Source organism: Staphylococcus sp. HMSC062H10, from assembly GCF_001836945.1.
Lineage (GTDB): Bacteria > Bacillota > Bacilli > Staphylococcales > Staphylococcaceae > Staphylococcus > Staphylococcus aureus.
In genome coordinates this window covers 33,979-91,649 of sequence record NZ_KV830952.1, presented here as the reverse complement: position 1 = coordinate 91,649, position 57,671 = coordinate 33,979, and the positions used below count along the sequence as shown (strand labels likewise).

The following is a 57,671-nucleotide window of genomic DNA, read 5'->3' as shown; positions in this document are numbered from 1 at the left end:
TATAGATAAAAATAATGCGTTAAAAGCAATAGTTAATGGTTATAAAACACTACAAGCAGAAGTAGATGACATGGATGCTACTTGGGATTTATTACAAGAAGAATTTGATGAAGAAATGAAAGAAGACTTAGAGCAAGAGGTCATTAATTTTAAGGCTAAAGTGGATGAATACGAATTGCAATTATTATTAGATGGACCTCACGATGCCAATAACGCAATTCTAGAGTTACATCCTGGTGCAGGTGGCACGGAATCTCAAGATTGGGCTAATATGCTATTTAGAATGTATCAACGTTATTGTGAAAAAAAAGGTTTTAAAGTTGAAACTGTTGATTATTTACCTGGAGATGAAGCGGGGATTAAAAGTGTAACATTGCTCATCAAAGGGCATAATGCTTATGGTTATTTAAAAGCTGAAAAAGGTGTACACCGACTAGTACGAATTTCTCCATTTGATTCATCAGGACGTCGCCATACATCATTTGCATCATGCGACGTGATTCCAGATTTTAATAATGATGAAATAGAGATTGAAATCAATCCGGATGATATTACAGTTGATACATTCAGAGCTTCTGGTGCAGGTGGTCAGCATATTAACAAAACTGAATCGGCAATACGAATTACCCACCACCCCTCAGGTATAGTTGTTAATAACCAAAATGAACGTTCTCAAATTAAAAACCGTGAAGCAGCTATGAAAATGTTAAAGTCTAAATTATATCAATTAAAATTGGAAGAGCAGGCACGTGAAATGGCTGAAATTCGTGGCGAACAAAAAGAAATCGGATGGGGAAGCCAAATTAGATCATATGTTTTCCATCCATACTCAATGGTGAAAGATCATCGTACGAACGAAGAAACAGGTAAGGTTGATGCAGTGATGGATGGAGACATTGGACCATTTATCGAATCATATTTAAGACAGACAATGTCGCACGATTAATATATATTTTAAAACCGAGGTTCTAAAAGGGCATCGGTTTTGGTTTTTTTAAAGGTAGCTAAATAAATTGTAAATTAGATTTTGGAATATGATTTGTTTATGAATATTTAAGTACAATTCGGTAGTTTTTGACGAAATATTATCCTTTATAAAAGTTTCGTTTGTTAAACAAATCTATGTACTGTGCATTAAGTAATATTACCTTCAACGAATTTCAATGTATTGAATTAAATGTTGAAAACGTTGTCAATCATTTGCAGTGAATACATTTTACACCGAGTAGCTAGTTTTCAGTATTTTTATATTGTTAACCATTTGATTACATCGTTATAACAATAGCTTTTGATAAAATGTATTGTGCTATAGTATTTGCATACTTAAAATACTAACAGCAAAGGAATGACAGCAAGATGAAAAAATCTCTTACAGTGACGGTTTCGTCAGTGTTAGCTTTTTTAGCTTTAAATAATGCAGCACATGCACAACAACAAGGCACACAAGTAAAAACACCTGTTCAACATAATTATGTATCAAATGTTCAAGCACAAAAACAATCACCGACAACTTATACAGTAGTTGCTGGCGATTCATTATATAAGATTGCTTTAGAGCATCACTTAACGTTGAATCAATTATATTCATACAATCCTGGTGTAACACCTTTAATTTTTCCTGGTGACGTGATTTCACTTGTGCCTCAAAATAAAGTGAAACAAACTAAAACAGTTAAATCACCAGTAAGAAAAGCAAGCCAAGCTAAAAGGGTAGTACAACAACCTGTACAACAAGCGTCTAAAAAAGTAGTAGTTAAGCAAGCACCTAAGCAAGCAGTAGCTAAGACAGTTAATGTAGCATATAAACCTGCTCAAGTACAAAAATCAGTACCAACTGTACCTGTTGCACATAACTACAATAAATCAGTAGCTAACAGAGGAAACTTATATGCTTATGGAAACTGCACATATTACGCTTTCGATCGTCGTGCACAATTAGGTAGAAGTATAGGAAGTTTATGGGGCAATGCAAATAACTGGAATTACGCAGCAAAAGTTGCAGGATTTAAAGTAGATAAAACACCAGAAGTTGGCGCTATTTTCCAAACAGCTGCTGGTCCATATGGACATGTTGGTGTTGTTGAATCTGTAAACCCTAATGGAACAATTACTGTTTCGGAAATGAACTATGCTGGATTTAATGTTAAATCTTCAAGAACAATTTTAAATCCAGGAAAATATAATTACATCCACTAAGTAATATATCAAGACTAGACTATCCTCTTAGCCTGTTTAAGTAACAGGTTGAGAGGATTTTTTGGTATCATTTAATCAGAGTTATATAAAGAAGATATTTAAATGATATTTAATTGAATGATATGTAAAAAGAAAGTATAATTTATGATTAATTAATGGAGGAGGTAATTGAAATGGGTGTACATCAATATTTTAAAAGATTATCAGATATGGAAAGACTTATAAGATTACCTGGAAAATTTAAATATTTTGAACACAATGTTGCAGCACACTCCTTTAAAGTAACTAAAATTGCTCAATATTTAGCAACAGTTGAAGAATATCATGGACGAAAGATTAATTGGAAAAGCTTATATGAAAAAGCATTAAATCATGATTTCGCTGAAGTGTTTACTGGTGATATAAAAACACCTGTTAAATATGCGAGTAGTGAATTAAAAAAATTATTTTCGCAAGTTGAAGAAGAAATGGTAGAGACCTTTATTGAAGAAGAAATTCCATTACAATATAGAGATGTTTATAAGCAACGACTGCAAGAAGGTAAAGATGATTCATTAGAAGGTCAAATACTTTCAGTTGCTGATAAAATTGATTTGCTTTATGAAACATTTGGAGAAATACAAAAACGTAATCCCGAAGAATTATTTTTCGAAATTTATGAAATGAGTCTAGAAACAATTATTCAATTTGACCATTTAGCATCTGTACAAGATTTTATTAATAATATCATTCCAGAAATGTTGACTGAAAACTTTATACCTAGAACAGAATTAAGAGAAACAACCATGAACATTTTAAATAAAAGAAAAGAGGAAAATGGATGATATGGTATTTTAGCGCAGCATTCTTTCCATGTGTCTTGGTAGTATTGTTTAGTGTAATAACAAGAAGTAAATGGGTCGGTACTATTCTGACATTAATTTTAATTGGTGCCTCAATCTATAAAGAGTATTTCCATAACGAGTGGATAATTTTTATTGATGTAGTGTCATTATTAGCTGGTTATTTAATTATAGATCAACTCGAATTTCATAAACATCAAGATGAAGATCGCTAAGTTTAACTTTAAAATAATGTTTCAAACAAATTTGTTGAAACAAAATGATGATTAATATAATGTGTATTTACATACTAAAAATAACAAGATAAACGATTTGATTTAAGGCAAGCATAGTTAGCACAACTATGTTTGTTTTTCTTTGTTCGACATTTTTACGAACAAACGTTTGCTTTTTGTGTGACTACTTTGCTAAAATATGTAATGAGAAATCGAAGAGTTGAGCGGAAATATAAATAATACGTTGAAAGAGGAGGCATATGTGACTATGGTTGAACATTATCCTTTTAAAATACATTCTGATTTTGAGCCTCAAGGTGACCAACCGCAAGCAATTAAGGAAATCGTGGAAGGTATTAAAGCGGGGAAAAGACATCAAACTTTATTAGGTGCAACTGGCACAGGGAAAACATTTACGATGAGTAATGTTATTAAAGAAGTTGGGAAACCAACGTTAATTATCGCGCATAACAAAACATTAGCAGGACAATTATATAGTGAGTTTAAAGAATTTTTTCCTGAAAACAGGGTGGAATACTTTGTAAGTTACTATGATTATTATCAACCTGAGGCATACGTACCGTCTACTGACACTTTTATTGAAAAAGATGCCTCAATCAATGATGAAATTGATCAACTACGACATTCTGCTACAAGTGCATTATTTGAACGCGATGATGTAATTATTATTGCTAGTGTAAGTTGTATATATGGTTTAGGTAATCCAGAAGAATATAAAGATTTAGTAGTAAGTGTTCGAGTTGGTATGGAAATGGATAGAAGTGAATTACTTAGAAAACTTGTAGATGTGCAATATACACGAAATGACATCGATTTCCAACGAGGAACGTTTCGAGTGCGTGGAGACGTCGTTGAAATATTCCCAGCCTCTAAGGAAGAACTATGTATACGAGTTGAGTTTTTTGGTGACGAAATCGATCGTATCCGAGAAGTTAATTATTTAACAGGTGAAGTGTTGAAAGAAAGGGAACATTTTGCAATCTTCCCTGCATCTCACTTCGTCACACGTGAAGAAAAGATGAAAGTTGCGATTGAACGTATTGAAAAAGAATTGGAAGAACGATTGAAAGAATTACGAGATGAGAATAAATTACTAGAAGCGCAAAGGTTAGAACAGCGTACCAATTATGATTTAGAAATGATGCGAGAGATGGGATTCTGTTCAGGAATTGAAAACTATTCCGTACATTTAACTTTGCGACCACTGGGTTCGACACCATATACTTTATTGGATTACTTTGGCGATGATTGGTTAGTAATGATTGATGAATCACATGTGACATTACCGCAAGTTCGAGGCATGTATAATGGAGACAGAGCGCGTAAACAAGTTTTGGTGGATCATGGATTTAGATTACCGAGTGCGTTAGATAACCGCCCACTTAAATTTGAAGAATTTGAAGAAAAGACAAAACAACTTGTTTATGTATCTGCAACGCCTGGTCCATACGAAATTGAACATACGGATAAGATGGTTGAACAAATTATTCGTCCTACTGGTTTACTGGATCCTAAGATTGAGGTTAGACCTACTGAAAATCAAATTGATGATTTATTAAGTGAAATTCAAACAAGGGTTGAGCGTAATGAACGCGTACTTGTTACAACGCTCACTAAAAAGATGAGTGAAGATTTAACCACATACATGAAAGAAGCAGGCATTAAAGTTAATTATCTGCATTCAGAAATCAAGACATTAGAACGAATTGAAATTATAAGAGATTTACGTATGGGTACGTATGATGTCATTGTAGGGATTAATTTATTAAGAGAGGGTATTGATATTCCAGAAGTGTCTTTAGTTGTGATATTAGATGCAGATAAAGAAGGATTTTTACGTTCAAATCGTTCATTAATACAAACAATAGGTAGAGCCGCACGTAATGATCGAGGCGAAGTGATTATGTATGCTGATAAAATGACTGATTCAATGAAGTATGCTATTGACGAAACGCAACGTCGTCGAGAAATTCAAATGAAACACAATGAAAAACACGGTATTACACCTAAAACAATTAATAAAAAAATACATGATTTAATTAGTGCTACTGTTGAAAATGACGAAAATAATGACAAAGCACAAACTGTGATACCTAAGAAGATGACGAAAAAAGAACGTCAAAAGACAATCGACAATATAGAAAAAGAAATGAAACAAGCAGCGAAAGATTTAGATTTCGAGAAAGCTACAGAATTAAGAGATATGTTATTTGAATTAAAAGCAGAAGGGTGACAAGTAAATGAAAGAACCATCCATAGTAGTTAAAGGTGTACGTGCGCATAACTTGAAAAATATTGATATTGAATTACCGAAAAATAAACTAATTGTAATGACTGGATTATCAGGTTCTGGTAAATCTTCTTTAGCATTTGATACGATTTATGCTGAAGGACAACGTCGTTATGTTGAATCATTAAGTGCTTATGCACGTCAATTTTTAGGACAAATGGACAAACCAGATGTTGATACAATTGAAGGTTTATCTCCGGCAATATCTATCGATCAAAAAACAACTAGTAAAAATCCAAGATCGACAGTTGCAACGGTAACAGAAATATATGATTATATTCGTTTGCTTTATGCACGTGTCGGTAAACCATATTGTCCAAATCATCATATCGAAATTGAATCGCAAACAGTACAACAAATGGTTGACCGTATTATGGAGTTAGAGACACGGACAAAGATTCAATTATTAGCACCTGTCATCTCTCATCGAAAAGGTAGTCATGAAAAATTAATCGAAGATATTGGTAAAAAGGGTTATGTGCGTTTACGTATTGATGGAGAAATTGTTGATGTAAATGAAGTGCCTGAATTAGATAAAAATAAAAATCATACAATCGAAGTAGTAGTTGATCGTTTAGTGGTGAAAGAAGGTATTGAGACACGTCTTGCAGACTCTATCGAAACCGCGTTAGAGCTTTCAGAAGGACAATTAACAGTCGATGTCATTGACGGGGAAGACCTTAAGTTTTCAGAAAGCCATGCTTGTCCTATATGTGGATTTTCAATCGGAGAGTTAGAACCAAGAATGTTTAGCTTTAACAGTCCTTTTGGTGCTTGCCCAACATGTGATGGCTTAGGTCAAAAGTTAACAGTCGATGTAGACTTGGTTGTTCCCGACAAAGATAAGACGCTAAACGAAGGTGCAATAGAACCTTGGATACCGACGAGTTCTGATTTTTATCCAACATTGTTAAAACGTGTTTGTGAAGTTTATAAAATCAATATGGATAAACCTTTTAAAAAGTTAACAGAACGTCAACGTGATATTTTATTGTATGGTTCGGGCGACAAAGAAATTGAATTTACATTTACACAACGTCAAGGTGGTACTAGAAAACGAACAATGGTTTTCGAGGGTGTAGTTCCTAATATAAGTAGACGATTCCATGAATCTCCTTCAGAATATACACGTGAAATGATGAGTAAATATATGACCGAACTACCTTGTGAAACTTGTCATGGACAACGATTGAGTCGTGAAGCGTTATCTGTTTATGTAGGTGGTTTAAATATTGGTGAAGTAGTCGAATACTCAATTAGTCAAGCGCTGAACTATTATAAAAACATTAATTTGTCAGAACAAGATCAAGCAATTGCAAATCAAATATTGAAAGAAATTATTTCCCGACTCACTTTTTTAAATAATGTGGGACTTGAATATTTAACGCTAAACAGAGCTTCAGGTACACTTTCAGGTGGTGAAGCACAACGTATTCGATTGGCAACGCAAATTGGGTCACGTTTGACTGGTGTCTTATATGTATTAGATGAGCCATCAATTGGACTGCATCAAAGAGATAATGATCGATTAATTAATACACTTAAAGAAATGAGAGATTTAGGAAATACTTTAATTGTAGTTGAACACGATGATGATACAATGCGTGCGGCTGATTACTTAGTGGACATAGGGCCTGGTGCTGGTGAGCATGGAGGACAGATTGTGTCTAGTGGTACACCTCAAAAGGTAATGAAAGATAAAAAATCTTTAACAGGACAATACTTGAGTGGTAAGAAACGTATTGAAGTACCTGAATATCGCAGACCGGCTTCAGATCGTAAAATTTCTATACGTGGAGCTAGAAGTAACAACCTTAAAGGCGTTGATGTGGACATACCACTTTCAATCATGACGGTCGTTACAGGTGTATCAGGTTCTGGTAAAAGTTCATTAGTAAATGAAGTATTATACAAATCATTAGCTCAAAAAATCAATAAATCTAAAGTAAAGCCAGGATTGTACGATAAGATTGAAGGTATTGATCAACTTGATAAAATTATTGATATTGATCAATCACCGATAGGTAGAACGCCACGCTCTAATCCAGCAACGTATACTGGTGTGTTTGATGATATACGTGATGTGTTTGCGCAAACAAATGAAGCTAAAATTCGAGGATATCAAAAAGGTCGTTTTAGTTTTAATGTAAAAGGTGGACGCTGTGAAGCTTGTAAAGGTGACGGTATTATTAAAATTGAAATGCATTTTTTACCTGATGTTTATGTACCTTGTGAAGTATGTGATGGTAAACGATACAATCGTGAGACGTTAGAAGTTACTTATAAAGGTAAAAACATTGCAGACATTTTGGAAATGACTGTTGAAGAAGCAACACAGTTTTTTGAAAATATTCCTAAGATTAAGCGCAAGCTACAAACACTAGTTGATGTTGGCCTTGGATACGTCACATTAGGTCAACAAGCTACAACGTTATCAGGTGGTGAGGCTCAACGTGTGAAACTTGCATCTGAACTTCATAAACGTTCAACTGGTAAATCTATTTATATCCTAGACGAACCGACAACAGGGTTACATGTTGACGATATTAGTAGATTATTAAAAGTATTAAACCGATTAGTTGAAAATGGTGATACTGTTGTAATTATTGAACATAACCTAGATGTTATCAAAACAGCAGACTATATTATCGACTTAGGTCCTGAAGGTGGTAGTGGCGGTGGTACTATTGTTGCGACTGGCACACCCGAAGATATTGCTCAGACAAAGTCATCATATACAGGAAAGTATTTAAAAGAAGTACTTGAACGAGATAAATAATATACCGAAAATTAATATCTGTCTAAGAAGTGAAGGGTGTGATTATGTCATCTTTCACTTCTTTTTGTATGATCTTAAGCAAATGCATAAAAATAAGATGAATAAAACAAACTGTGTTAATATTAGTTTTAAATAAACAAGCTGAAACGAATGATTACGTGTAAATGTTTAGATGAAATCAATAACTGTATTTCTAGCAATTTTAAAACTACAATGAAATAAAAGCTTCAAATATAGGGTTGACAGTGACTTATAACACAATAACAATAATGAACAATTAATATTTATTTTAGCTTTTCAATGTAGATTGGTGTTATATTTTTGATATGATAAGAAGAGATGTAAGAGTAGGGATAAATACAATTGAGGTGAACCCATGTTAACGACAGAAAAACTAGTTGAAACATTAAAGTTAGATTTAATCGCTGGTGAAGAAGGACTATCGAAGCCAATTAAAAATGCTGATATATCAAGACCGGGCTTAGAGATGGCAGGTTATTTTTCACATTATGCGTCAGATAGAATACAACTATTAGGAACAACGGAACTATCGTTTTACAATTTATTACCAGATAAGGATCGCGCAGGTCGTATGCGTAAACTATGCAGACCAGAAACGCCTGCAATTATTGTAACTCGTGGATTACAGCCACCAGAAGAATTAGTTGAAGCTGCAAAAGAATTAAATACGCCACTTATAGTTGCTAAAGATGCGACTACAAGTTTAATGAGTCGCTTAACAACGTTTTTAGAGCATGCACTTGCAAAGACGACATCTTTACATGGTGTTTTAGTAGATGTTTACGGTGTTGGTGTACTAATTACCGGTGATTCAGGAATAGGTAAAAGTGAGACTGCGTTGGAGTTAGTTAAACGTGGGCATAGATTAGTAGCAGATGATAATGTAGAAATACGTCAAATTAATAAAGATGAACTAATAGGAAAACCACCAAAGTTAATAGAACATCTATTAGAAATACGTGGACTAGGTATTATCAATGTTATGACTTTATTTGGCGCGGGTTCAATATTAACTGAAAAACGAATTAGATTAAATATTAATTTGGAAAACTGGAACAAGCAAAAGTTATATGACCGCGTAGGTCTTAATGAAGAGACGTTAAGTATTTTAGATACTGAAATCACTAAAAAAACAATACCTGTAAGACCTGGTAGAAATGTTGCGGTAATTATTGAGGTCGCTGCAATGAACTATCGATTAAATATCATGGGCATTAACACTGCCGAAGAATTTAGTGAAAGATTAAATGAAGAAATTATCAAGAACAGTCATAAGAGTGAGGAGTAGGTTGAATGGGTATTGTATTTAACTATATAGATCCTGTGGCATTTAACTTAGGACCACTGAGTGTACGATGGTATGGAATTATCATTGCTGTCGGAATACTACTTGGTTACTTTGTTGCACAACGTGCACTAGTTAAAGCAGGATTACATAAAGATACTTTAGTAGATATTATTTTTTATAGTGCACTATTTGGATTTATCGCGGCACGAATCTATTTTGTGATTTTCCAATGGCCATATTACGCGGAAAATCCAGGTGAAATTATTAAAATATGGCATGGTGGAATAGCAATACATGGTGGTTTAATAGGTGGCTTTATTGCTGGTGTTATTGTATGTAAAGTGAAAAATTTAAACCCATTTCAAATTGGTGATATCGTTGCGCCAAGTATAATTTTAGCGCAAGGAATTGGACGCTGGGGTAACTTTATGAATCACGAGGCACATGGTGGACCTGTGTCACGCGCTTTTTTAGAACAATTACATTTGCCTAATTTTATAATAGAAAATATGTATATTAACGGCCAATATTATCATCCAACATTTTTATATGAATCCATTTGGGATGTCGCTGGATTTATTATCTTAGTTAATATTCGTAAACATTTAAAATTAGGAGAAACATTCTTTTTATATTTAACTTGGTATTCATTTGGTCGATTCTTTATAGAAGGATTACGTACTGATAGCTTAATGCTCACAAGTAATATTAGAGTTGCACAATTAGTATCAATTCTTTTAATTTTAATAAGTATAAGTTTAATTATATATAGAAGGATTAAGTATAATCCACCGTTGTATAGCAAAGTTGGGGCGCTTCCATGGCCAACAAAAAAAGTGAAGTAGTGATATTTTGAGAAAATTTTTATCAAAAACACATCATCATACAAACCCTTTATGGCATGTATACCGTCTTGTTAAATTTTCGAAAGTTTTTAAGAATGTAATTATCATTGAATTTTCGAAATTTATTCCAAGTATGGTACTGAAAAGACATATATATAAACAACTTTTAAATATTAGTATCGGTAATCAATCGTCGATAGCTTATAAAGTAATGTTAGATATTTTTTATCCAGAACTGATTACGATTGGTAGTAACAGTGTTATTGGTTACAATGTAACAATTTTGACGCATGAAGCATTAGTTGATGAATTTCGTTATGGACCAGTGACGATAGGATCTAACACTTTGATTGGTGCAAATGCTACCATTTTACCCGGTATAACGATTGGTGACAATGTAAAAGTTGCAGCTGGTACGGTTGTTTCAAAAGATATACCGGATAATGGATTTGCATATGGCAACCCTATGTATATAAAAATGATTAGGAGGTGACAATTTTATGGCGCAAAAGAATAATAATGTAATTCCAATGACTTTTGATGATGCATTTTATCGTAAAATGGCTAATCAGAAGTTTAAACAAAGAGAATATAAACGAGCTGCTGAATACTTTGAAAAAGTGTTAGAATTGTCACCTGATGATCTGGAAATTCAAATTGATTATGCACAATGTCTAGTGCAACTTGGTATTGCTAAAAAAGCAGAACATTTATTTTATGACAATATTATTTATAATAGGCATCTAGAAGATAGCTTTTATGAATTGAGTCAGCTCAACATTGAAGTTAACGAACCAAACAAGGCATTCTTGTTTGGTATTAATTATGTTATTGTTAGCGACGACCAAGATTATAGAGATGAATTAGATCAAATGTTTGATGTGAAATATCAAAGTGAAGAACAAATTGAACTTGAAGCTCAATTGTTTGTAGTTCAAATACTATTCCAATATCTTTTTTCTCAAGGTCGATTAAAAGATGCAAAGAATTATGTCTTACATCAACCACAAGAAGTTCAAGATCATCGTGTCGTACGTAATTTACTGGCAATGTGTTATTTATATCTCGGCGAATATGATACGGCTAAAGCATTGTACGAAGCACTATTACAAGAGGATAGTACAGATATATATGCATTATGCCATTATACTTTGCTACTTTATAACACTAAGGAAAATGAACAATACCAAAAGTATTTAAAAATATTAAATAAAGTTGTACCTATGAATGACGATGAAAGTTTTAAATTAGGTATTGTTTTAAGTTATTTAAAGCAGTATCGTGCATCACAACAATTGTTGTACCCTTTATATAAAAAAGGGAAATTTTTATCAATTCAAATGTACAATGCTTTAGCATATAATTATTATTATTTAGGTGAAGAAGACGAAAGTCATTACTACTGGGATAAATTGAAGCAAATTTCTAAAGTGGAAATTGGACATGCTCCTTGGGTAATTGAAAATAGTAAAGAAGTTTTTGACCAACATATTTTGCCATTACTTCAAAGTGATGACAGTCATTATCGTTTATATGGTATTTTTTTATTGGATCAATTAAATGGCAAAGAAATTGTGATGACGGAAAGTATTTGGCAGGTTCTGGAAAATCTAAATAATTATGAGAAATTGTATTTAACGTATTTAGTTCAAGGTTTAACACTCAATAAATTAGACTTCATTCATCGCGGCTTGTTAACGCTTTACCATAATGAATTATTTGTAAGTGAAAATGATTTAATGGTTGCATGGATTAATCAAGGTGAACTCATAATTGCTGAAAAAGTAGATTTAACTGATGTTGAGCCATATATCGGTGCGTTTATTTATTTGTATTTTAAAAATCAACCTCGAAACGTTACAAAGAAGCAAATTACAACATGGTTAGGCATAACACAATATAAACTGAACAAAATGATTGAATTTCTCTTGAGCATATAGATTTATGAAAAGTTAGATTTATTATATAATGCGCATAATGATTAATAATGAGGAGGCGTTAATAAAATGACTGAAATAGATTTTGATATAGCAATTATCGGTGCAGGTCCAGCTGGTATGACTGCTGCAGTATACGCATCACGTGCTAATTTAAAAACAGTTATGATTGAAAGAGGTATTCCAGGCGGTCAAATGGCTAATACAGAAGAAGTAGAGAACTTCCCTGGTTTCGAAATGATTACAGGTCCAGATTTATCTACAAAAATGTTTGAACACGCTAAAAAGTTTGGTGCAGTTTATCAATATGGAGATATTAAATCTGTAGAAGATAAAGGCGAATATAAAGTGATTAACTTTGGTAACAAAGAATTAACAGCTAAAGCGGTCATTATTGCTACAGGTGCAGAATACAAGAAAATTGGTGTTCCGGGTGAACAAGAACTTGGTGGACGCGGTGTAAGTTATTGTGCAGTATGTGATGGTGCATTCTTTAAAAATAAACGCCTATTCGTTATCGGTGGTGGTGACTCAGCAGTAGAAGAGGGAACATTCTTAACTAAATTTGCTGACAAAGTAACAATCGTTCACCGTCGTGATGAGTTACGTGCACAACGTATTTTACAAGATAGAGCATTCAAAAATGATAAAATAGACTTTATTTGGAGCCATACTTTGAAATCAATTAATGAAAAAGACGGCAAAGTGGGTTCTGTGACATTAACGTCTACAAAAGATGGTTCAGAAGAAACACACGAGGCTGATGGTGTATTCATCTATATTGGTATGAAACCATTAACAGCACCATTTAAAGACTTAGGTATTACAAATGATGTTGGTTATATTGTGACAAAAGATGATATGACAACATCAGTACCAGGTATTTTTGCAGCAGGAGATGTTCGCGACAAAGGTTTACGTCAAATTGTCACTGCTACTGGCGATGGTAGTATTGCAGCGCAAAGTGCAGCGGAATATATTGAACATTTAAACGATCAAGCTTAATTCGAAGTCGAATTAAGATGTTGAGCTGTAAATTATTTGGATATTTATTTTAATAGTGTCATCACATTGTTAAAATAATGTCTTACTTTTAAATTAAAGCAAATTATATAGAAAACTAGAACTTAGTACGTATCATTTGTGCGTTTCAATGAGTTCTAGTTTTTTTATATGTTATATTAAACTTATAACTTTATGGGAGTGGGACAGAAATGATAAAGAGCCACTAATGATTTATTATGTAGTGGTTCTTACACATTAGCCACAGCTAATGTGTACTAAAAAAATAGGAATACATGAGTAAAACTCATGCATAAGAAATACTAATTTCTATAGAAAAAGTATTTCTTTATCGTTGTCCCACCCCAACTTGCACATTATCGTAAGCTGACTTTACGTCAGCTTCTGTGCTGGGGCCCCTGACTATAATTGAAAAAAGCTTGTTGCAAGCGCATTTTCATTCAGTCAAATACTAGCAATATAATATTATAGACTCTAGGACATTGATTTATGTCCCAATCTCCTTTTAAATGATGTAGATTTTTATAAATTTAATCTAGACATAGTTGAAAATAAATATAAAACATCGTTGCTTAATTTTGTCATAGAACATTTAAATTAACATCATGAAATTCGTTTTGGCGGTGAAAAAATAATGGATAATAATGAAAAAGAAAAAAGTAAAAGTGAACTATTAGTTGTCACAGGTTTATCTGGTGCAGGTAAATCTTTGGTTATTCAATGTTTAGAAGACATGGGATATTTTTGTGTAGATAATCTACCACCAGTGTTATTGCCTAAATTTGTAGAGTTGATGGAACAAGGAAATCCATCCTTAAGAAAAGTGGCAATTGCAATTGATTTAAGAGGTAAGGAACTATTTAATTCATTAGTTGCAGTAGTGGATAAAGTCAAAAGTGAAAGTGACGTCATCATTGATGTTATGTTTTTAGAAGCAAGTACTGAAAAATTAATTTCAAGATATAAGGAAACGCGTCGTGCACATCCTTTGATGGAACAAGGTAAAAGATCGTTAATCAATGCAATTAATGATGAGCGAGAGCATTTGTCCCAAATTAGAAGTATAGCTAATTTTGTTATAGATACTACAAAGTTATCACCTAAAGAATTAAAAGAACGCATTCGTCGATACTATGAAGATGAAGAGTTTGAAACTTTTACAATTAATGTCACAAGTTTCGGTTTTAAACATGGGATTCAGATGGATGCAGATTTAGTATTTGATGTGCGATTTTTACCAAATCCATATTATGTAGTAGATTTAAGACCTTTAACAGGATTAGATAAAGACGTTTATAATTATGTTATGAAATGGAAAGAGACAGAGATTTTCTTTGAAAAATTAACTGATTTGTTAGATTTTATGATACCCGGGTATAAAAAAGAAGGGAAATCTCAATTAGTAATTGCCATCGGTTGTACGGGTGGACAGCATAGATCTGTAGCATTAGCAGAACGACTAGGTAATTATCTAAATGAAGTATTTGAATATAATGTTTATGTGCATCATAGGGACGCACATATTGAAAGTGGCGAGAAAAAATGAGACAAATAAAAGTTGTACTTATCGGTGGTGGCACTGGCTTATCAGTCATGGCTAGGGGATTAAGAGAATTTCCAATTGATATTACAGCGATTGTAACAGTTGCTGATAATGGTGGGAGTACAGGGAAAATCAGAGATGAAATGGATATACCAGCACCAGGAGACATCAGAAATGTGATTGCAGCTTTAAGTGATTCTGAGTCAGTTTTAAGCCAACTTTTTCAGTATCGTTTTGAAGAAAATCAAATTAGCGGTCACTCGTTAGGTAATTTATTAATCGCAGGTATGACTAATATTACGAATGATTTCGGACATGCCATTAAAGCATTAAGTAAAATTTTAAATATTAAAGGTAGAGTCATTCCATCTACAAATACAAGTGTGCAATTAAATGCTGTTATGGAAGATGGAGAAATTGTTTTTGGAGAAACAAATATTCCTAAAAAACATAAAAAAATTGATCGTGTGTTTTTAGAACCTAACGATGTGCAACCAATGGAAGAAGCTATCGATGCTTTAAGGGAAGCAGATTTAATCGTTCTTGGACCAGGGTCATTATATACGAGCGTTATTTCTAACTTATGTGTCAATGGTATTTCAGATGCGTTAATTCATTCTGATGCGCCTAAGCTATATGTATCTAATGTGATGACGCAACCTGGGGAAACAGATGGTTATAGCGTGAAAGATCATATCGACGCGATTCATAGACAAGCTGGACAACCGTTTATTGATTATGTCATTTGTAGTACACAAACTTTCAATGCTCAAGTTTTGAAAAAATACGAAGAAAAACATTCTAAGCCAGTTGAAGTTAATAAGGCTGAACTTGAAAAAGAAAGCATAAATGTAAAAACATCTTCTAATTTAGTTGAAATTTCTGAAAATCATTTAGTAAGACATAATACTAAAGTGTTATCGACAATGATTTATGACATAGCTTTAGAATTAATTAGTACTATTCCTTTCGTACCAAGTGATAAACGTAAATAATATAGAACGTAATCATATTATGATATGATAATAGAGCTGTGTAAAAAAATGAAAATAGACAGTGGTTCTAAGGTGAATCATGTTTTAAACAAGAAAGGAATGACTGTACGATGAGCTTTGCATCAGAAATGAAAAATGAATTAACTAGAATAGACGTCGATGAAATGAATGCAAAAGCAGAGCTCAGTGCACTGATTCGAATGAATGGTGCACTTAGTCTTTCAAATCAACAATTTGTTATAAATGTTCAAACGGAAAATGCAACAACGGCAAGACGTATTTATTCGTTGATTAAACGTGTCTTTAATGTGGAAGTTGAAATATTAGTCCGTAAAAAAATGAAACTTAAAAAAAATAATATTTATATTTGTCGTACAAAGATGAAAGCGAAAGAAATTCTTGATGAATTAGGAATTTTAAAAGACGGCATTTTTACGCATGAAATTGATCATTCAATGATTCAAGATGACGAAATGAGACGCAGTTACTTGAGAGGAGCTTTTCTGGCAGGTGGTTCAGTGAATAACCCTGAAACATCTTCGTATCATTTGGAAATTTTTTCTCAAAATGAGAGTCATGCAGAAGGCTTAACGAAACTAATGAATAGTTATGAGTTGAATGCCAAACATTTAGAGCGAAAAAAAGGAAGTATTACGTATTTAAAAGAAGCGGAAAAGATTTCGGATTTTCTTAGTTTGATAGGTGGTTATCAAGCGTTATTAAAATTTGAAGACGTACGTATTGTAAGAGATATGCGTAATTCTGTTAACCGACTCGTTAATTGTGAAACGGCAAATCTAAATAAAACAGTTAGTGCTGCGATGAAACAAGTTGAGAGTATTAAATTGATTGATAAAGAAATTGGTATTGAAAATTTACCAGACAGGTTGAGAGAGATTGCTAGAATTCGAGTAGAACATCAAGAAATTTCGTTGAAAGAGCTTGGAGAAATGGTATCAACTGGTCCAATTTCAAAATCAGGTGTAAATCATCGATTAAGAAAACTTAATGATTTAGCCGATAAGATTAGAAATGGTGAACAAATAGAATTATAAGTAAGAAGGTGTTTTTGGTAGTGAATTATCAAAAATACCTTTTTTATGATTAAAAAGTGTTAAATGAATAATAGTCGACTAACTATTAAATTGAGCTGGAAAGTTTAATGAAGGAAATTCAATAACCAAGCGTTACCTAATTTTCTCATTAAATAGCATCATATATATATCAATTTGGTCATAAGAAAATATGAATGTGATAATTAATAGAGTCCTTGATCACAGACAAAAAAATCAGCATAAAAAAGAATCCCGACATTGCGGGATTCTCTGTATTGAAAAGTATTGTATTTTATTTAAATGCCTCCTTGAAGGGAATTGAACCCCTATCTTAAGAACCGGAATCTTACGTGTTATCCATTACACCACAAGGAGTAAATATGTTAATCAAATCACTGTACTATCAGAAGTAAAATAAGTACAATCTAAAATAGATATTATCAGTTTACAAAGGAAAGAGACAAGCGTCAAACAATGTAACTATTTAAAGTCAAAGTGTTTGACCAAATTTGACTTAATATGTAAAATAATGAGTAACAGTTATTACAAGGAGGAAATATAGATGAATTTAATTCCTACAGTTATTGAAACAACAAATCGCGGTGAACGTGCATACGATATATACTCACGTTTATTAAAAGACCGTATTATTATGTTAGGTTCACAAATTGATGACAACGTAGCAAATTCAATCGTATCACAGTTATTATTCTTACAAGCACAAGACTCAGAGAAAGATATTTATTTATACATTAATTCACCAGGTGGAAGTGTAACAGCTGGTTTTGCGATTTATGATACAATTCAACACATTAAACCTGATGTTCAAACAATTTGTATCGGTATGGCTGCATCAATGGGATCATTCTTATTAGCAGCTGGTGCAAAAGGTAAACGTTTCGCGTTACCAAATGCAGAAGTAATGATTCACCAACCATTAGGTGGTGCTCAAGGACAAGCAACTGAAATCGAAATTGCTGCAAATCACATTTTAAAAACACGTGAAAAATTAAACCGCATTTTATCAGAGCGTACTGGTCAAAGTATTGAAAAAATACAAAAAGATACAGATCGTGATAACTTCTTAACTGCAGAAGAAGCTAAAGAATATGGCTTAATTGATGAAGTGATGGTACCTGAAACAAAATAATTCAAAGTAAAGAGTAGACTAAGCAGTCTGCTCTTTTTGTATGAGTAAACCAAGGTATCAATAAATTGTTCAAAATATTTCGAGTAAAAGCAAAAAATAACGGGTAAAAATGTTTGTGAGAATTTAATTAGACACGTTGTTTCTGCGGTTCTACAATCTAACAAATATAAAGGATGATTTTATGAAAGGCATTGAATTACTTAACAATCCATTTTTAAACAAAGGTACAGCTTTTACTAACGAAGAAAGAAAACAGTTAGGGCTTGAAGGTTTATTACCTGCGAATGTTCGAACTTTAGAACAACAAGCAGAACAATGTTATGAACAATTCAAGGCGAAACAAACCGATTTTGAGAAACGTTTATTTTTAATGGCAATTTTTAATCGTAATCGTACATTGTTTTACAAATTGACTTCAGAGCATTTAGTTGAATTTATGCCAATTATTTATGACCCTGTTATTGCACAATCGATTGAACAATATAATGAGAATTTCAGCAGACCCCAAGATGCAGTATTTTTATCTGTTGATAGACAAGACCAAATTGAACAAGAATTGCGCAACGTTGCAAATGACAGAGATATTCGATTAATCGTAGTGACAGATGCGGAAGGTATATTAGGTATCGGCGATTGGGGCGTTGATGGTGTAGATATTGCAATAGGAAAATTAATAGTATATACAGGGGCAGCTGGAATAAATCCTTCTCAAGTATTACCTGTATCTTTAGATGTTGGTACTAATAATGAACAATTATTGAATGATGACCTTTATTTAGGAAATCGTCATAAACGTGTCGATGATGAGACATATTACGCATTTGTAGATAAATTTGTGAGTGCAGTGCGTAAAGAATATCCTAATGCACTATTACATTGGGAAGATTTTGGTAGAGGGCATGCCAAAAATATTTTAGATAAATATGAAGATACGTTACCAACTTTTAATGATGATATTCAAGGTACAGGTATAGTTACATTAGCTGGCGTACTAGGTGCATTAAATATTTCTAAAGTAGATTATACGAATCAGACGTTTTTAGTTTATGGTGGTGGTACAGCTGGTATGGGTATTACCAATATTTTAAAAGATGAACTAATTAAACAGGGTGTTTCAGAAGAAAAAGCAAATCAGCATTTCTATATTATGGATAAACAAGGATTGCTGTTTGATGATATGGATGATTTAACTGAAGCGCAACAAGTATTTGCTAAAAATAGGAATGAATTTTCAAATACAGTAAACTGGAAAAATTTAAATGAAGTAATTGAAAATATCAAGCCTACTGTTTTAATCGGTACATCAACTCAAACAGGTGCATTTACAGAAGATGCAGTAAAAGAGATGTTTAAACATACAGAACGTCCGGTGATTTTCCCATTGTCTAATCCTACAAAATTATCAGAAGCAACTGCACAAGATTTATTAAAATGGACTAACGGAAAAGCATTAATTGGAACTGGTATACCATATAATGACATTGAATACAATGGTGTGAATTACAGTATTGGTCAAGCAAATAATGCATTGATGTATCCTGGTTTAGGTTTGGGTCTTATTGCGTCAAATGCGAAGAAAGTAAATCAACAGATTCTATCAGCTGCGAGTCATGCACTTGGTGGCATGGTCAATCCAGATGAACCAGGTGCTGCAGTCTTACCACCTGTTGAGAAAATACATCAATGTTCTCGTGCCATAGCCAAAGCGGTTGCACAAAGTGTCATTGATCAAGGATTAAACGCTGAAACTATTGATGATATTGACAAAGCAATTGAAGCTGAAATTTGGTATCCTAAATACAAATCATACATTTAATTTTATAAAGTAGTAAAAGGTCATTTGAACATTTTGTTTCAAGTGGCCTTTTCGTATTTACTTTAAAATTAATCAACCAATATTCATAAGTGACTTTAAAGTTATATCTATATGTAATATCAGCAAATAGAAGGGAGTGGGACAAAAATGATATTTTTACAAATTTTTTTCGTTGTCCCACCCCAACTTGCACATTGTTGTAAGCTGACTTTCCGTCAGCTTCTATGTTGGGGCCCCGCCAACTTGCACATTGTTGTAAGCTGACTTTCCGCCAGCTTCTATGTTGGGGCCCCGCCGGCAAGGTTGACTAGAGTTGAAAAAAGCTTGTTGCAAGCGCATTTTCATTCAGTCAACTACTGCCAATATAATATTATAGACCCTAGGACATCGATTTATCTCCTAGACTTTTTGCTTGAAGTGGAGTAGGAGAGAAATCAATGTCCCACTCACTTACTAATTAAATCTTCAAGTGCCATTTTTAAATTACTATATTTAAATTGGAATCCCAATGCTTGAATTTTATTAGGTAATACTTTTTGAGTATCCAATACTACTGTTGACATTTGACCAAGTATGAGACGCATTGCAAGACTTGGTGCCCAAGTTTCATGAGGCTTATGCATAGCTCTTGCTAAAGTGTAGCCAAATAAATTTTGACGCTCAGGTATAGGTGCAGTTAAATTAAACGGACCACTAGCTGACTCTTTATTTATTAAAAATAAAATAGCTTGAATTAAATCATTGATATGAATCCATGAATACCATTGTTGACCAGAACCTAATTTACCACCAATGTAATATTCGTATGGTAGTTTCATTGTTTGTAACGCACCGCCTTCATTCGATAAAATTATACCGAAACGACCGATGACAACTCGCGTACCTAATTGTTCAAATTGTTGTGCGAAACGTTCCCATTGATACACAATATCTGATAAGAAATCAAATGGTAAAGTTTTATAAACTTCTGTGTAACTCATAAATAAATCAGGAGGATAGTAACCAGTGGCACTAGCATTAAATAAAACTTTAGGTGCTTTATTACGTGATTTAAACAATTCATATAAAGCTTGCGTAGATTGAATTCTACTTAGCATTAGCGTTTGTTTATATTCCGGTGTCCATCGTTTATTCAATGTAGCACCTGCTAAGTTGATGACCACATCGATATTTTGAGGAACTTTGTGTTCCCACCCAGATTTAGCCCAGTTGACATATGAAATTTTCTTATCATTTGAAATTTGGTCGTGTCGCGTTAATATCGTGATATGTGAATCTGATTTTTTGATTTCATTAACTAATTGAGATCCAACCATACCAGTCCCACCAGTAATTAAGTATTGTTTCATTATCATTCACCCCATGTAATTTTGTATTTAGTTACTATTTAATAATCATTATTGTTGTTCAAAGGTTATACATTATTTAGACAATAATATGTCAATAACTTTTTTTGAATTGTATTTTAATAAAAATGATATAAGTTATAATAAAGGTGTACCTTCGATAACGAATAAACATCTCTTAAAAGTATGTGTAAAACGCTGCATGATACAAACGAAGGTAAAAATTTGACTCCCTTTAGTAGTGGACCCGTACGTTTATCGTGCGGGTCGTTTTTATTTATATCTTATTCCCGTTATACATCAATTCAAAGCATTAATTTTTTAAACAAATTTAAGAATAGATAGTAATATAACAATCTAAACATAAAAACTTTTAACACAACACTTAAACTAATGCTTTAATTTTCAATACGTAGCTATAATTTGTTGTAAAATCAAAAAGGTTGAAATGTTAATTTTCAAAAAAAGGCTCAAAATATGTTTGATTTAGTTATTAAATGTTAAGATATATAAGACTACTATTTCTTTGTGAAAATGAATCCGATTTACGAGTGAGTAATAGTGAATACAGTTTTAAGTTGAAGAAGGCAAAAAGAGTAAATGTTTATTAATGTTTGTAGAAATTAGGTAAGCAAATTAGTTGTGAAAATATTAATGGTTACGTGATAATTTCTATATTTAAATTAGTTTGAAGTGAGGGAGAGTATGTCGAATCAAAATTACGACTACAAAACAAATGAAGATGGAAGTAAGAAGAAAATGAGTACAACAGCGAAAGTAGTTAGCATTGCGACGGTATTGCTATTACTCGGAGGATTAGTATTTGCAATTTTTGCATATGTAGATCATTCAAATAAAGCTAAAGAACGTATGTTGAACGAACAAAAGCAGGAACAAAAAGAAAAGCGTCAAAAAGAAAATGCAGAAAAAGAGAGAAAGAAAAAGCAACAAGAGGAAAAAGAGCAGAATGAGCTAGATTCACAAACAAACCAATATCAGCAATTGCCACAGCAGAATCAATATCAATATGTGCCACCTCAGCAACAAGCACCTACAAAGCAACGTCCTGCTAAAGAAGAGAATGATGATAAAGCATCAAAGGATGAGTCGAAAGATAAGGATGACAAAGCATCTCAAGATAAATCAGATGATAATCAGAAGAAAACTGATGATAATAAACAACCAGCTCAGCCTAAACCACAGCCGCAACAACCAACACCAAAGCCAAATAATAATCAACAAAACAATCAATCAAATCAACAAGCAAAACCACAAGCATCACAACAAAATAGCCAATCAACAACAAATAAACAAAATAATGCTAATGATAAGTAGTATTTAGTCAAACAAAAATGAACCAGTATGACAGACAACACAATTAATCAGGTTGTCTTGAATATTGGTTCTTATTTTTATAATTGTTAATTAGGGGAGAGATGATACTTAAATAGTTAGTTGTTTATTTTGCGGATAGTGAAATTTATTTTTTTCAGTCAATTACTGCCAATGTAACTTTTCAGATTCTAGAGTGTAAATGTCAATATAAAATTGTACATGTTTAAACAATCAAAAGTGTACATTATTAAATTATCATTTCCATCTAGAGCATTGATTTAAATCCGAGTCTCAAATAATAAGCAAATGATTAGCGAGTCAGTATAAGGGTATACATTTGACTACAGTGAATAAAATAAAACGTTTTGTTGTATAACAAATCGAAAATATATTGCAAGCGCTTTATCAAATTATTTAGAAAATTTAAGTTTTATGCTTGCAATTTTTGAAATAGAATAGTACTATTGCAAGTGTAAAGAGGTTAATTTTTGTCCCGCGTGGGACTTAAAAAGGCAACCACTGGTTGTGACATATCCTTATTTACATTTATAAATATAAGGAGGAGGTAGTAGTGAAAGACTTATTGCAAGCACAGCAAAAGCTTATACCGGATCTCATAGATAAAATGTATAAACGTTTTTCTATTCTTACTACTATCTCAAAAAATCAGCCTGTCGGACGTCGAAGTTTAAGCGAACATATGGATATGACTGAACGTGTACTGCGTTCTGAAACAGATATGCTTAAGAAACAAGATTTGATAAAAGTTAAGCCTACCGGAATGGAAATTACAGCTGAAGGTGAGCAACTGATTTCGCAATTGAAAGGTTACTTTGATATCTATGCAGATGACAATCGTCTGTCAGAAGGTATTAAGAATAAATTTCAAATTAAGGAAGTTCATGTTGTTCCTGGTGATGCTGATAATAGTCAATCTGTTAAAACAGAACTAGGTAGACAAGCAGGTCAATTACTTGAAGGCATATTACAAGAAGATGCGATAGTTGCTGTAACTGGCGGATCCACGATGGCATGTGTTAGTGAAGCAATTCATTTATTACCATATAATGTATTCTTCGTACCAGCCAGAGGTGGACTAGGCGAAAATGTTGTCTTTCAGGCAAACACAATTGCAGCCAGTATGGCACAACAAGCTGGCGGTTATTATACGACGATGTATGTACCTGATAATGTCAGCGAAACAACATATAACACATTGTTGTTAGAGCCATCAGTCATAAACACTTTAGACAAAATTAAACAAGCAAACGTTATATTACACGGCATTGGTGATGCGCTGAAGATGGCGCATCGACGTCAATCACCTGAAAAGGTCATTGAACAACTTCAACATCATCAAGCTGTCGGAGAGGCATTTGGTTATTATTTTGATACACAAGGTCAAATTGTCCATAAGGTTAAAACAATTGGACTTCAATTAGAAGACCTTGAATCAAAAGACTTTATTTTTGCAGTTGCAGGAGGCAAATCGAAAGGTGAAGCAATTAAAGCATACTTGACGATTGCACCCAAGAATACAGTGTTAATCACTGATGAAGCCGCAGCAAAGATAATACTTGAATAAGAGATAAAAAGTTTAATACTTTTTAAATATCATTTTAAAGGAGGCCATTATAATGGCAGTAAAAGTAGCAATTAATGGTTTTGGTAGAATTGGTCGTTTAGCATTCAGAAGAATTCAAGAAGTAGAAGGTCTTGAAGTTGTAGCAGTAAACGACTTAACAGATGACGACATGTTAGCGCATTTATTAAAATATGACACTATGCAAGGTCGTTTCACAGGTGAAGTAGAGGTAGTTGATGGTGGTTTCCGCGTAAATGGTAAAGAAGTTAAATCATTCAGTGAACCAGATGCAAGCAAATTACCTTGGAAAGACTTAAATATCGATGTAGTATTAGAATGTACTGGTTTCTACACTGATAAAGATAAAGCACAAGCTCATATTGAAGCAGGCGCTAAAAAAGTATTAATCTCAGCACCAGCTACTGGTGACTTAAAAACAATCGTATTCAACACTAACCACCAAGAGTTAGACGGTTCTGAAACAGTTGTTTCAGGTGCTTCATGTACTACAAACTCATTAGCACCAGTTGCTAAAGTTTTAAACGATGACTTTGGTTTAGTTGAAGGTTTAATGACTACAATTCACGCTTACACAGGTGATCAAAATACACAAGACGCACCTCACAGAAAAGGTGACAAACGTCGTGCTCGTGCAGCAGCAGAAAACATCATCCCTAACTCAACAGGTGCTGCTAAAGCTATCGGTAAAGTTATTCCTGAAATCGATGGTAAATTAGATGGTGGTGCACAACGTGTTCCTGTAGCTACAGGTTCATTAACTGAATTAACAGTAGTATTAGAAAAACAAGACGTAACAGTTGAACAAGTTAACGAAGCTATGAAAAATGCTTCAAACGAATCATTCGGTTACACTGAAGACGAAATCGTTTCTTCAGACGTTGTAGGTATGACTTACGGTTCATTATTCGACGCTACACAAACTCGTGTAATGTCAGTTGGCGACCGTCAATTAGTTAAAGTTGCAGCTTGGTATGATAACGAAATGTCATATACTGCACAATTAGTTCGTACATTAGCATACTTAGCTGAACTTTCTAAATAATTTTAGTATAGTTTTTATTCAAATACGCTAGTGCTCAGAACTATTTAGCATTAATTAAAGCTTATGAGTAAGCGGGGAGCACAAACGCTTCTCCGCTTATTTTTATATAAAATTTCCTAATTACAAGGAGGAAACACCATGGCTAAAAAAATTGTTTCTGATTTAGATCTTAAAGGTAAAACAGTCCTAGTACGTGCTGATTTTAACGTACCTTTAAAAGACGGTGAAATTACTAATGACAACCGTATCGTTCAAGCTTTACCTACAATTCAATACATCATCGAACAAGGTGGTAAAATCGTACTATTTTCACATTTAGGTAAAGTAAAAGAAGAAAGTGATAAAGCAAAATTAACTATACGTCCAGTTGCTGAAGACTTATCTAAGAAATTAGATAAAGAAGTTGTTTTCGTACCAGAAACACGCGGCGAAAAACTTGAAGCAGCTATTAAAGACCTTAAAGAAGGCGACGTATTATTAGTTGAAAATACACGTTATGAAGATTTAGACGGTAAAAAAGAATCTAAAAATGATCCAGAATTAGGTAAATACTGGGCATCTTTAGGTGATGTGTTTGTAAATGATGCTTTTGGTACTGCGCATCGTGAGCATGCATCTAATGTTGGTATTTCTACACACTTAGAAACTGCAGCTGGATTCTTAATGGATAAAGAAATTAAGTTTATCGGTGGCGTAGTTAACGATCCACATAAACCAGTTGTTGCTATTTTAGGTGGAGCAAAAGTATCTGACAAAATTAATGTCATCAAAAACTTAGTTAACATCGCTGATAAAATTATCATCGGCGGAGGTATGGCTTATACTTTCTTAAAAGCGCAAGGTAAAGAAATTGGTATTTCATTATTAGAAGAAGATAAAATCGACTTCGCAAAAGATTTATTAGAAAAACATGGTGATAAAATTGTATTACCAGTAGACACTAAAGTTGCTAAAGAATTTTCTAATGATGCCAAAATTACTGTAGTACCATCTGATTCAATTCCAGCAGACCAAGAAGGTATGGATATTGGACCAAACACTGTAAAATTATTTGCAGATGAATTAGAAGGTGCGCACACTGTTGTATGGAATGGACCTATGGGTGTATTCGAGTTCAGTAACTTTGCACAAGGTACAATTGGTGTATGTAAAGCAATTGCAAACCTTAAAGATGCAATTACGATTATCGGTGGCGGTGATTCAGCTGCAGCAGCAATCTCTTTAGGTTTTGAAAATGACTTCACTCATATTTCAACTGGTGGCGGAGCGTCATTAGAGTACCTAGAAGGTAAAGAATTGCCTGGTATCAAAGCAATCAATAATAAATAATAAAGTGATAGTTTAAAGTGATGTGGCATGTTTGTTTAACATTGTTACGGGAAAACAGTCATAAGATGACATCGTGTTTCATCACTTTTCAAAAATATTTACAAAACAAGGAGTGTCTTTAATGAGAACACCAATTATAGCTGGTAACTGGAAAATGAACAAAACAGTACAAGAAGCAAAAGACTTCGTCAATGCATTGCCAACATTACCAGATTCAAAAGAAGTAGAATCAGTAATTTGTGCACCAGCAATTCAATTAGATGCATTAACTACTGCAGTTAAAGAAGGAAAAGCACAAGGTTTAGAAATCGGTGCTCAAAATACGTATTTCGAAGATAACGGTGCGTTCACAGGTGAAACGTCTCCAGTTGCATTAGCAGATTTAGGCGTTAAATACGTTGTTATCGGTCATTCTGAACGTCGTGAATTATTCCACGAAACAGATGAAGAAATTAACAAAAAAGCGCACGCTATTTTCAAACATGGAATGACTCCAATTATTTGTGTTGGTGAAACAGACGAAGAGCGTGAAAGTGGTAAAGCTAACGATGTTGTAGGTGAGCAAGTTAAGAAAGCTGTTGCAGGTTTATCTGAAGATCAACTTAAATCAGTTGTAATTGCTTATGAACCAATCTGGGCAATCGGAACTGGTAAATCATCAACATCTGAAGATGCGAATGAAATGTGTGCATTTGTACGTCAAACTATTGCTGACTTATCAAGCAAAGAAGTATCAGAAGCAACTCGTATTCAATATGGTGGTAGTGTTAAACCTAACAACATTAAAGAATACATGGCACAAACTGATATTGATGGGGCATTAGTAGGTGGCGCATCACTTAAAGTTGAAGATTTCGTACAATTGTTAGAAGGTGCAAAATAATCATGGCTAAGAAACCAACTGCGTTAATTATTTTAGATGGTTTTGCGAACCGCGAAAGCGAACATGGTAATGCGGTAAAATTAGCAAACAAGCCTAATTTTGATCGTTATTACAACAAATATCCAACGACTCAAATCGAAGCGAGTGGCTTAGATGTTGGACTACCTGAAGGACAAATGGGTAACTCAGAAGTTGGTCATATGAATATCGGTGCAGGACGTATCGTTTATCAAAGTTTAACTCGAATCAATAAATCAATTGAAGACGGTGATTTCTTTGAAAATGATGTTTTAAATAATGCAATTGCACACGTGAATTCACATGATTCAGCGTTACACATCTTTGGTTTATTGTCTGACGGTGGTGTACACAGTCATTACAAACATTTATTTGCTTTGTTAGAACTTGCTAAAAAACAAGGTGTTGAAAAAGTTTACGTACACGCATTTTTAGATGGTCGTGACGTAGATCAAAAATCCGCTTTGAAATACATCGAAGAGACTGAAGCTAAATTCAATGAATTAGGTATTGGTCAATTTGCATCTGTGTCTGGCCGTTATTATGCAATGGACCGTGACAAACGTTGGGAACGTGAAGAAAAAGCTTACAATGCTATTCGTAACTTTGATGCCCCAACTTATGCAACTGCCAAAGAAGGTGTGGAAGCAAGTTATAATGAAGGCTTAACTGACGAATTCGTAGTACCATTCATCGTTGAGGATCAAAATGACGGTGTTAATGATGGAGATGCAGTGATCTTCTATAATTTCCGACCTGATAGAGCGGCACAATTATCGGAAATTTTTGCGAACAGAGCATTCGAAGGATTTAAAGTTGAACAAGTTAAAGACTTATTCTATGCAACATTCACTAAGTATAATGACAATATCGATGCGGCTATCGTCTTCGAAAAAGTCGATTTAAATAATACAATCGGTGAAATTGCACAAAATAACAATTTAACTCAATTACGTATTGCAGAAACTGAAAAATATCCTCACGTTACTTACTTTATGAGTGGTGGACGTAATGAGGAATTTAAAGGTGAACGTCGTCGTTTGATTGATTCACCTAAAGTTGCAACGTATGACTTGAAACCAGAAATGAGTGCTTATGAAGTTAAAGATGCATTATTAGAAGAGTTAAATAAAGGTGACTTGGACTTAATTATTTTAAACTTTGCTAACCCTGATATGGTTGGACATAGTGGTATGCTTGAGCCGACAATCAAAGCAATCGAAGCGGTTGATGAATGTTTAGGCGAAGTGGTTGATAAGATTTTAGACATGGACGGTTATGCAATTATTACTGCTGACCATGGTAACTCTGATCAAGTATTGACGGATGATGATCAACCAATGACGACGCATACAACGAACCCAGTACCAGTGATTGTAACAAAAGAAGGCGTTACACTTAGAGAAACTGGTCGTTTAGGTGACTTAGCACCTACATTATTAGATTTATTAAATGTAGAACAACCTGAAGATATGACAGGTGAATCTTTAATTAAACACTAATATTGTAAAAGATGTTAAGTAAACGCTTAATGACACTTATTTTTTGAAAATAATAGTAATATCATTTTGTTAAATGAAAGAATAAAGCTATAATAATTATAGAATAACTATTTAAAGGAGATTATAAACATGCCAATTATTACAGATGTTTACGCTCGCGAAGTCTTAGACTCTCGTGGTAACCCAACTGTTGAAGTAGAAGTATTAACTGAAAGTGGCGCATTTGGTCGTGCATTAGTACCATCAGGTGCTTCAACTGGTGAACACGAAGCTGTTGAATTACGTGATGGAGATAAATCACGTTATTTAGGTAAAGGTGTTACTAAAGCAGTTGAAAACGTTAATGAAATCATCGCACCAGAAATTATTGAAGGTGAATTTTCAGTATTAGATCAAGTATCTATTGATAAAATGATGATCGCATTAGACGGTACTCCAAACAAAGGTAAATTAGGTGCAAATGCTATTTTAGGTGTATCTATTGCAGTAGCACGTGCAGCAGCTGACTTATTAGGTCAACCACTTTACAAATATTTAGGTGGATTTAATGGTAAGCAGTTACCAGTACCAATGATGAACATCGTTAATGGTGGTTCTCACTCAGATGCTCCAATTGCATTCCAAGAATTCATGATTTTACCTGTAGGTGCTACAACGTTCAAAGAATCATTACGTTGGGGTACTGAAATTTTCCACAACTTAAAATCAATTTTAAGCAAACGTGGTTTAGAAACTGCAGTAGGTGACGAAGGTGGTTTCGCTCCTAAATTTGAAGGTACTGAAGATGCTGTTGAAACAATTATCCAAGCAATCGAAGCAGCTGGTTACAAACCAGGTGAAGAAGTATTCTTAGGATTTGACTGTGCATCATCAGAATTCTATGAAAATGGTGTATATGACTACAGTAAGTTCGAAGGCGAACACGGTGCAAAACGTACAGCTGCAGAACAAGTTGACTACTTAGAACAATTAGTAGACAAATATCCTATCATTACAATTGAAGACGGTATGGACGAAAACGACTGGGATGGTTGGAAACAACTTACAGAACGTATCGGTGACCGTGTACAATTAGTAGGTGACGATTTATTCGTAACAAACACTGAAATTTTAGCAAAAGGTATTGAAAACGGAATTGGTAACTCAATCTTAATTAAAGTTAACCAAATCGGTACATTAACTGAAACATTTGATGCAATCGAAATGGCTCAAAAAGCTGGTTACACAGCAGTAGTTTCTCACCGTTCAGGTGAAACAGAAGATACAACAATTGCTGATATCGCTGTTGCTACAAACGCTGGTCAAATTAAAACTGGTTCATTATCACGTACTGACCGTATTGCTAAATACAATCAATTATTACGTATCGAAGATGAATTATTTGAAACTGCTAAATATGATGGTATCAAATCATTCTACAACTTAGATAAATAATTTTCTTTATAATCAAATGCTGACATAATTTTAGTTGAGGATTATTATGTCGGTATAAATTGAATAAAGTTTTTGAGTTCACGCTTAAAAAGTTCACGCTTTTATTTATAACCTGCCACAGAGTTGAGACTGTGGTAGGTTTTTTATTTTGAAGTATTATTCATAACAGACTAATAATCATGAGGTAACTAATAACACATATTTAACTTGTATTATTAAACTGGTATAATAAATTTATGTTGAAATGAATATTGTATGACAGGGTATTCACTTTTATTAAAAGGTAAAATTAAATAAAGGTTTTATAGAACGTATTTAAATATATGAGGAGTAAACAAATGGCTGATAGAACGAATAAAGAAATTAAAACAGGACGCTTTATTGCAACTGCATCAATCGTATTCTCAATATTGTTGATTATTCATTACTTTGTTTCGTTGGATAATGCGACTGCCAAAGCATTACTCAATTTAACGAATCAAAACACTTCAGATAAAGCGATAGATTACATTTTAAACAGCTTTAGATTCACTGGTATTATGTATATTTTGGCTTATCTAGCAGGCTTCATCACTTTTTGGAATCGACATACTTATGTGTGGTGGTTTATGTTTGCAGTTTATGTATCAAATAGTTTGTTTACGTTGATTAATTTATCAATCACAATTCAAGCAATAAAAGCTGCACACGGTGCGTACTTAACATTGCCAATTTTAATTGTTATTATAGGTTCGGTTGCATTAGCGATTTATATGCTTGTTGTTTCTATCAAACGTAAAAGTACATTTAATCGCTAGAAAATTGATTTTAACAATGAAAATATGATATACTACTTGTCGTATATAAGGAACGGAGGACAATTTATGCATACATTTTTAATCGTATTATTAATCATTGATTGTATTGCATTAATAACTGTTGTACTACTCCAAGAAGGTAAAAGCAGTGGACTTTCAGGTGCCATCAGTGGTGGTGCTGAGCAGTTATTCGGTAAACAAAAACAACGTGGCGTCGATTTATTCTTAAATAGATTAACAATTATTTTATCAATATTATTTTTTGTACTTATGATTTGCATAAGTTATCTTGGTATGTAAGGTCCGGCGATGTAAATGTCGGGCTTTTTTATTTATAATTAGAATAATAAAGGACTCATGTTCAATTATTAGAAACATATTGTTTAATTAAGTACGTTTGTTAATTGTGAAAAAGGAGCGTTAGATTTATGCAAATAAAGTTACCAAAGCCTTTCTTTTTTGAGGAAGGTAAACGTGCCGTGTTATTACTACATGGTTTTACAGGCAATTCGTCTGATGTTCGTCAATTAGGTCGATTTTTACAAAAGAAAGGTTATACATCGTATGCACCACAATATGAAGGTCATGCAGCACCACCAGAAGAGATACTTCAATCAAGTCCTTTTGTTTGGTTTAAAGATGCCTTAGATGGCTATGACTACCTTGTTGAACAAGGTTATGATGAAATCGTTGTTGCTGGCTTGTCATTAGGTGGCGATTTTGCATTAAAATTAAGCTTAAATCGAGATGTAAAGGGTATTGTAACGATGTGTGCTCCTATGGGTGGCAAAACTGAAGGTGCCATTTATGAAGGCTTTTTAGAATATGCACGCAATTTTAAAAAGTATGAGGGTAAAGATCAAGAAACGATTGACAAAGAAATGCATCATTTCAAACCAACTGAAACTTTAAAAGAATTAAGTGAAGCATTAGATACGATTAAAGATCAAGTTGATGAGGTGTTTGACCCAATTTTAGTGATTCAAGCAGAAAACGACAATATGATTGATCCACAATCCGCAAATTATATATATGAACATGTAGACTCTGACGAAAAAGATATCAAATGGTATAGTCAGTCAGGACATGTTATTACAATTGATAAAGAAAAAGAACAAGTTTTCGATGATATTTATCAATTTTTAGAGTCATTAGACTGGTCAGAATAAAAAGAGATTTTAACATTAGAAAGGAGGGGCATAATGAATTTAAAGCAATCAATAGAAGAGATTATTAATCAACCTGAATATGAACCTATGTCAGTTTCAGATTTTCAAGATGCATTAGGTTTAAGCAGTGCCGACTCGTTTAGAGATTTAATTAAGGTGCTTGTGGAGTTAGAACAATCAGGATTAATCGAACGTTCGAAAACAGATAGATACCAAAAAAAGCATAGTTCCAAAGGTCAATCGAAATTAATTAAAGGAACATTAAGTCAAAACAAAAAAGGTTTTGCTTTCCTAAGACCTGAAGACAAAGATATGGAAGATATATTTATTCCCCCAACAAAAATTAATCGTGCCTTAGACGGAGATACTGTAATTGTAGAAATACATCAATCTAAAGGTGAACATAAAGGTAAAATTGAAGGGGAAGTTAAGTCGATTGAGAAGCATTCTGTAACTCAAGTTGTTGGTACGTATAGTGAAGCTAGACATTTCGGCTTTGTTATTCCGGATGATAAACGTATTATGCAAGATATTTTCATTCCTAAAGGTCAAAGTTTAGGTGCAGTAGATGGGCATAAGGTACTAGTTCAAATTACTAAGTATGCTGATGGTTCAGATAATCCTGAAGGGCATATTTCAGCAATATTAGGACATAAAAATGATCCAGGTGTAGATATTTTATCTATTATTTATCAACATGGTATTGAAATTGAGTTTCCTGATGAAGTATTAGAAGAAGCTGAAGCAGTACCTGATCATATTGAAAATACTGAAATTAAAGGCCGTCATGATTTACGTGATGAATTGACAATCACAATTGATGGTGCGGATGCTAAAGACTTAGATGACGCAATCAGTGTTAAAAAGTTAGCGAACGGTCATACGCAATTAACTGTAAGTATTGCTGATGTCAGTTATTATGTAACGGAAGATTCAGCTTTAGATAAAGAAGCTTATGATAGAGCGACAAGTGTATATCTTGTTGACCGTGTGATTCCGATGATTCCACATCGATTAAGCAATGGTATTTGTTCATTAAATCCTCACGTTGATCGTTTAACGTTAAGCTGTCGCATGGAAATTGATGCAAGTGGTCGTGTTGTTAAACATGAAATTTTTGATAGTGTTATACATTCTGATTATCGAATGACGTATGATGCAGTTAACCAGATTATTACTGAAAAGGATCCTACGATTCGAGAGCAGTATAATGAAATTACGCCTATGCTAGATTTAGCACAAGATTTATCAAATCGTTTAATTCAAATGAGAAAACGCCGTGGTGAAATTGATTTTGATATTAGCGAAGCGAAAGTACTAGTTAACGAAGATGGTATACCTACAGATGTTCAATTGAGACAACGTGGTGAAGGCGAACGTCTTATTGAGTCATTTATGTTAATTGCAAATGAAACAGTTGCTGAACATTTTAGTAAGTTAGATGTACCATTTATTTACCGAGTGCATGAGCAACCTAAATCAGAGCGGTTAAGACAATTCTTTGATTTTATTACTAACTTTGGCATTATGATTAAAGGCACAGGCGAAGATATTCATCCTACAACTCTTCAAAAGGTTCAAGAAGAAGTAGAAGGTCGCCCAGAACAAATGGTCATTTCAACAATGATGTTGCGTTCAATGCAACAAGCGCATTATGATGATGTGAACTTAGGACATTTCGGCTTATCAGCTGAATATTATACACATTTTACATCACCAATTAGACGTTATCCTGACTTAACGGTTCATCGATTGATCCGTAAGTATTTAATTGAAAAATCAATGGATAATAAAGAAGTGAAGCGTTGGGAAGATAAATTGCCTGAGTTAGCTGAGCATACTTCTAAACGTGAACGTCGTGCTATTGAGGCAGAACGTGACACTGATGAATTGAAAAAAGCAGAATATATGATTCAACATATTGGCGATGAGTTTGAAGGTATTGTCAGCTCAGTTGCTAACTTCGGTATGTTCATTGAATTGCCTAACACAATTGAAGGAATGGTTCATATTGCAAATATGACCGACGATTATTACCGTTTCGAAGAACGTCAAATGGCATTAATTGGTGAGCGTCAAGCTAAAGTATTTAGAATTGGTGACACAGTTAAGGTTAAAGTGACACATGTTGATGTAGATGAGCGATTAATTGATTTTCAAATTGTAGGTATGCCTTTACCGAAAAATGATCGATCACAGCGACCAGCACGTGGTAAGACAATTCAAGCCAAAACGCGTGGTAAATCATTAGATAAATCGAAATCTGATGATAAAGGACGTAAGAAAAAAAGCAAGCATCGTAAAGGTAAAAACCAACGTAATAATGATAAATCAGGTAATAGTAAGCATAAGCCATTTTATAAAGATAAAAGTGTGAAAAAGAAAGCACGTCGTAAGAAAAAATAAGCAGCAATGAGGTGAGTATGAATGGCTAAGAAGAAATCACCAGGTACATTAGCGGAAAATCGTAAAGCTAGACATGATTATAATATTGAAGACACGATTGAAGCGGGAATTGTATTGCAAGGCACAGAAATAAAATCAATTCGCCGAGGTAGTGCTAACCTTAAAGATAGTTATGCGCAAGTTAAAAACGGTGAAATGTATTTGAATAATATGCATATAGCACCATACGAAGAAGGGAATCGTTTTAATCATGATCCTCTTCGTTCTCGAAAATTATTATTGCATAAGCGTGAAATCATTAAATTGGGTGATCAAACACGTGAGATTGGTTATTCGATTGTGCCGTTAAAACTTTATTTGAAGCATGGTCATTGTAAAGTATTACTTGGTGTCGCACGAGGTAAGAAAAAATATGATAAACGTCAAGCTTTAAAAGAAAAAGCAGTCAAACGAGATGTTGCGCGCGATATGAAAGCCCGTTATTAAGCGATTTGGTTGCTTAATCGGGCTATATTTGATATAGTTATATGTGCTTTTGTAAACTGCAAAAGTATGATTTGTTTGATTTATTATTTCGGGGACGTTCATGGATTCGACAGGGGTCCCCCGAGCTCATTAAGCGTGTCGGAGGGTTGTCTTCGTCATCAACACACACAGTTTATAATAACTGGCAAAACAAACAATAATTTCGCAGTAGCTGCCTAATCGCACTCTGCATCGCCTAACAGCATTTCCTATGTGCTGTTAACGCGATTCAACCTTAATAGGATATGCTAAACACTGCCGTTTGAAGTCTGTTTAGAAGAAACTTAATCAAGCTAGCATCATGTTGGTTGTTTATCACTTTTCATGATGCGAAACCTTTCGATAAACTACACACGTAGAAAGATGTGTATCAGGACCTCTGGACGCGGGTTCAAATCCCGCCGTCTCCATATTTGTAGCCTACAACCTTTGTGGATGTGGGCTTTTTATTTTTGAGTGCACAAAAAGTGCACAGATAGTGCACAAGATACAAAAAGACACAACCAATTTTAGTTGGCAGTGCCTTATAAGTATTTAACTATTTCTTTCTGTGTACTAGGATATAAATGACCGTATCGGTTATATACTTCAGTCGTATCGCTGTGACCTAAACGCTGAGCTATAATCATTACACTAGCCCCTAGATTAACTAGCATAGATGCATGGCTATGTCTTAACTCGTGTATAACGATTCTAGGGAAATTTTGTCCGTTTGGTAATTGCTCATCCAACACTTTTAATGCGTTAGTAAACCAACGATCAATAGTAGACTCGCTGTAAGCTTTATAGAATGTGCCAAACAATACATAGTCGTCCTTGTATATGTTATTCTCTTTATACCAAATTAAATAATCTTTGATGTCATACATCATGTGAGTAGGTAAATATATATCACGTATGGCTGATTTCGTTTTAGGGGCTGTCACTTCACCGTGATAGTCTGTTTTGTTTATATGGATAAAGTCATCATCAAAGTTAATATCGCGCCATGTGAGAGCTCTAATTTCGCCCTTTCTTGCTCCAGAGTAGAACAATAGTTTGAAAAATAATTTTTGTTGTTGTGTAGCAAGCGCCTCATAGAATTGATTGAATTGTTCTAACGTCCAATAATTCAATCGTTTCTGTGATTCTATTTCAAAATTCCCTACAAGAGATGCAACATTTTGTTTTAACTCATGAAACTTCATTGCATGATTCAGTAATGATACTAAATATACATGCATCTTCTTTAAGTAGTCTCCAGAATGTCCCTCTTTTAATTTCTTATTCTGAAACTTCATAACATCTTGTGTAGTTATATTAAACACGTCCATAGACTTAAAATAAGGTAGCAAATGGTTATTTGTATGTGTCTTTAATGCTTTTACGCTAGACGACTTACGACGTGCTGAATACCAGTCTATATATTCGTCTACGAGCTTATCAAAGGGGAGTTTTTTGAGTTCTTCGCCAATACCCTCTAATTCATCCATCATCTTATTACATTGCTTTACTGCATCCTTACGTTGTGCAAAGCCTTTGCGTGTTATGTACTTACGTGTATTCGTCTTGTCATAGTATGTAATACGAAAATAGTAACTACCACGTTTAGCGTCTTTATATATGTTGTGGGATAGGTTTAAGTTATGTTCTATCGTAATCACCTATATTTTCTGAAGAATTTTCTTTTAAATAACTCTTTAAAGATGGTTCATTTTTTATAAGATTTTTAATAATAGTTGATAATTCATCATTGATTTTATCTATTTTTTCATCTTTAGTTTTACCAATATCAATATCAAAAGAATATTCTGATTTGAATTTAGGTTGTTTATTAGGTATAGCGATTGCTATTATTTCTTCGCTTTTTTTATTATCGGGATATTTTATTTGTAATTCTTTAATTTCATTTATTGTTTTATCTAGTAATGTTTCAAGATAATTCAACAAATTTTTATTTACACTTTTATCTCTGCTGGAAAAAATTAAAGTTATATCATTGAAAATATTTTGTAATTCATAGTGGAAGTCAAGTAAGTCATAATCATAGACTGTACTTTGTAAATCTTCTAAACCACGTTCTAAAAATTTTAATATATTACTATTTGATTTATAATTGTTTATATAATAATTGAGAAATTCATCTGTAATGAATAAATATGTTGAACTTTCAAGTATTAATTCGGGAGTATGAAATTTATTTTTTAATAAAGGAACTGATAAAGTTCGATTTATACCCGCTTGCATTAATTCTTTTCTTTTTTGATAATCTGGAAAACGTAAAGCTTTACCTATATGGCTTTCTTTAGGATATTTTTTTAGCATATCATTAAAAATTTTTTCTTCTAATTCTGAGTTATCGTCATTTGAATTGTATAACAGTTGCGTTACATTAATGTCGCCGTATTTACTTATCATACTTAATCTTTCTTTATTGGGTAAAGATAAGCCTTTTTCCCATGTAGCAACATTTCCTTTACTTGCAGAAAAAACTTTGCCAAATTCTTCCTGAGTTTGACCGTGTTTTAATCGGATATTTTTAATTCTTTGACCGATTGCTTTTTTATCATACATAAAATTATCTCCTTATAAAGTAAAGTTATTAATGCTAATTTTAAAATAAAGTTCTAAAAAGTTCAATGTTTTTGTTGCTATAATATTAATTTCGTGATAACATCAATTTGTAAGTTCTAAAAAGTTCAAAAAAAGGACTTATATAATTTTTAAAATAAAGTTCTAAAAAGTTCTAAGGATGAAAAAGATGACAAAATTAGCATATCCAATGTTATACATCACTAGAAAAGAGCATGGAGATACTCAAAAGAAAGTGGCTAGCAAACTTGGTATAAGTCCACAACGCTACCAGTTAAAGGAATGTGGCAGAGCAATTTTTAATTTAAATGAGTGTCAAATTCTTTCGGAAATGTATGATATGCCAATCGATGAATTATTCAGTTCATCAATCAAAGTGAATTCATAAGGAGGTACAGCAATGAAAAACTATCTAACGTACATTGGTACGATTTCGTTTATAACATTAGCAGTAGCATTAGTTGCAAACGTATTTATTGCTTTCGCTTTATATATTTTAGCGTCTGCATATGGAATTAAATTATTGGAGGTTGAATAGGGTGAAAACTAAACAAAAATATCAATTATCAAAAGTAGTTCAAGTATTAGAAAAAGTATTATATGAAAAAGATAAGGACATATTCTTATCAGCGAAAGATAGATTTCATTTTATTACAGATTATCGCTATAACGATACAGCGTTTTACGAACATGTTTTGAAACTCGTTCATAAAGAGTTGTTTAACATTCTTGCTGAATTAGATTTTGAAAATGAGGGATTTTCTATTCTTGATGAAGTAACAATGACATTAAGTGATGTCATGAAAGAAACACAACACGTTTACCGTTATAGTGTCATAGATGAAAAAGGTGAACACAAACATACAACAGATCGCAAAGGACACGTGATTGGAATGTTAGAGTGGGCATTAGATTACATTGCGGGAAATATTGAAGTGGAGGAATTATAAATGAATTGGGAAATTAAAGATTTAATGTGTGATATTGAAGTGGTAAAAGAAAAAATCAATGATGTAGCTATCAAACATGGTTGGTTTGTTGAAGATAAATTTGTCAAAAATGAATTAGAAACAAAACAGGAACATATTAATTTTTCTGCTAGCTATTTAGAACATCGTATACAAAATGAACATACAGTTGAGTTATTACAAGTGTACTTAAAAGAGTTCGGTGAACTTATACAAAAGTTTCATGAAATAGAAAAAGCGTCACTTCAAGCCGACCAAAGCGAAAGTAACGCATAGCATTTAATAAAAATAACAGAGTAATTTAAAAATTACACATTTTTATTATAACATTTTTTACTCTGTGAATCACTAGAGGTGCAAAAAATGAATGAAATTAAATTAGAATGTGACACACATGTTTCAGTGGTACATTATGAAAGTTTAGACTCACGTTCATTTAAGAGCTTTTCAAAACCTAAATGGAGTATGTTAATTAATAAACTGTCTGTGCCTATAGAAGCAAATTATAAGTATGCACGTGGTGTTGCTGTTTACGGTGATATTAAAAATGGTGCAAATGATCATGGTGAAATTATCAAAAAGCATCGCAATGACGTTAATGTCGTATACAGAGATGTGATTGTACTTGATTACGATGAAATAAATGATTTAAAGCAATTACATGAAGCAATCAGCTCAGCTTTAAGCAATGTTGCATGGTTTTGGCACACATCGTTTAGCCATACAACTGAACAAGCTAGAATACGCCTTTATATCCCTCTAAATGAGCGAATAAGTGCAGATGATTATCGTAAATATACAAAAGTATTAGCAAATAAAATTGGTCATAAAGTGGATGAAGGTTCATATCAGCCAAGTAGATGTTTTGCATTACCAGTTATTCAAAAAGGACACATATTTATTAAGCGAGTGAATGACTGTCCAATTATAGATGTTGATATGCTCGAACAGTGGTCAAAGGAGTTTGAACAATCAAATGGTAGTCCTAATATCAAAGGGTACACACGACGTGATAGTGCGTATTGGCGAGATATAGCTTTTGGTGTAAGTGAGGGAGAGCGCAATTCAACATTGGCTTCAATTACAGGTTATCTTTTGCGTAGGTATGTAGATCCAAACTTAGTTTATGGGTTAGTGAGTGCGTGGGCAAGTGTATGCAAACCACCTATTAATCAAAGTGAAGTAAACAATACTTTTAAAAGTATTTTGAAAAAAGATAGTAAAAGCAGTTAGAAATGGAGGTTTTTGTTTGGAAAATGTAACAAATGATGAAGTGTTTGAAATGATTGATAGTAGAACCGGTGTTTTAAATGTTAATGATTGGAAAAGTCAATTAAGGCGTTCTGCCACTACACAAGCATTGAAAAAAACGACTACAAATGCTGAAATCATATTGTGTAATGATGAGAGTTTAAAAGGGCTAGTACAATATGACGCTTTTGAAAAAGTAACCAAGCTGAAACGTCTACCGTATTGGAGGTCAAAAGGGGATGCGAATTATTATTGGGCTGATATAGATACCACACATGTGATTTCACATATTGATAAATTGTATAATGTGCAGTTTAGCCGCGATCTTATTGATACTGTAATTGAAAAGGAAGCATATCAAAATAGATTCCACCCTATTAAATCGATGATTGAATCTAAATCATGGGATGGAATCAAAAGAATTGAAACGCTCTTCATTGATTATTTAGGTGCTGAAGATAATCACTACAATCGAGAAGTTACAAAGAAATGGATGATGGGTGCAGTTGCTAGAATCTATCAGCCAGGTATTAAATATGATTCCATGATTATTTTATATGGTGGTCAAGGTGTTGGGAAATCTACGGCAGTGAGTAAATTGGGAGGTCATTGGTATAACCAAAGTATTAAAACGTTTAAAGGTGATGAGGTCTATAAGAAATTGCAGGGTTCTTGGATATGTGAAATTGAAGAACTGTCGGCATTTCAAAAGTCTACTATTGAAGATATTAAGGGTTTTATAAGTGCCATTGTAGATATTTATAGAGCTTCGTATGGTAAACGCACAGAGCGTCATCCTAGACAGTGTGTGTTTGTAGGGACAACCAATAACTATGAGTTTTTAAAAGACCAAACAGGCAATCGTCGTTTTTTCCCTATTACGACAGATAAAAATAAAGCAACTAAAAGCCCATTTGACGATCTAACACCAGTTGTTGTGCAACAAATGTTTGCCGAAGCTAAAGTATATTTTGATGAGAATCCGACGGATAAAGCATTGTTGCTAGATAAAGAAGCGAGTGAAATGGCTTTAAAAGTCCAAGAAGCTCATTCTGAAAAAGATGCTTTAGTTGGAGAAATAGAAGAATTTCTTGAACGTCCTATTCCGTCAGACTATTGGTATAGAACGTTAGAAGAAAAAAGAGTGTCTGCGCATGATGTTATAGACCAAGACTATATTAAATTATATGGTGATGGTAAATTGATTGAATTACCGAATGCAAAACCAGGTGCTTATGTATGGCGTGACAAGGTATGTAGCATGGAAATTTGGAAAGTGATGATGAAACGAGATGACCAACCACAACAACACCATTTAAGAAAAATTGATAAAGCGTTAAGAAATACAAGTTATTGTGGGCAAAGTAAGTCGCGTCATAGATTTGGTGAAGGTATTGGTAGACAATATGGTTTTGGTATTAATTTAATATCCTATTATCAAGGTTTAAAAAGCAAAGAACAAAAATAACGGGACAACGGGACGATTATGGGACAATGGTAGGACACCTTCAATCTCTTGTGGCAGTAAGCATTATGTTATGTTTGTCCCTGTGTCCCGCAACTTTTACCCTAAACTTTTAAAGTAATATATACACATTAAAAAATATATAAGTGTAGGCATAAAACAGTGGGACAATGGGACAGATAACTTTAATCCATTGGGAGAGTGGTGTTTGAGCATTGTCCTGACAATGTCCTGAAACATATTGAAAATAGCGAAATGGGACACCTATCAAAAATTAGGAGGAAGAAAATGAATAAAAATCAATTAAAGTCAGAAATTTTAGAATATATAAAGGCGCATGCTGGTACATCATTTGTAGAAATAGAACGTGTATTTGAAGAAAATAACTTTGATTATAAAGGTGACGGCGCATATACAAGTGGTCAACATCCCAATGTTGTGTTTTGGATTGGGTGGAATCAAGAAGCGTTTGATGTTATCGCTGAACTTAAAAAAGACAGACGTATTGAGATGGATATTTGTGAGCCAATTGTTTATATGGTTGATGGTAAAGGTTTGGATTTGCCTATTGTAAGGTCGAAAAACATTAAAACAGATCATTGGCTACCTGTCACGTTTACTATTAGTAAGAAAGAAACGGAGTGTGTCTAATATGAATGACAAAGAGAAAATTTATAATCAACTTCATCATGATGCACCAATTCAAATTATGCCAGCACCCGAAAATTTATTTGTCGAATATATAGAAGATGGCGAAGTGTGGTATTCACCAGTTGTATGTATGGCTTTAAATAAAGCGCATAATATTAATTTCTATGATAGTGATGATGTGGGATGCATCGATAAAGCGGGTACATTTAGCATTAAAAAATTTAATCCTGAGACAGGTGAGTTTGAACAATTCAGCAAAATGGCTCAAAAGGAGGTAACACAATGAACATAGAAACTATCGTAAATCAATTTGAAACACGAGCAGGCACGTTACTAAGGTACTACACTGGATTATTAGAACATAGTAAAGTACAACCGTATTGCTTTAAGTTATACAATGATCCGTTTGATATGGTTTATGTGATGATGAACGGGAAGTTATTCGGTCATGTATATATTAAAGATTGTAAAGTAAGGCAATCATTTGAATTAGCGTCACCTAAGCACACTGAGGGGCTTATAAGAAGTATAGAAGGTCATTATGTAGGTTATGAATTACATGACGGTAAACAGCTTTCTATTAGTGATATGATGGCCAGTCAATTATTTGAAGATGAGTATTTTATGTATGGATTACAAACATATGCAGAATCAAATAATAGTGATGTGTTTGAGTACCTAGAAAATGGATTTGATACAGATACACTTGAGGGCATTCAGTCAAGTAATACTGATGTGATATCGAATATTGAAATGTTGTATCAGATAGCTACGGGAATCAATGAACCAGCACCAGAGTTAGTTGAGGGGTTGAGATTAGTAACTGAGTTTGTACAAGATGAGAATGCGACACAAGAGGATTACAAGGCGTTAGAACGTAAATTGAATGATCTAAAAGCGTCTTACTATAGCTTGAGTAAATAATGTTATGAGGGGTCGCATGTAGTGTGTGGCTCCTAATAAAATACTACGATTTTATACGAGGTATAGCAGTTTAAAATGGTAAGGTTTTCGGAAGGTGTTGGCTTTTAAAATCAAAAGGTATACAGTCTTTGAGAATTGAAAAAATGGCAAGATTTGTGCAAGGTGTGCGAACTTTGTTAACGCTAATACAAGCTAAAGTTTGTGTTTTTGGCATAGGCCTAAAAGTTAAGTTTGTTCGCTTTTTGTTCGTGTTATTTTACCGAACTTAAGTTCTATATTAGGTTAATGTGAAAAGCCTAACGTTAAGTTTATAACATGTTTTTATAAGTGTTATATATGATAAGCTAAACAATTGATAAAACGCGCTATAAAGCGAACGTAAGTTTGTTTTAGACCTGTAAAAATGGTATAATTTAGGTATGAAATAATTAAAAGAAAGAGGTGTAGAAATGCAAAGTATCGCAGAAAAAGAGACGTATCATTTACCCACCGAACACCTGCAAGTTTTCAATGTGATAAAAAATACGTCCAATAAATATATTACTAAAACTAAAATCTTAAATCAATTGGGATATGAATATAATTCAAGCAATGAACGATGGTTACGAAGAGTAATCAATTCATTAGTATATGATTATGGCTATCCTATCGGATGCAGTTATAAACCTAGTGAACGTGGTTATTACATCATTACGACAGAACAAGAAAAGCAACAAGCGATGAGAAATATTAAGAAATTAGCTGATGGCAGTATGAAACGCTATGAAGCTTTGAAACGAATTAAAGTGTAAAGGGGATAAAAATGAAAACTGAATCGTACTTTAAAGAATACAACCAATTTGTAATAGATCAACAAAAGGCTATACAAGAATTGGAACAAGAGCGTAATGCATTGGAGAGTAAAATAAAGTTAGATAAGTCCACATACAAACAGTTAATCATGGATGGACAAGATGATAAAGCAGATAACCTATATCAAGCAACAGATGCTGATGAAAAGAAACTAAAAGCACTTAATAAACGCTTAGAGACAAAGAAAAGTGTGTCGAAAGAAGTTAAATATCAAAAGACAATTGAATTATTAAAACATCAAAGCGAGTTGTCATCATTATATGAATCAGAAAAGCAACCAGCTTTAGGTAAATTAAAAAAGGTAGTCGATGCATATAATGAGATCATTGATGAAATAGAAGATATTAATGATAGATATGAAGATGAGCATCAGCAATATGCGAGTATTTATAGTCAAGAACAATTATATGATGATAAAGAGGCTAGGGAAGCATTGAATGGCTACTTTAGAGAAAATATATTTACATCATATATTAATGGTAATGATTTGCCATACGAACACAATAACAAGTTGTTTTTAAAACGTTAAAAAGAAAGGGTAATTAAATGGAAACAAAATACGAGTTAAATAATACTAAAAAGGTCGCAAATGCATTTGGTTTAAATGAAGAAGATACAAATCTATTAATAAATGCAGTTGATTTGGATATTAAAAACAATATGCAGGAGATTTCAAGTGAGTTACAACAATCAGAACAGTCTAAGCAAAAGCAATATGGTACAACGCTACAAAATTTAGCTAAGCAAAACAGGATTATTAAATAGCAATGATTGCCTATCCAATTCGGGTAGGCTCTGTTTATAGGGGTGAATAAATGAAACTGCTTAAAACGAAGAATTGTTTATATTATCATAATGGTGACAATAAATTATCTGATTATCAACTATTAACGCAATTTAACCCAGCATTTATTAATAAGAAAATTAAGATGTGTGAATTCCAAATTGAAAGTATGTACCATATGAGTGCATCGACAACAACATGTGATGAAATAATGGGGGTCGTGTCTGTCTCATATCCAATTGAAAAACTAGTTATCAAAATTATTGAAACAAAGGCAAGATTACAAAACTATAAAAATCGATCTATAAGTAATATGGTGTTGTTGAAAACGGTACTAAATCATTATACAGAAAGAGAGCAGAAGCAAGTTGTAAAATATATGCGTTCAAATGGACGATATAAGCCCTACAACGTCATTGAACGCTTACAGGTTGATTTGTATCAAGCAAGTATTAAACAACGTTCAGAACGTCAAAAACAAAGAAATACAGCAATTGAAAACAGTAAGATTGCACGAGTAAATGCATATCACCAATCTTCATATGTAAAAGTGGTGTAACAATGGATAAAAAGCAAATAAAAGACTTCGTTTGTGATTATCATAAGCGAACTAGAAGTGATGTGTTGATAGATGATGAAATAAATACCGATGAATTCTTTTCAATAGGTGATGAAAATTCTAATGAATGGATGGCAGACGATAACATTGATGATCATATTGTAAAGAATCACTTAGAAATGATTGTTGACCAAGTAGCTAATGATAAAGAGTTTTATATTTTCGATTCTTTAATACAAGGACGTAGTTTTAAAGATATTAGCAATGTCTTAGAGTGTTCAGAACAATCTGTAAGATTATGGTATGAAACCTTATTAGATAAAATTGTGGAGGTGATAGAATGAGTGAGTTAACGGCAAAACAAGCGCGTTTTGTGAATGAGTATATAAGAACACTTAATGTAACACAAAGTGCCATAAAAGCAGGCTATAGCGCAAATAGTGCACATGTGACAGGATGTAGGTTATTAAAGAAGCCACACATCAAGCAATATATACAAGAACAAAAAGATAAGGTTATAGATGAGAATGTATTAACCGCAAAAGAGTTACTACATGTGCTTACGAATGCGGCAGTCGGTGATGAAACAGAAACGAAAGAAGTTGTGGTCAAACGTGGAGAATATAAAGAGAATCCACAAAGTGGCAAAGTACAGTTAGTCTATAACGAACATGTTGAACTGGTAGAGGTGCCAATTAAGCCAAGTGATCGTTTAAAAGCTCGTGATATGTTGGGGAAATACCATAAGTTATTTATAGATAAGCATGATATTAACGGGAATGTGCCTATATTCATTAATATTGGTGAATGGGATGGCGATGATGAAGATTTAGATAAGACGGTACAAGAGGTATCTAACGCTAATCCTAATCATACTGTGATTGTGGATGATATACCGTTAGAGGATTGATTACAGTAAAAACGATTATCATATTGAGTTAGTGAGGATTAGTTTACTAATTCACCCTAGCTTTATATTAAAGCGTTATAAAGATAAAAGGGAGAACGCTTATTATAATTAACGGACTCCCTTTATTAATAATTATTACAGAAAAAGTGGTAAATTAATTAATTTCTGCTTCTATAGTTTTTATTTCATCAATATTTATAGGTGGTTTTTCAGTATTGTATTCAAACTTTTTAGATAAATCACTTTGATATGTGGATCCGTCATTCATTGTTATTTTCCAATAACCACCCGTTTTATCGCTTGAACGATATAATCCATGTATTTGAGTTAGCTGATGACGAATTTCAAAGTCTAAAGTTGATATAGCTAATTGTTTTTTATCGAACTTTGGCCAATACTTTAAGGGGCTATCTTTACCATGAACCTTAACTTTTAAAGGTAGTTCTATTGGAGTAGGTAATTTTTCAGTATTTGTAACGCCACTTATTTGGAAATGGATATAAGTTCCTTCGCTAGTATGTTGGCTTTTTTTAGTTCTTTTTGTGTTTAAGTCAACTTTTCCCCCTTTTGTAAAAGCAGGGCTATAATAAGGACTCGGAAAAATTATAAGGCTGATGCTGCCATCTGTGTTTTTTATACGCATAGATCCTAAGGAATTATCTAAAACTTCACTATTTGTAAAAGTGTCAGACCCACTACTATACCAGTCTAGCAAATCCTTTATATTATCGTTTGTAGATGCTTTTGCAGTTTTGATTATTTGATTAGATGATAAGGGAACAGGGGTAAAATCTGTAGCGATTGTCGCAAGCAACAAAGGGCTTACGATAAAAAAATTCATTAGTAATTTTTTATTCATTTTTAATTCTCCTTCATTCAAATGTGTAAACGTTTACATATAGAATGTATAAATATTATTTAAATGAATCAATTAACCATCTCTAAATTATTGTTTAAATATATATTAATTAAAAAGTGTTTGTTACATAGGGAGCTATATCAAAAAAATATAGATTTAAACAACATTTTAAAGTTACAAATAGCAAAAAACAAAGTGTGAGTGGTCATTTAAAGAATATTAATTAATATAAGTTTGAATTAGTTATATTCTTTAAAGTCACTTTCTAGTGGCGTTTTTTACGCTGAGAAACGTCCTGTGTTGCAGTAAGGGATAATATTGTGTAACTAGATATGTTTATCGTAAATGTGGATCCGTGAAATATGACTTTAAACATCGCTGGTCAATCTATCTTTGAGATTGGCCGTAGATTAAAACCATATGAAACAAAATGACTTAGTGGATGGGGAATTTAGGCTATGGCTTGAAAATTGGATTAAGCAAATTATCAGATAATAGATTTATGAAAATAGCTGAAAATCCAGAATTAAATGTCCTACCATTGGAATATATGGGCGCATGTATTTTATACTAATTAGCAACATTACCGCAAGAAGAGAAAGGATAAGAGTATTTCACTAAAGGTGAGAAGTAAAAAAACAATTGATATGACTAGGAGAGAATTAGAATACCTTAAAAAGGAATTGAAACAACGCGATGAAAAAACGCACAACTCCAATCACAAATGAAAAAGCACAACTTTTTGAGGAGATAGAGAGAAAGTAATTAAAGGAAGTTAAAGGTAAAGAATCTGAAGTAATTGAGTGTTACATAGATCCAGAAGATTATCACTGTTCAAAAGAAAAGAGGCAGGAGTAATCTGCCTCTCGAAAAAAGTTATTTTTTAGTGATTTGAATTTCATTTATATCTTTAGGATTGATGTATCTATTGCTTACGTTTGATTTATCTTCTCCTACTTTACCGAATACAGTCTCATCTTTAGGGTCTGTACTTAAGATTGAAACATTGTCGCCGTTGTTCACTATATTTTTTTCTTTCAATTTTTCTGTTAATTTTTTCCATGTATTATTAGCATCAATATTAGGATAGTTCGAATTTTTTCTAGTTATATTAATTTTTGTAACATTTTGAGGGTTTATTTTAGGATTGTTTGAAGTACTAATATTTTCTAAATTAGCTGTTCCTTCTATGGTATTTTCTCCACCATTTTCTATTTTATACGTAACCTTGACATTTTCATTATCTGTTTTATCGATAATATTCGCGTCTTTTAAAGCGTCTCTTACATTTTTCCACAATGCGTTATCTGTCGTTTGCTCAGCTTTTGCAACGTTATTAATACCATTATAATTTGAAGAAGAATGAAAACCTGAACCTACTGTTGTTAAAACTAAAGCACTTGCTATCAATGTTTTTGTTAATAGTTTTTTATTCATTTTATTTCCTCCTATAACTTATTTGCAATCAATTACAAAGTAATTTTACAATTATTATTTATGTAAATCAATTAAATAATTATTAACAAATCCATAAAATTTTATCATTAAAATATAATAATTTTGAGCTAGAAGTATTCGTCATTTATGCTATAATCATTTTAGACACAGCAATGTGTTCAAATTTTCATCTATTCGTAAGTTAGCCTTCGGGCTGACTTTTTATTTCCATTATTATTCACATGTTAATCTTGTTGATATTTAGGCAAGTACTTCGGTACTTGCCTATTATTATATCTCTATACGATAGGAATCGACTATATGACTTACTAAGTTTTATAGCAAAATAGGCAATTAACGCATATGGCATTTAACATTGAGTTGTTATAGTAGTTGTATAATATATAGCTAGTTCCTTATAACAGCAAAAAAATAATTTTGACTATAAGATTAAATATATGAATATAAAATTAACAGTAGAAACCAATTTTAGAATTTGCAAAAATGAATGCATTAATTATAAAAGTGTGAATATATAAACAATGTTATTAATTCAAGATGCTTAGAAATCCTCTGTTTTTCCTAGAGAAAGAGTTTTGTATATAAGTTCAAATGAAATATAGTTAATTAATTTTCAAAGCATAACTTAATTCCTATAAATAAAGAGAAATCATTAAATATAATTAATTTTCTTTTAATAATTTTTTAATTGAATATTTAAGAATATAACATATATTTAAAGTGTATCTAGATACTTTTTGGGAATGTTGGATAAAGGAGATAAAAAATGTATAAGAGATTATTTATTTCACGTGTAATTTTGATATTCGCACTGATACTAGTTATTTCTACACCCAACGTTTTAGCAGAGAGTCAACCAGACCCTATGCCAGATGATTTGCACAAATCAAGTGAGTTTACTGGTACGATGGGTAATATGAAATATTTATATGATGATCATTATGTATCAGCAACTAAAGTTAAGTCTGTAGATAAATTTTTGGCACATGATTTAATTTATAACATTAGTGATAAAAAACTGAAAAATTATGACAAAGTGAAAACAGAGTTATTAAATGAAGATTTAGCAAAGAAGTACAAAGATGAAGTAGTTGATGTGTATGGATCAAATTACTATGTAAACTGCTATTTTTCATCCAAAGATAATGTAGGTAAAGTTACAGGTGGTAAAACTTGTATGTATGGAGGAATAACAAAACATGAAGGAAACCACTTTGATAATGGGAACTTACAAAATGTACTTGTAAGAGTTTATGAAAATAAAAGAAACACAATTTCTTTTGAAGTACAAACTGATAAGAAAAGTGTAACAGCTCAAGAACTAGACATAAAAGCTAGGAATTTTTTAATTAATAAAAAAAATTTGTATGAGTTTAACAGTTCACCATATGAAACAGGATATATAAAATTTATTGAAAATAACGGCAATACTTTTTGGTATGATATGATGCCTGCACCAGGCGATAAGTTTGACCAATCTAAATATTTAATGATGTACAACGACAATAAAACGGTTGATTCTAAAAGTGTGAAGATAGAAGTCCACCTTACAACAAAGAATGGATAATGTTAATCCGATTTTGATATAAAAAGTGAAAGTATTAGATATATTTGAAAGGTAAGTACTTCGGTGCTTGCCTTTTTAGGATGCATATATATAGATTAAACCGCACTTCTATATTAATAGAAAGTGCGGTTATTTATACAGTGAATCTAAACTATAATAATTGGAATCATCTTTTTGAAATTTCGACATCTAGATGAAATTGTGTTGAATCAACAGTTTTATTATCTTTGTAAATTTTTAAGAAGCTTTCTGGAAGACCGTATCCTGTGTAAAATAAATCATACGAGAAATTAGAACCATCATTCATATGGAATACTACACTCCCCTTATCAAAACCGCTATAAAATTTTGAAGAAGTGCCGTATTCTTTACCTTTACCAGTATCATTGTGTCCATAAATATTAAATTCATCTTGCAAGTATTTTCTTAGTTTGACATCTATTTCTTGTGCGGTAACCATTTTTTTATCTGTAGAAACACTTTTAGTTGTAACTGTTTGATGCTTGCCATTGATAATTAAATTTATAGGTATTATTCTTGGCGAACCTAATTTATTGTTTTCTGCTTTAGTAACACCACCATATATAGTACGAGAGTTAGAACCATATTTATAGCTTATACCAAAAATATCGACATTTTTTCCCTTTAGATCACTAGTTATATATTCATTGTCAAATTCAGCATACAATGTATCATTTTTATACGAGTATTCTAAGCGGTGTGATTCTGGTGAATTTTTGTCTTTAACATTCTTTAAATTCACATATTCATATTTAGTATAAAAATTTCTTAGGTTTCCTGGACCTACATCGCCGTTAGATAAGACTGTATGATTAGAAGAAAAAATAAATAAAGTAATAACAATTACAAATAATAATCTTTTTTTCATATTAGGCACTTCCTTTTCATTATATTTATAATAACATTATAAATATAAGTTGAATAATAAATTTTAGAAAATTCATAAAAAATACAAAAGGTTATAAAGGAAGAGTTATAGAAAAATATGTATCATCCCACACGTTGCAGGCAGTGAATACGTATTTGAATACGTTAATTATGAGGTGATGTTGGGTGCACAAATTTATATAGTTTTATCAATTTTAACATTTTACACACAATAGAGTAGCCAATTTAAACGTTGATATGACAATGCTTATAGCGAGTTATACATGAATAGATAAACGCTTTAATGAACTCCCGCCGTCTCCATATTTGTAGCCTACAACCTTTGTGGATGTGGGCTTTTTTTATATGTTTTTTATCTTTTCTTGTGAGGAAGGTTAAATTAGCTGTGTTCGTTGATATGATAGTATCTGCTTAGGTTCAAATTTTCATGAATGAAAAATTAATAGTTGTGTAGATATAAGATTTTGGGTTAAGGGTTGAAAGAATGTGTGTCAAATAAGTGTCAAAAAAGTTGAGCTTATAGTTTTAGAATGTAAATTTTATTTGCAAAATTAATTAAGCTAAAGAAGTATCATAAATAAGAGAATTAAATATATAGTTTAGAATTAGAATCAAGATTTTTATAAATATTATATTTTTCTTTTAATTGACTTAAATTTGATATATTGTTTAAATGTAATGAGGAAAAGTTGTGATAGTTTCAGATGGTAAATTAAAGGTTTTAATATAGCTGTTTTTTAATCGATTTTTAAGGATGATATCGTTTGCGAGTGAACGTATCTATTTAGTGAAATAGTAATTATAGATGGGGGCGTAATCAATGAATGACTTGAGTTTATCTTCATTTTTGAAACGCAGTAACAAATTTATGCAATTCAATTGTTTTATTTGTTTGATTCTAATAATAGTATTTTACATAATTGGTATGAATATACAGGACTTTAGTGATTTTCCTAGTAAAGATTTAAATCATAAAGTGACTTATAATTTTAATGGGTTTTTGGAGATATTTGTTAATAATGCTTTTATAGTTCCTTTGGTGTCACTTATATTATCGATAATACCAATACCATATTTGTATTTTATTCCTACAATTTCTACAATTTATTCATTGTCGGTTATTATTGGGGTTACATTTTCATATAAATTTAACGAAGGGATAGCTATTTTTATTGGTATTTTGCCTCATGGTATTTTAGAAATATACTTAACAAGCATTGAACTATCAATGTTATTCTTATTAAATGCGTATATTAGAAAAAATTCAATGAATTTATTTAGAAAAAGAAAAGAGACATTGCCAAAATTTTTTGTTTTATTAAAATCAATAGTAAAGTGTTACCTGCTAATATTTTTACCTGTGGCATTTTTATGCGCTTTAATTGAAATTACTGTTACACCAACTGTTTACAAATTTTTAACTAATATAATATAGAACTTTTAAAAGGGCATAGCTAACTATGTGTATAGGTTTATTTTTGATCGATAAGTATTGTTTGAAAAATGAGTTCACGAAAAATGTTGCATTGTATTCGTGAAATTATGATCGAGTCATTTCAAAAATGACCATTTCAAAACAACAAAAAAGAGTAGGCGAGCTACTCTTTTTTATTATATTTAACAATTAAATTAGTATGTCATTATGAGTGTAAGTAAGCTAATCTATAATGACAATAATAACAACAAAGATTATATCGCTGAATGCGAGCATTCATAAATTTATACTTCATCTAAACCACTGTGGTCGTCATCTTTTTGCTTTTCTTTTTCTTTCTCTCGTTCTTGTTCTTTTTTGTACTCTTCTTCAAATTCTTTTTCTTTCTTTTCTACTTCTTCTCTTGTTTCCGCTCTATGAGAAAAATCTTCGGTTTTAAGTTTACTAAATTTAAATGATTTAGAATCAACTGTTTTATCTTCTGAGTATTTATGGACATTTAAATTAATGTTTCCATCACCTCTTATCTCATAGATAAACATGGCTTGTGCAGTTTTGCCTTTTTTAATTTGATCTTGGTTATGTTCTGTCCAATCTTTATATTTTTTATCACTTAAAAGATAACCATCTCTTAATTTATTTACTGTATTTTTATCATCTTGAGTGATATTAATATAGTCATGAGAAATAGAAGATGGATTTAAATCTTTATCGTCTTTTTTAGCAGTAATTTCCATTTTAAAAGCGATATATTTCTTTTTCTCATCTTTTTCATTGATGATAAACGGTTCTTTTATTTTAGCTTCAAATTTGTCACTAACAATAGTATCGCCTTTAATTTTTATATCCATATTTTTTTTGCTTTTAAATTCTTTAAGTTCTTCATTTAATTCTTCATTGTCATTTTCTTTCTTTTTGTGACTAGTGCTCTCTTTTTTTGCACTATCTTGATGATGTCCACAAGCACCTAAGATAAGTGTACTTGCTAATAATATCCCCATTACTTTTTTCATTTAACATGTCTCCTTTATTTCGCAAAAATTTATTTTAAAAACTCTAAACGACTTATCGTTTTGAGTAATTAAACAAAGTTGATATTTTGTGAGATTCTAAGATGATATTAAATAATTCTTGTAATAATGATTCTATGTATTGTTGCAATAAATTAATGGAACTATAATTACTAATATTATATTACTTTTATTGATAGAAATATATTACTTTTTTAAAAAAACTTGTAATATATCGAAAGATTTAAATGTAAAATTTTGATTTGTTAAGAAATTACGTTTATAAAAATAAAAAAATTCAACTTATTTGTATGAGATGAATATGTATTGAAGAAGATGTGTTATTAAATTGGAAATAATGCTCAAAGATGAGAGCTCTTAAAAGCGTTATTGTATTCTTTAGTCAATGCAAATAGATTGCCATAATAATAAACGTACTTGATGGTTAAAAATTTACTTAAGACTATAAAGCAAAACTTTTTATATGAGCAGTCGAATATAACGTTTAAAATGATTCTTTTTGGATATAAACGATTAAGTAAAATGATTTTTCATTTTGAAATTAATCATATAAATTTCTTAAGGGAAGAGTGATATCTTAATGATTAATATTATTTCAGCTATAGGATCTATTGGAACATTTATTATGGCTTTATTTTATTTTGTATCAGTTTCAGTTCAGCTTTATCAAATGAAAATTAGCTTTCTGCCAGCTTTAGGTTTTAACCAAATTTTATTAGAAAGGGAGGGAGAACAACTTAATATAATGAATTCGGCAACAGAAGAGCATCATCATAAAGATTATATTAAACTATATAATCTAGGTGGCGGTGCTGCTAAAAAAATTGCAATAGAGGTTTTATTGGGTAATGATAAAGTCATTCAGAAAAAGTACGTGAATATTTTACCTAGTAAAGAAGGGTACATGTTACCAATTAATAAAAATGTGTACGAAGAATTAGAAAGAACGATTGAGAACAATGGTTATGAAGCTGATTTGAATGTACGTATGACTTATTATCATAATGTAAGTCGCAAACAACAGGAAGTTATATTAAAAGGTCAAATCGACCGTTTTAATACTTATAATAATAAAGAAATTTATGATTTGCAGTTTATCTAAAAATTGATTTAAGAGGGTAGTTGTTTATTACGAAAAATATCATTCAATTTTAATGAAATAATGGCGTCATTACTATAAAATATTACTTTATGTTGTAATGCATTTTTCTATAAGATAGAACTAAAAGGAGGGGCAAAGATGCAAATTAGACAAATACATCAACATGACTTTGCTCAAGTTGACCAGTTAATTAGAACGGCATTTGAAAATAGTGAGCATGGTTATGGTAATGAATCAGAGCTAGTAGACCAAATTCGTCTAAGTGATACGTATGACAATAACTTAGAATTAGTAGCTGTTCTTCAAAATGAAGTTGTAGGGCACGGTTTACTAAGTGAAGTTTATCTTGATAACGAGGCACAACGGGAAATTGGTTTAGTGTTAGCACCTGTATCTGTTGATATTCATCATCAAAATAAAGGTATTGGGAAGCGATTGATTCAAGCATTAGAACGAGAAGCAATATTAAAAGGGTATGATTTTATCAGTGTATTAGGATGGCCGACGTATTATGCCAATCTAGGATATCAACGCGCAAGTATGTACGACATTTATCCACCATATGATGGTATACCAGACGAAGCGTTTTTAATTAAAGAATTAAAAGTGAACAGTTTAGCGGGAAAAACAGGTACCATAAATTACACATCTGTTTTTAAAAAAATATGATTTCAAGCTAGGATTACATTAGGTAGAGTTCATATTAATAATACAAATTGCTTGCAATGAAATCGTGTGTTGTCGTTTGCAATTTTTAAAACAGAGAAAATGAAAAACTTTTTGTTGTAAATATTTATTGTAGTTAATAAAATTCTAAAACAAATTAATTGCCATTATGCAATTTTGGTGTATAATTGCATTAATAGAGATTAAATATATATTAAAAGGGTATACAGTTAATATAAAATGACTTTTTAAAAAGAGGGAATAAAATGAATATGAAGAAACAAGAAAAACACGCAATTCGTAAAAAATCGATTGGCGTGGCTTCAGTGCTTGTAGGTACGTTAATCGGTTTTGGACTACTCAGCAGTAAAGAAGCAGATGCAAGTGAAAATAGTGTTACGCAAACGGAAAATACGAGTAATGAGAGCAAAAGTAATGATTCGAGTAGCGTTAATGCTGCACCTAAAACAGACAACACAAACGTGAGTGATTCTAATACAACGACAAACACTAATAGTGACGAAACGAATGTAGCGCAAAATCCAGCACAACAGGAAACGACACAATCAGCATCAACAAATGCAACTACAGAAGAAACACCGGTAACTGGTGAAGTTACTACTACGGCAACGAATCAAGCTAATACACCGGCAACAACTCAATCAAGCAATACAAATGCGGAAAAATCAGTGAATCAAACAAGTAATGAAACGACTTCTAATGATACTAATACAGTATCATCTGTAAATTCACCTCAAAATTCTACAAATGCGGAAAATGTTTCAACAACGCAAGATACTTCAACTGAAGCAAAACCTTCAAACAATGAATCAGCTCCACAGAGTACAGATGCAAGTAATAAAGATGTAGTTAATCAAGCGGTTAATACAAGTGCGCCTAGAATGAGAGCATTTAGTTTAGCGGCTGTAGCTGCAGATGCACCGGCTGCTGGCACAGATATTACGAATCAGTTGACGAATGTGACAGTTGGTATTGACTCTGGAGATACAGTTTATCCGCACCAAGCAGGCTATGTCAAACTGAATTATGGGTTCTCAGTACCCAATTCTGCGGTTCAAGGTGACACATTTAAAATAACTGTACCTAAAGAATTAAACTTAAATGGTGTAACCTCAACTGCTAAAGTGCCACCAATTATGGCCGGAGATCAAGTATTGGCAAATGGTGTAATCGATAGTGATGGTAATGTTATTTATACATTTACAGACTATGTAAATACTAAAGATGATGTTAAAGCAACATTAACTGTGCCGGCTTATATTGACCCTGAATATGTTACACATACTGGTAATGTGACATTGGCTACTGGCATAGGAAATACAACAGCAAACAAAACAGTATTAGTAGATTATGAAAAATATGGTAAGTTTTATAACTTATCTATTAAAGGTACAATTGACCAAATCGATAAAACAAATAATACGTATCGTCAGACAATTTATGTCAATCCAAGTGGAGATAACGTTATTGCACCGGTTTTAACAGGTAATTTAAAACCAAATACGGAAAGTAATGCATTAATAGATCAGCAAAATACAAGTATTAAAGTATATAAAGTAGATAATGCAGCTGATTTATCTGAAAGTTACTTTGTGAATCCAGAAAACTTTGAGGATGTCACTAATAGTGTAAATATTACATTCCCAAATCCAAATCAATATAAAGTAGAGTTTAATACGCCTGATGATCAAATAACAACACCATATATTGTAGTTGTTAATGGGCATATTGATCCTAATAGTAAAGGTGATTTAGCTTTACGTTCAACTTTATATGGATATAATTCGAATATAATTTGGAGATCTATGTCATGGGACAACGAAGTAGCATTTAATAACGGATCAGGTTCTGGTGACGGTATCGATAAACCTGTTGTTCCTGAACAACCTGATGAGCCTGGTGAAATTGAACCAATTCCAGAGGATTCAGATTCTGACCCAGGTTCAGATAGTGGTTCAGATTCTGGCAGCGATTCTAATTCAGATAGCGGTTCAGATTCGGGTAGTGATTCTACATCAGATAGTGATTCAGATTCAGCGAGTGATTCAGATTCAACGAGTGATTCAGATTCAGCGAGTGATTCAGATTCAGCAAGCGATTCAGATTCAGATAGTGACTCAGACTCAAACAGCGATTCAGATTCAGATAGTGACTCAGACTCAGATAGCGATTCAGATTCAGACAGTGACTCAGACTCAGATAGCGATTCAGATTCCGACAGTGACTCGGATTCAGATAGCGATTCCGACTCAGACAGTGACTCAGATTCAGATAGCGATT

57 protein-coding genes and 1 other RNA gene (1 of these 58 running past the window's edge) are annotated in these 57,671 nt (G+C 32.5%); 51 read left to right on the top strand and 7 right to left on the bottom strand.

Annotated elements, in window-relative coordinates; genetic code table 11:
* From prfB to HMPREF2658_RS01045, 16 genes are all read left to right on the top strand, one after another.
* Nucleotides 1-946 (top strand): peptide chain release factor 2 gene (prfB, locus tag HMPREF2658_RS01130; RefSeq protein WP_010956549.1) (it extends 165 nt beyond the left edge of the window). Within the gene, nucleotides 1-946 belong to an annotated coding region that runs on past the window's edge; the region does not span the whole gene.
* 410 nt (nucleotides 947-1,356) lie between these two features.
* Nucleotides 1,357-2,196 carry a CHAP domain-containing protein gene (locus HMPREF2658_RS01120; protein ID WP_000749393.1) on the top strand — a complete coding sequence of 280 codons (840 nt, stop codon included), beginning with the start codon at nucleotides 1,357-1,359 and terminating at the stop codon, nucleotides 2,194-2,196.
* A gap of 173 nt (nucleotides 2,197-2,369) precedes the next feature.
* The gene (locus tag HMPREF2658_RS01115) at nucleotides 2,370-3,020 is read left to right on the top strand and encodes a YfbR-like 5'-deoxynucleotidase (protein ID WP_000538142.1); all 651 of its coding nucleotides are present in this window, start codon (nucleotides 2,370-2,372) and stop codon (nucleotides 3,018-3,020) included.
* Nucleotides 3,017-3,253, top strand: a complete 237-nt coding sequence (locus tag HMPREF2658_RS01110) for a CsbA family protein (RefSeq protein ID WP_000638419.1) — start codon at nucleotides 3,017-3,019, stop codon at nucleotides 3,251-3,253. The genes HMPREF2658_RS01115 and HMPREF2658_RS01110 overlap by 4 nt, the downstream gene beginning before the upstream one ends.
* Before the next feature lie 268 nt (nucleotides 3,254-3,521).
* Complete coding sequence (gene uvrB, locus HMPREF2658_RS01105; RefSeq protein ID WP_000229257.1) at nucleotides 3,522-5,507, top strand: excinuclease ABC subunit UvrB; 1,986 nt, start codon at nucleotides 3,522-3,524, stop codon at nucleotides 5,505-5,507.
* A 7-nt stretch (nucleotides 5,508-5,514) separates the two neighbouring features.
* Nucleotides 5,515-8,343: an excinuclease ABC subunit UvrA gene (uvrA, locus tag HMPREF2658_RS01100; protein WP_070854177.1), complete on the top strand. Its 2,829-nt coding sequence runs from the start codon at nucleotides 5,515-5,517 to the stop codon at nucleotides 8,341-8,343.
* 376 nt (nucleotides 8,344-8,719) lie between these two features.
* Nucleotides 8,720-9,652 (top strand): HPr(Ser) kinase/phosphatase, encoded by a 933-nt coding sequence (gene hprK / locus HMPREF2658_RS01095; RefSeq protein WP_000958224.1) that lies wholly within the window; start codon nucleotides 8,720-8,722, stop codon nucleotides 9,650-9,652.
* A gap of 5 nt (nucleotides 9,653-9,657) precedes the next feature.
* Nucleotides 9,658-10,497 carry a prolipoprotein diacylglyceryl transferase gene (lgt, locus tag HMPREF2658_RS01090; protein ID WP_000513299.1) on the top strand — a complete coding sequence of 280 codons (840 nt, stop codon included), beginning with the start codon at nucleotides 9,658-9,660 and terminating at the stop codon, nucleotides 10,495-10,497.
* A 7-nt stretch (nucleotides 10,498-10,504) separates the two neighbouring features.
* Nucleotides 10,505-10,990, top strand: a complete 486-nt coding sequence (locus HMPREF2658_RS01085) for an acyltransferase (RefSeq protein ID WP_001224792.1) — start codon at nucleotides 10,505-10,507, stop codon at nucleotides 10,988-10,990.
* 7 nt (nucleotides 10,991-10,997) lie between these two features.
* Entirely contained in the window at nucleotides 10,998-12,437 is a 1,440-nt protein-coding gene (locus tag HMPREF2658_RS01080) for a tetratricopeptide repeat protein (RefSeq protein WP_000057562.1), read from the top strand.
* Between the two features lie 66 nt (nucleotides 12,438-12,503).
* On the top strand, nucleotides 12,504-13,439 hold the full coding sequence (trxB, locus tag HMPREF2658_RS01075) for a thioredoxin-disulfide reductase (protein WP_000134963.1): 936 nt from the start codon (nucleotides 12,504-12,506) through the stop codon (nucleotides 13,437-13,439).
* Nucleotides 13,440-14,091: 652 nt separating this feature from the next.
* Nucleotides 14,092-15,003, top strand: a complete 912-nt coding sequence (gene rapZ, locus HMPREF2658_RS01070) for an RNase adapter RapZ (RefSeq protein ID WP_000369722.1) — start codon at nucleotides 14,092-14,094, stop codon at nucleotides 15,001-15,003.
* Nucleotides 15,000-15,995 (top strand): YvcK family protein, encoded by a 996-nt coding sequence (locus tag HMPREF2658_RS01065; RefSeq protein ID WP_001248939.1) that lies wholly within the window; start codon nucleotides 15,000-15,002, stop codon nucleotides 15,993-15,995. Before rapZ ends, HMPREF2658_RS01065 begins: the two co-directional genes overlap by 4 nt.
* A 110-nt stretch (nucleotides 15,996-16,105) precedes the next feature.
* Nucleotides 16,106-17,050 carry a DNA-binding protein WhiA gene (gene whiA / locus HMPREF2658_RS01060; protein WP_000006551.1) on the top strand — a complete coding sequence of 315 codons (945 nt, stop codon included), beginning with the start codon at nucleotides 16,106-16,108 and terminating at the stop codon, nucleotides 17,048-17,050.
* A gap of 562 nt (nucleotides 17,051-17,612) precedes the next feature.
* Nucleotides 17,613-18,200, top strand: coding sequence for an ATP-dependent Clp endopeptidase proteolytic subunit ClpP (gene clpP / locus HMPREF2658_RS01050; RefSeq protein WP_001049165.1), 588 nt, complete (start codon nucleotides 17,613-17,615; stop codon nucleotides 18,198-18,200).
* Nucleotides 18,201-18,381: 181 nt separating this feature from the next.
* Entirely contained in the window at nucleotides 18,382-20,016 is a 1,635-nt protein-coding gene (locus HMPREF2658_RS01045) for a malolactic enzyme (RefSeq protein ID WP_000675904.1), read from the top strand.
* A gap of 446 nt (nucleotides 20,017-20,462) precedes the next feature.
* Here HMPREF2658_RS01045 and HMPREF2658_RS01040 read toward each other — a convergent pair whose 3' ends face one another.
* Nucleotides 20,463-21,365: a TIGR01777 family oxidoreductase gene (locus tag HMPREF2658_RS01040; protein ID WP_000816297.1), complete on the bottom strand. Its 903-nt coding sequence runs from the start codon at nucleotides 21,363-21,365 to the stop codon at nucleotides 20,463-20,465.
* A 702-nt stretch (nucleotides 21,366-22,067) separates the two neighbouring features.
* On the opposite strand from HMPREF2658_RS01040, the gene HMPREF2658_RS01035 reads away from it, so the two are divergent.
* The 13 genes from HMPREF2658_RS01035 to ssrA all read left to right on the top strand — a co-directional run bounded on the left by HMPREF2658_RS01035 (nucleotide 22,068) and on the right by ssrA (nucleotide 35,821).
* The gene (locus HMPREF2658_RS01035) at nucleotides 22,068-22,697 is read left to right on the top strand and encodes a DUF4887 domain-containing protein (RefSeq protein WP_000070822.1); all 630 of its coding nucleotides are present in this window, start codon (nucleotides 22,068-22,070) and stop codon (nucleotides 22,695-22,697) included.
* 571 nt (nucleotides 22,698-23,268) lie between these two features.
* Nucleotides 23,269-24,282: a sugar-binding transcriptional regulator gene (locus tag HMPREF2658_RS01030; protein ID WP_000654030.1), complete on the top strand. Its 1,014-nt coding sequence runs from the start codon at nucleotides 23,269-23,271 to the stop codon at nucleotides 24,280-24,282.
* A 52-nt stretch (nucleotides 24,283-24,334) separates the two neighbouring features.
* Nucleotides 24,335-25,345 carry a type I glyceraldehyde-3-phosphate dehydrogenase gene (gap, locus tag HMPREF2658_RS01025; protein WP_000279414.1) on the top strand — a complete coding sequence of 337 codons (1,011 nt, stop codon included), beginning with the start codon at nucleotides 24,335-24,337 and terminating at the stop codon, nucleotides 25,343-25,345.
* A gap of 138 nt (nucleotides 25,346-25,483) precedes the next feature.
* Nucleotides 25,484-26,674, top strand: a complete 1,191-nt coding sequence (gene pgk / locus HMPREF2658_RS01020; RefSeq protein ID WP_001074741.1) for a phosphoglycerate kinase — start codon at nucleotides 25,484-25,486, stop codon at nucleotides 26,672-26,674.
* Between the two features lie 121 nt (nucleotides 26,675-26,795).
* On the top strand, nucleotides 26,796-27,557 hold the full coding sequence (tpiA, locus tag HMPREF2658_RS01015; RefSeq protein ID WP_001260089.1) for a triose-phosphate isomerase: 762 nt from the start codon (nucleotides 26,796-26,798) through the stop codon (nucleotides 27,555-27,557).
* Nucleotides 27,558-27,559: 2 nt separating this feature from the next.
* Nucleotides 27,560-29,077 carry a 2,3-bisphosphoglycerate-independent phosphoglycerate mutase gene (gpmI, locus tag HMPREF2658_RS01010; RefSeq protein WP_001085498.1) on the top strand — a complete coding sequence of 506 codons (1,518 nt, stop codon included), beginning with the start codon at nucleotides 27,560-27,562 and terminating at the stop codon, nucleotides 29,075-29,077.
* Nucleotides 29,078-29,206: 129 nt separating this feature from the next.
* Nucleotides 29,207-30,511 (top strand): surface-displayed alpha-enolase, encoded by a 1,305-nt coding sequence (gene eno, locus HMPREF2658_RS01005; protein WP_001121760.1) that lies wholly within the window; start codon nucleotides 29,207-29,209, stop codon nucleotides 30,509-30,511.
* 338 nt (nucleotides 30,512-30,849) lie between these two features.
* Nucleotides 30,850-31,308 carry a hypothetical protein gene (locus HMPREF2658_RS01000; RefSeq protein ID WP_000785252.1) on the top strand — a complete coding sequence of 153 codons (459 nt, stop codon included), beginning with the start codon at nucleotides 30,850-30,852 and terminating at the stop codon, nucleotides 31,306-31,308.
* 66 nt (nucleotides 31,309-31,374) lie between these two features.
* Nucleotides 31,375-31,608 (top strand): preprotein translocase subunit SecG, encoded by a 234-nt coding sequence (gene secG, locus HMPREF2658_RS00995; protein ID WP_000556760.1) that lies wholly within the window; start codon nucleotides 31,375-31,377, stop codon nucleotides 31,606-31,608.
* 128 nt (nucleotides 31,609-31,736) lie between these two features.
* Nucleotides 31,737-32,477 (top strand): alpha/beta hydrolase, encoded by a 741-nt coding sequence (locus HMPREF2658_RS00990; protein WP_001165966.1) that lies wholly within the window; start codon nucleotides 31,737-31,739, stop codon nucleotides 32,475-32,477.
* 33 nt (nucleotides 32,478-32,510) lie between these two features.
* On the top strand, nucleotides 32,511-34,883 hold the full coding sequence (gene rnr / locus HMPREF2658_RS00985; RefSeq protein ID WP_001050026.1) for a ribonuclease R: 2,373 nt from the start codon (nucleotides 32,511-32,513) through the stop codon (nucleotides 34,881-34,883).
* A 21-nt stretch (nucleotides 34,884-34,904) separates the two neighbouring features.
* A complete protein-coding gene (smpB, locus tag HMPREF2658_RS00980; protein ID WP_001085185.1) occupies nucleotides 34,905-35,369 on the top strand; it encodes an SsrA-binding protein SmpB in 465 nt (154 codons plus the stop codon).
* 90 nt (nucleotides 35,370-35,459) lie between these two features.
* Nucleotides 35,460-35,821: a transfer-messenger RNA gene (gene ssrA / locus HMPREF2658_RS00975) on the top strand.
* A gap of 111 nt (nucleotides 35,822-35,932) precedes the next feature.
* Here the strand turns inward: ssrA and HMPREF2658_RS00970 are convergent.
* Together HMPREF2658_RS00970 and HMPREF2658_RS00965 are read right to left on the bottom strand one after the other, a co-directional pair.
* Nucleotides 35,933-37,042: a site-specific integrase gene (locus HMPREF2658_RS00970; RefSeq protein ID WP_025174292.1), complete on the bottom strand. Its 1,110-nt coding sequence runs from the start codon at nucleotides 37,040-37,042 to the stop codon at nucleotides 35,933-35,935.
* Nucleotides 37,032-37,961: a helix-turn-helix domain-containing protein gene (locus HMPREF2658_RS00965; protein ID WP_000272128.1), complete on the bottom strand. Its 930-nt coding sequence runs from the start codon at nucleotides 37,959-37,961 to the stop codon at nucleotides 37,032-37,034. The genes HMPREF2658_RS00970 and HMPREF2658_RS00965 overlap by 11 nt, the downstream gene beginning before the upstream one ends.
* A gap of 187 nt (nucleotides 37,962-38,148) precedes the next feature.
* Between HMPREF2658_RS00965 and HMPREF2658_RS00960 the strand changes: the two genes are divergently transcribed.
* The 15 genes from HMPREF2658_RS00960 (at nucleotide 38,149) to HMPREF2658_RS00895 (ending at nucleotide 46,343) form a co-directional block, all read left to right on the top strand.
* On the top strand, nucleotides 38,149-38,367 hold the full coding sequence (locus tag HMPREF2658_RS00960) for a helix-turn-helix transcriptional regulator (protein WP_000163542.1): 219 nt from the start codon (nucleotides 38,149-38,151) through the stop codon (nucleotides 38,365-38,367).
* A 12-nt stretch (nucleotides 38,368-38,379) separates the two neighbouring features.
* Complete coding sequence (locus tag HMPREF2658_RS14695) at nucleotides 38,380-38,517, top strand: hypothetical protein (RefSeq protein WP_000800860.1); 138 nt, start codon at nucleotides 38,380-38,382, stop codon at nucleotides 38,515-38,517.
* 1 nt (nucleotide 38,518) lies between these two features.
* Nucleotides 38,519-38,929: a hypothetical protein gene (locus HMPREF2658_RS00955; protein WP_000850930.1), complete on the top strand. Its 411-nt coding sequence runs from the start codon at nucleotides 38,519-38,521 to the stop codon at nucleotides 38,927-38,929.
* A complete protein-coding gene (gene tscT / locus HMPREF2658_RS00950; RefSeq protein ID WP_001103953.1) occupies nucleotides 38,930-39,223 on the top strand; it encodes a type II toxin-antitoxin system toxin TscT in 294 nt (97 codons plus the stop codon).
* A gap of 87 nt (nucleotides 39,224-39,310) precedes the next feature.
* Nucleotides 39,311-40,180, top strand: a complete 870-nt coding sequence (locus tag HMPREF2658_RS00945) for a primase alpha helix C-terminal domain-containing protein (protein WP_001002687.1) — start codon at nucleotides 39,311-39,313, stop codon at nucleotides 40,178-40,180.
* A gap of 16 nt (nucleotides 40,181-40,196) precedes the next feature.
* The gene (locus tag HMPREF2658_RS00940) at nucleotides 40,197-41,666 is read left to right on the top strand and encodes a virulence-associated E family protein (protein ID WP_001806665.1); all 1,470 of its coding nucleotides are present in this window, start codon (nucleotides 40,197-40,199) and stop codon (nucleotides 41,664-41,666) included.
* Nucleotides 41,667-41,951: 285 nt separating this feature from the next.
* On the top strand, nucleotides 41,952-42,314 hold the full coding sequence (locus HMPREF2658_RS00935) for a hypothetical protein (protein WP_001039168.1): 363 nt from the start codon (nucleotides 41,952-41,954) through the stop codon (nucleotides 42,312-42,314).
* A 1-nt stretch (nucleotide 42,315) separates the two neighbouring features.
* Nucleotides 42,316-42,600, top strand: coding sequence for a hypothetical protein (locus HMPREF2658_RS00930; protein ID WP_000998182.1), 285 nt, complete (start codon nucleotides 42,316-42,318; stop codon nucleotides 42,598-42,600).
* Nucleotides 42,597-43,238 (top strand): pathogenicity island protein, encoded by a 642-nt coding sequence (locus tag HMPREF2658_RS00925; protein ID WP_054194595.1) that lies wholly within the window; start codon nucleotides 42,597-42,599, stop codon nucleotides 43,236-43,238. Before HMPREF2658_RS00930 ends, HMPREF2658_RS00925 begins: the two co-directional genes overlap by 4 nt.
* Before the next feature lie 449 nt (nucleotides 43,239-43,687).
* On the top strand, nucleotides 43,688-44,029 hold the full coding sequence (locus HMPREF2658_RS00920; RefSeq protein ID WP_001190612.1) for a hypothetical protein: 342 nt from the start codon (nucleotides 43,688-43,690) through the stop codon (nucleotides 44,027-44,029).
* Nucleotides 44,030-44,040: 11 nt separating this feature from the next.
* Nucleotides 44,041-44,619, top strand: coding sequence for a hypothetical protein (locus HMPREF2658_RS00915; protein WP_000846282.1), 579 nt, complete (start codon nucleotides 44,041-44,043; stop codon nucleotides 44,617-44,619).
* A 17-nt stretch (nucleotides 44,620-44,636) separates the two neighbouring features.
* Nucleotides 44,637-44,855 carry a capsid morphogenesis B protein gene (locus tag HMPREF2658_RS00910; protein WP_000448775.1) on the top strand — a complete coding sequence of 73 codons (219 nt, stop codon included), beginning with the start codon at nucleotides 44,637-44,639 and terminating at the stop codon, nucleotides 44,853-44,855.
* A gap of 50 nt (nucleotides 44,856-44,905) precedes the next feature.
* The gene (locus HMPREF2658_RS00905) at nucleotides 44,906-45,433 is read left to right on the top strand and encodes a spore coat protein (protein WP_031875775.1); all 528 of its coding nucleotides are present in this window, start codon (nucleotides 44,906-44,908) and stop codon (nucleotides 45,431-45,433) included.
* A gap of 2 nt (nucleotides 45,434-45,435) precedes the next feature.
* A complete protein-coding gene (locus HMPREF2658_RS00900; RefSeq protein WP_000358778.1) occupies nucleotides 45,436-45,777 on the top strand; it encodes a hypothetical protein in 342 nt (113 codons plus the stop codon).
* Nucleotides 45,774-46,343, top strand: coding sequence for a terminase small subunit (locus HMPREF2658_RS00895; RefSeq protein ID WP_070854176.1), 570 nt, complete (start codon nucleotides 45,774-45,776; stop codon nucleotides 46,341-46,343). The genes HMPREF2658_RS00900 and HMPREF2658_RS00895 overlap by 4 nt, the downstream gene beginning before the upstream one ends.
* 154 nt (nucleotides 46,344-46,497) lie before the next feature.
* On the opposite strand, the gene tst is transcribed toward HMPREF2658_RS00895, so the two are convergent.
* The gene (gene tst, locus HMPREF2658_RS00890) at nucleotides 46,498-47,202 is read right to left on the bottom strand and encodes a toxic shock syndrome toxin TSST-1 (protein WP_054194594.1); all 705 of its coding nucleotides are present in this window, start codon (nucleotides 47,200-47,202) and stop codon (nucleotides 46,498-46,500) included.
* 442 nt (nucleotides 47,203-47,644) lie between these two features.
* On the opposite strand from tst, the gene HMPREF2658_RS14800 reads away from it, so the two are divergent.
* The gene (locus HMPREF2658_RS14800; RefSeq protein ID WP_256098783.1) at nucleotides 47,645-47,776 is read left to right on the top strand and encodes a hypothetical protein; all 132 of its coding nucleotides are present in this window, start codon (nucleotides 47,645-47,647) and stop codon (nucleotides 47,774-47,776) included.
* Nucleotides 47,777-48,078: 302 nt separating this feature from the next.
* Here HMPREF2658_RS14800 and HMPREF2658_RS00885 read toward each other — a convergent pair whose 3' ends face one another.
* Nucleotides 48,079-48,639, bottom strand: coding sequence for a DUF4888 domain-containing protein (locus HMPREF2658_RS00885; protein WP_001035616.1), 561 nt, complete (start codon nucleotides 48,637-48,639; stop codon nucleotides 48,079-48,081).
* Nucleotides 48,640-49,426: 787 nt separating this feature from the next.
* Here HMPREF2658_RS00885 and sec3 point away from each other — a divergent pair.
* A complete protein-coding gene (gene sec3 / locus HMPREF2658_RS00880) occupies nucleotides 49,427-50,227 on the top strand; it encodes a staphylococcal enterotoxin type C3 (RefSeq protein WP_000278088.1) in 801 nt (266 codons plus the stop codon).
* A 166-nt stretch (nucleotides 50,228-50,393) separates the two neighbouring features.
* On the opposite strand, the gene sel is transcribed toward sec3, so the two are convergent.
* The gene (sel, locus tag HMPREF2658_RS00875; protein ID WP_000746595.1) at nucleotides 50,394-51,116 is read right to left on the bottom strand and encodes a staphylococcal enterotoxin type L; all 723 of its coding nucleotides are present in this window, start codon (nucleotides 51,114-51,116) and stop codon (nucleotides 50,394-50,396) included.
* Nucleotides 51,117-51,956: 840 nt separating this feature from the next.
* On the opposite strand from sel, the gene HMPREF2658_RS00870 reads away from it, so the two are divergent.
* On the top strand, nucleotides 51,957-52,571 hold the full coding sequence (locus tag HMPREF2658_RS00870; protein ID WP_000999093.1) for a stage II sporulation protein M: 615 nt from the start codon (nucleotides 51,957-51,959) through the stop codon (nucleotides 52,569-52,571).
* Nucleotides 52,572-52,855: 284 nt separating this feature from the next.
* On the opposite strand, the gene HMPREF2658_RS00865 is transcribed toward HMPREF2658_RS00870, so the two are convergent.
* Complete coding sequence (locus HMPREF2658_RS00865) at nucleotides 52,856-53,584, bottom strand: DUF5067 domain-containing protein (protein WP_001806213.1); 729 nt, start codon at nucleotides 53,582-53,584, stop codon at nucleotides 52,856-52,858.
* Nucleotides 53,585-54,019: 435 nt separating this feature from the next.
* On the opposite strand from HMPREF2658_RS00865, the gene HMPREF2658_RS00860 reads away from it, so the two are divergent.
* The 4 genes from HMPREF2658_RS00860 to clfA all read left to right on the top strand — a co-directional run.
* Nucleotides 54,020-54,175: a hypothetical protein gene (locus HMPREF2658_RS00860; protein ID WP_072468882.1), complete on the top strand. Its 156-nt coding sequence runs from the start codon at nucleotides 54,020-54,022 to the stop codon at nucleotides 54,173-54,175.
* A gap of 7 nt (nucleotides 54,176-54,182) precedes the next feature.
* Entirely contained in the window at nucleotides 54,183-54,704 is a 522-nt protein-coding gene (locus tag HMPREF2658_RS00855; protein WP_000608189.1) for a hypothetical protein, read from the top strand.
* A gap of 138 nt (nucleotides 54,705-54,842) precedes the next feature.
* Nucleotides 54,843-55,373, top strand: a complete 531-nt coding sequence (locus tag HMPREF2658_RS00850) for a GNAT family N-acetyltransferase (protein ID WP_001167163.1) — start codon at nucleotides 54,843-54,845, stop codon at nucleotides 55,371-55,373.
* A gap of 263 nt (nucleotides 55,374-55,636) precedes the next feature.
* Nucleotides 55,637-57,671: MSCRAMM family adhesin clumping factor ClfA (gene clfA / locus HMPREF2658_RS00845; RefSeq protein ID WP_070854175.1), on the top strand; the 2,035-nt coding region annotated here is incomplete at its 3' end.

Bases quoted from the DNA above. Each gene is read 5' to 3' on its own strand.
- uvrA (WP_070854177.1), top strand. From the start codon at position 5,515: ATGAAAGAACCATCCATAGTAGTTAAAGGTGTACGTGCGCATAACTTG.
- HMPREF2658_RS14695 (WP_000800860.1), top strand. From the start codon at position 38,380: ATGAAAAACTATCTAACGTACATTGGTACGATTTCGTTTATAACATTA.
- HMPREF2658_RS01065 (WP_001248939.1), top strand. From the start codon at position 15,000: ATGAGACAAATAAAAGTTGTACTTATCGGTGGTGGCACTGGCTTATCA.
- HMPREF2658_RS01120 (WP_000749393.1), top strand. From the start codon at position 1,357: ATGAAAAAATCTCTTACAGTGACGGTTTCGTCAGTGTTAGCTTTTTTA.
- HMPREF2658_RS00905 (WP_031875775.1), top strand. From the start codon at position 44,906: ATGAAACTGCTTAAAACGAAGAATTGTTTATATTATCATAATGGTGAC.
- pgk (WP_001074741.1), top strand. From the start codon at position 25,484: ATGGCTAAAAAAATTGTTTCTGATTTAGATCTTAAAGGTAAAACAGTC.
- HMPREF2658_RS00990 (WP_001165966.1), top strand. From the start codon at position 31,737: ATGCAAATAAAGTTACCAAAGCCTTTCTTTTTTGAGGAAGGTAAACGT.
- clpP (WP_001049165.1), top strand. From the start codon at position 17,613: ATGAATTTAATTCCTACAGTTATTGAAACAACAAATCGCGGTGAACGT.
- tst (WP_054194594.1), bottom strand. From the start codon at position 47,202: ATGAATAAAAAATTACTAATGAATTTTTTTATCGTAAGCCCTTTGTTG.
- HMPREF2658_RS01000 (WP_000785252.1), top strand. From the start codon at position 30,850: ATGGCTGATAGAACGAATAAAGAAATTAAAACAGGACGCTTTATTGCA.
- sec3 (WP_000278088.1), top strand. From the start codon at position 49,427: ATGTATAAGAGATTATTTATTTCACGTGTAATTTTGATATTCGCACTG.
- HMPREF2658_RS00855 (WP_000608189.1), top strand. From the start codon at position 54,183: ATGATTAATATTATTTCAGCTATAGGATCTATTGGAACATTTATTATG.
- rnr (WP_001050026.1), top strand. From the start codon at position 32,511: ATGAATTTAAAGCAATCAATAGAAGAGATTATTAATCAACCTGAATAT.
- HMPREF2658_RS01080 (WP_000057562.1), top strand. From the start codon at position 10,998: ATGGCGCAAAAGAATAATAATGTAATTCCAATGACTTTTGATGATGCA.
- HMPREF2658_RS00915 (WP_000846282.1), top strand. From the start codon at position 44,041: ATGAAAACTGAATCGTACTTTAAAGAATACAACCAATTTGTAATAGAT.
- HMPREF2658_RS00945 (WP_001002687.1), top strand. From the start codon at position 39,311: ATGAATGAAATTAAATTAGAATGTGACACACATGTTTCAGTGGTACAT.
- HMPREF2658_RS01045 (WP_000675904.1), top strand. From the start codon at position 18,382: ATGAAAGGCATTGAATTACTTAACAATCCATTTTTAAACAAAGGTACA.
- HMPREF2658_RS01115 (WP_000538142.1), top strand. From the start codon at position 2,370: ATGGGTGTACATCAATATTTTAAAAGATTATCAGATATGGAAAGACTT.
- HMPREF2658_RS00935 (WP_001039168.1), top strand. From the start codon at position 41,952: ATGAATAAAAATCAATTAAAGTCAGAAATTTTAGAATATATAAAGGCG.
- gap (WP_000279414.1), top strand. From the start codon at position 24,335: ATGGCAGTAAAAGTAGCAATTAATGGTTTTGGTAGAATTGGTCGTTTA.
- HMPREF2658_RS00930 (WP_000998182.1), top strand. From the start codon at position 42,316: ATGAATGACAAAGAGAAAATTTATAATCAACTTCATCATGATGCACCA.
- HMPREF2658_RS00910 (WP_000448775.1), top strand. From the start codon at position 44,637: ATGGAAACAAAATACGAGTTAAATAATACTAAAAAGGTCGCAAATGCA.
- tscT (WP_001103953.1), top strand. From the start codon at position 38,930: ATGAATTGGGAAATTAAAGATTTAATGTGTGATATTGAAGTGGTAAAA.
- HMPREF2658_RS00965 (WP_000272128.1), bottom strand. From the start codon at position 37,961: ATGTATGATAAAAAAGCAATCGGTCAAAGAATTAAAAATATCCGATTA.
- HMPREF2658_RS00900 (WP_000358778.1), top strand. From the start codon at position 45,436: ATGGATAAAAAGCAAATAAAAGACTTCGTTTGTGATTATCATAAGCGA.
- HMPREF2658_RS01040 (WP_000816297.1), bottom strand. From the start codon at position 21,365: ATGAAACAATACTTAATTACTGGTGGGACTGGTATGGTTGGATCTCAA.
- HMPREF2658_RS00865 (WP_001806213.1), bottom strand. From the start codon at position 53,584: ATGAAAAAAGTAATGGGGATATTATTAGCAAGTACACTTATCTTAGGT.
- trxB (WP_000134963.1), top strand. From the start codon at position 12,504: ATGACTGAAATAGATTTTGATATAGCAATTATCGGTGCAGGTCCAGCT.
- sel (WP_000746595.1), bottom strand. From the start codon at position 51,116: ATGAAAAAAAGATTATTATTTGTAATTGTTATTACTTTATTTATTTTT.
- HMPREF2658_RS00885 (WP_001035616.1), bottom strand. From the start codon at position 48,639: ATGAATAAAAAACTATTAACAAAAACATTGATAGCAAGTGCTTTAGTT.
- HMPREF2658_RS00895 (WP_070854176.1), top strand. From the start codon at position 45,774: ATGAGTGAGTTAACGGCAAAACAAGCGCGTTTTGTGAATGAGTATATA.
- lgt (WP_000513299.1), top strand. From the start codon at position 9,658: ATGGGTATTGTATTTAACTATATAGATCCTGTGGCATTTAACTTAGGA.
- HMPREF2658_RS00920 (WP_001190612.1), top strand. From the start codon at position 43,688: ATGCAAAGTATCGCAGAAAAAGAGACGTATCATTTACCCACCGAACAC.
- uvrB (WP_000229257.1), top strand. From the start codon at position 3,522: ATGGTTGAACATTATCCTTTTAAAATACATTCTGATTTTGAGCCTCAA.
- hprK (WP_000958224.1), top strand. From the start codon at position 8,720: ATGTTAACGACAGAAAAACTAGTTGAAACATTAAAGTTAGATTTAATC.
- gpmI (WP_001085498.1), top strand. From the start codon at position 27,560: ATGGCTAAGAAACCAACTGCGTTAATTATTTTAGATGGTTTTGCGAAC.
- HMPREF2658_RS00925 (WP_054194595.1), top strand. From the start codon at position 42,597: ATGAACATAGAAACTATCGTAAATCAATTTGAAACACGAGCAGGCACG.
- whiA (WP_000006551.1), top strand. From the start codon at position 16,106: ATGAGCTTTGCATCAGAAATGAAAAATGAATTAACTAGAATAGACGTC.
- secG (WP_000556760.1), top strand. From the start codon at position 31,375: ATGCATACATTTTTAATCGTATTATTAATCATTGATTGTATTGCATTA.
- HMPREF2658_RS00870 (WP_000999093.1), top strand. From the start codon at position 51,957: ATGAATGACTTGAGTTTATCTTCATTTTTGAAACGCAGTAACAAATTT.
- rapZ (WP_000369722.1), top strand. From the start codon at position 14,092: ATGGATAATAATGAAAAAGAAAAAAGTAAAAGTGAACTATTAGTTGTC.
- HMPREF2658_RS01035 (WP_000070822.1), top strand. From the start codon at position 22,068: ATGTCGAATCAAAATTACGACTACAAAACAAATGAAGATGGAAGTAAG.
- HMPREF2658_RS14800 (WP_256098783.1), top strand. From the start codon at position 47,645: ATGGGGAATTTAGGCTATGGCTTGAAAATTGGATTAAGCAAATTATCA.
- HMPREF2658_RS00960 (WP_000163542.1), top strand. From the start codon at position 38,149: ATGACAAAATTAGCATATCCAATGTTATACATCACTAGAAAAGAGCAT.
- HMPREF2658_RS01110 (WP_000638419.1), top strand. From the start codon at position 3,017: ATGATATGGTATTTTAGCGCAGCATTCTTTCCATGTGTCTTGGTAGTA.
- smpB (WP_001085185.1), top strand. From the start codon at position 34,905: ATGGCTAAGAAGAAATCACCAGGTACATTAGCGGAAAATCGTAAAGCT.
- HMPREF2658_RS00850 (WP_001167163.1), top strand. From the start codon at position 54,843: ATGCAAATTAGACAAATACATCAACATGACTTTGCTCAAGTTGACCAG.
- eno (WP_001121760.1), top strand. From the start codon at position 29,207: ATGCCAATTATTACAGATGTTTACGCTCGCGAAGTCTTAGACTCTCGT.
- tpiA (WP_001260089.1), top strand. From the start codon at position 26,796: ATGAGAACACCAATTATAGCTGGTAACTGGAAAATGAACAAAACAGTA.